The organism is Luteimonas kalidii, assembly GCF_029887935.1.
GTDB classification, from domain to species: domain Bacteria; phylum Pseudomonadota; class Gammaproteobacteria; order Xanthomonadales; family Xanthomonadaceae; genus Luteimonas; species Luteimonas kalidii.
The window spans coordinates 433,876-490,984 of the sequence record NZ_JARXRO010000020.1 but is presented as its reverse complement, the minus strand read 5'-3'; the positions used below and the strand labels follow the sequence as shown (position 1 = coordinate 490,984).

Annotated in this window: 59 protein-coding genes (1 of these 59 cut by a window edge); 13 read left to right on the top strand and 46 right to left on the bottom strand. The window is 65.3% G+C overall.

What is annotated here, in order from left to right:
- From QFW81_RS15740 to QFW81_RS15715, 6 genes are all read left to right on the top strand, one after another.
- Positions 1-63: the final stretch of a site-specific integrase gene (locus tag QFW81_RS15740; protein WP_280580113.1), read on the top strand. 1,224 nt of this gene lie to the left of the window's left edge; 63 of the gene's 1,287 nt are visible here — the last part of the coding sequence; its start codon lies beyond the left edge, outside the window; its stop codon occupies positions 61-63.
- A 34-nt stretch (positions 64-97) separates the two neighbouring features.
- Positions 98-427 carry a type II toxin-antitoxin system RelE/ParE family toxin gene (locus QFW81_RS15735; RefSeq protein WP_280580112.1) on the top strand — a complete coding sequence of 110 codons (330 nt, stop codon included), beginning with the start codon at positions 98-100 and terminating at the stop codon, positions 425-427.
- Positions 390-743: an addiction module antidote protein gene (locus tag QFW81_RS15730; RefSeq protein WP_280580111.1), complete on the top strand. Its 354-nt coding sequence runs from the start codon at positions 390-392 to the stop codon at positions 741-743. The genes QFW81_RS15735 and QFW81_RS15730 overlap by 38 nt, the downstream gene beginning before the upstream one ends.
- A 28-nt stretch (positions 744-771) precedes the next feature.
- Entirely contained in the window at positions 772-981 is a 210-nt protein-coding gene (locus QFW81_RS15725) for a hypothetical protein (RefSeq protein WP_280580110.1), read from the top strand.
- Positions 982-986: 5 nt separating this feature from the next.
- Entirely contained in the window at positions 987-1,160 is a 174-nt protein-coding gene (locus tag QFW81_RS15720) for an XRE family transcriptional regulator (RefSeq protein ID WP_280580108.1), read from the top strand.
- Between the two features lie 202 nt (positions 1,161-1,362).
- Positions 1,363-2,070: a hypothetical protein gene (locus QFW81_RS15715; protein ID WP_280580106.1), complete on the top strand. Its 708-nt coding sequence runs from the start codon at positions 1,363-1,365 to the stop codon at positions 2,068-2,070.
- On the opposite strand, the gene QFW81_RS15710 is transcribed toward QFW81_RS15715, so the two are convergent.
- The 28 genes from QFW81_RS15710 to QFW81_RS15575 form a co-directional block, all read right to left on the bottom strand.
- The gene (locus tag QFW81_RS15710; protein ID WP_280580104.1) at positions 2,052-3,275 is read right to left on the bottom strand and encodes a hypothetical protein; all 1,224 of its coding nucleotides are present in this window, start codon (positions 3,273-3,275) and stop codon (positions 2,052-2,054) included. The genes QFW81_RS15715 and QFW81_RS15710 overlap by 19 nt on opposite strands.
- 155 nt (positions 3,276-3,430) lie before the next feature.
- Positions 3,431-4,606 (bottom strand): TraB/TrbI/VirB10 family type IV secretion system protein, encoded by a 1,176-nt coding sequence (locus QFW81_RS15705; protein ID WP_280580103.1) that lies wholly within the window; start codon positions 4,604-4,606, stop codon positions 3,431-3,433.
- Positions 4,603-5,589: a P-type conjugative transfer protein TrbG gene (gene trbG / locus QFW81_RS15700; protein WP_280580101.1), complete on the bottom strand. Its 987-nt coding sequence runs from the start codon at positions 5,587-5,589 to the stop codon at positions 4,603-4,605. Before trbG ends, QFW81_RS15705 begins: the two co-directional genes overlap by 4 nt.
- A complete protein-coding gene (trbF, locus tag QFW81_RS15695; RefSeq protein WP_280580099.1) occupies positions 5,586-6,293 on the bottom strand; it encodes a conjugal transfer protein TrbF in 708 nt (235 codons plus the stop codon). The genes trbG and trbF overlap by 4 nt, the downstream gene beginning before the upstream one ends.
- A complete protein-coding gene (gene trbL, locus QFW81_RS15690) occupies positions 6,293-7,432 on the bottom strand; it encodes a P-type conjugative transfer protein TrbL (RefSeq protein WP_280580097.1) in 1,140 nt (379 codons plus the stop codon). The genes trbF and trbL overlap by 1 nt, the downstream gene beginning before the upstream one ends.
- A 6-nt stretch (positions 7,433-7,438) precedes the next feature.
- Positions 7,439-7,747, bottom strand: coding sequence for an EexN family lipoprotein (locus QFW81_RS15685; protein ID WP_280580096.1), 309 nt, complete (start codon positions 7,745-7,747; stop codon positions 7,439-7,441).
- Complete coding sequence (gene trbJ, locus QFW81_RS15680) at positions 7,744-8,475, bottom strand: P-type conjugative transfer protein TrbJ (protein WP_280580095.1); 732 nt, start codon at positions 8,473-8,475, stop codon at positions 7,744-7,746. Before trbJ ends, QFW81_RS15685 begins: the two co-directional genes overlap by 4 nt.
- Positions 8,472-10,922 (bottom strand): conjugal transfer protein TrbE, encoded by a 2,451-nt coding sequence (gene trbE, locus QFW81_RS15675; RefSeq protein WP_280580094.1) that lies wholly within the window; start codon positions 10,920-10,922, stop codon positions 8,472-8,474. The genes trbJ and trbE overlap by 4 nt, the downstream gene beginning before the upstream one ends.
- Positions 10,919-11,185: a VirB3 family type IV secretion system protein gene (locus QFW81_RS15670; protein ID WP_280580092.1), complete on the bottom strand. Its 267-nt coding sequence runs from the start codon at positions 11,183-11,185 to the stop codon at positions 10,919-10,921. Before QFW81_RS15670 ends, trbE begins: the two co-directional genes overlap by 4 nt.
- Positions 11,182-11,490: a TrbC/VirB2 family type IV secretion system protein gene (locus QFW81_RS15665; protein WP_280580542.1), complete on the bottom strand. Its 309-nt coding sequence runs from the start codon at positions 11,488-11,490 to the stop codon at positions 11,182-11,184. Before QFW81_RS15665 ends, QFW81_RS15670 begins: the two co-directional genes overlap by 4 nt.
- Positions 11,491-12,004: 514 nt before the next feature.
- The gene (locus tag QFW81_RS15660; protein WP_280580091.1) at positions 12,005-14,059 is read right to left on the bottom strand and encodes an Atxe2 family lasso peptide isopeptidase; all 2,055 of its coding nucleotides are present in this window, start codon (positions 14,057-14,059) and stop codon (positions 12,005-12,007) included.
- A gap of 95 nt (positions 14,060-14,154) precedes the next feature.
- Entirely contained in the window at positions 14,155-16,857 is a 2,703-nt protein-coding gene (locus tag QFW81_RS15655) for a TonB-dependent receptor domain-containing protein (protein WP_280580090.1), read from the bottom strand.
- Positions 16,858-16,915: 58 nt separating this feature from the next.
- Positions 16,916-17,908 (bottom strand): FecR family protein, encoded by a 993-nt coding sequence (locus QFW81_RS15650; RefSeq protein ID WP_280580088.1) that lies wholly within the window; start codon positions 17,906-17,908, stop codon positions 16,916-16,918.
- A 10-nt stretch (positions 17,909-17,918) separates the two neighbouring features.
- Entirely contained in the window at positions 17,919-18,497 is a 579-nt protein-coding gene (locus QFW81_RS15645; RefSeq protein WP_280580086.1) for an RNA polymerase sigma factor, read from the bottom strand.
- A gap of 209 nt (positions 18,498-18,706) precedes the next feature.
- On the bottom strand, positions 18,707-19,612 hold the full coding sequence (gene trbB / locus QFW81_RS15640; RefSeq protein WP_280580541.1) for a P-type conjugative transfer ATPase TrbB: 906 nt from the start codon (positions 19,610-19,612) through the stop codon (positions 18,707-18,709).
- Positions 19,613-19,656: 44 nt separating this feature from the next.
- Complete coding sequence (locus tag QFW81_RS15635) at positions 19,657-20,118, bottom strand: ribbon-helix-helix protein, CopG family (RefSeq protein WP_280580085.1); 462 nt, start codon at positions 20,116-20,118, stop codon at positions 19,657-19,659.
- Positions 20,115-21,986 (bottom strand): IncP-type conjugal transfer protein TraG, encoded by a 1,872-nt coding sequence (traG, locus tag QFW81_RS15630; protein WP_425604058.1) that lies wholly within the window; start codon positions 21,984-21,986, stop codon positions 20,115-20,117. Before traG ends, QFW81_RS15635 begins: the two co-directional genes overlap by 4 nt.
- A gap of 138 nt (positions 21,987-22,124) precedes the next feature.
- On the bottom strand, positions 22,125-23,573 hold the full coding sequence (locus tag QFW81_RS15625; RefSeq protein WP_280580084.1) for a DUF3363 domain-containing protein: 1,449 nt from the start codon (positions 23,571-23,573) through the stop codon (positions 22,125-22,127).
- Positions 23,574-23,611: 38 nt separating this feature from the next.
- Positions 23,612-24,253 (bottom strand): lytic transglycosylase domain-containing protein, encoded by a 642-nt coding sequence (locus QFW81_RS15620; RefSeq protein ID WP_280580083.1) that lies wholly within the window; start codon positions 24,251-24,253, stop codon positions 23,612-23,614.
- Positions 24,250-24,759 (bottom strand): S26 family signal peptidase, encoded by a 510-nt coding sequence (locus tag QFW81_RS15615; protein WP_280580082.1) that lies wholly within the window; start codon positions 24,757-24,759, stop codon positions 24,250-24,252. Before QFW81_RS15615 ends, QFW81_RS15620 begins: the two co-directional genes overlap by 4 nt.
- Positions 24,756-25,208 carry a DUF2840 domain-containing protein gene (locus QFW81_RS15610; RefSeq protein ID WP_280580081.1) on the bottom strand — a complete coding sequence of 151 codons (453 nt, stop codon included), beginning with the start codon at positions 25,206-25,208 and terminating at the stop codon, positions 24,756-24,758. The genes QFW81_RS15615 and QFW81_RS15610 overlap by 4 nt, the downstream gene beginning before the upstream one ends.
- The gene (locus QFW81_RS15605) at positions 25,205-25,438 is read right to left on the bottom strand and encodes a chromosome partitioning protein ParB (RefSeq protein ID WP_280580080.1); all 234 of its coding nucleotides are present in this window, start codon (positions 25,436-25,438) and stop codon (positions 25,205-25,207) included. Before QFW81_RS15605 ends, QFW81_RS15610 begins: the two co-directional genes overlap by 4 nt.
- On the bottom strand, positions 25,435-26,085 hold the full coding sequence (parA, locus tag QFW81_RS15600) for a ParA family partition ATPase (protein WP_280580078.1): 651 nt from the start codon (positions 26,083-26,085) through the stop codon (positions 25,435-25,437). Before parA ends, QFW81_RS15605 begins: the two co-directional genes overlap by 4 nt.
- A gap of 241 nt (positions 26,086-26,326) precedes the next feature.
- Positions 26,327-27,190: a replication initiator protein A gene (locus QFW81_RS15595; RefSeq protein ID WP_280580077.1), complete on the bottom strand. Its 864-nt coding sequence runs from the start codon at positions 27,188-27,190 to the stop codon at positions 26,327-26,329.
- 9 nt (positions 27,191-27,199) lie between these two features.
- The gene (locus QFW81_RS15590; protein WP_280580075.1) at positions 27,200-27,427 is read right to left on the bottom strand and encodes a helix-turn-helix transcriptional regulator; all 228 of its coding nucleotides are present in this window, start codon (positions 27,425-27,427) and stop codon (positions 27,200-27,202) included.
- A gap of 112 nt (positions 27,428-27,539) precedes the next feature.
- On the bottom strand, positions 27,540-28,028 hold the full coding sequence (locus QFW81_RS15585; RefSeq protein WP_280580073.1) for a DUF2285 domain-containing protein: 489 nt from the start codon (positions 28,026-28,028) through the stop codon (positions 27,540-27,542).
- 55 nt (positions 28,029-28,083) lie between these two features.
- The gene (locus tag QFW81_RS15580) at positions 28,084-28,272 is read right to left on the bottom strand and encodes a transcriptional regulator domain-containing protein (RefSeq protein WP_280580071.1); all 189 of its coding nucleotides are present in this window, start codon (positions 28,270-28,272) and stop codon (positions 28,084-28,086) included.
- A gap of 179 nt (positions 28,273-28,451) precedes the next feature.
- Positions 28,452-28,829, bottom strand: a complete 378-nt coding sequence (locus tag QFW81_RS15575; RefSeq protein WP_425604057.1) for a DUF2958 domain-containing protein — start codon at positions 28,827-28,829, stop codon at positions 28,452-28,454.
- 295 nt (positions 28,830-29,124) lie between these two features.
- On the opposite strand from QFW81_RS15575, the gene QFW81_RS15570 reads away from it, so the two are divergent.
- Entirely contained in the window at positions 29,125-29,424 is a 300-nt protein-coding gene (locus QFW81_RS15570) for a helix-turn-helix domain-containing protein (RefSeq protein ID WP_280580069.1), read from the top strand.
- Positions 29,425-29,510: 86 nt separating this feature from the next.
- Here QFW81_RS15570 and QFW81_RS17750 read toward each other — a convergent pair whose 3' ends face one another.
- The 7 genes from QFW81_RS17750 to QFW81_RS15535 form a co-directional block, all read right to left on the bottom strand.
- Positions 29,511-29,804: a DUF2958 domain-containing protein gene (locus QFW81_RS17750; protein WP_425604056.1), complete on the bottom strand. Its 294-nt coding sequence runs from the start codon at positions 29,802-29,804 to the stop codon at positions 29,511-29,513.
- Positions 29,805-30,238: 434 nt separating this feature from the next.
- Positions 30,239-30,544, bottom strand: a complete 306-nt coding sequence (locus QFW81_RS15560) for a DUF736 domain-containing protein (protein ID WP_280580068.1) — start codon at positions 30,542-30,544, stop codon at positions 30,239-30,241.
- Between the two features lie 596 nt (positions 30,545-31,140).
- The gene (radC, locus tag QFW81_RS15555) at positions 31,141-31,641 is read right to left on the bottom strand and encodes a RadC family protein (protein ID WP_280580066.1); all 501 of its coding nucleotides are present in this window, start codon (positions 31,639-31,641) and stop codon (positions 31,141-31,143) included.
- 705 nt (positions 31,642-32,346) lie between these two features.
- Positions 32,347-34,773, bottom strand: a complete 2,427-nt coding sequence (locus QFW81_RS15550) for an AAA family ATPase (RefSeq protein WP_280580065.1) — start codon at positions 34,771-34,773, stop codon at positions 32,347-32,349.
- Positions 34,770-35,342 carry a hypothetical protein gene (locus QFW81_RS15545; protein WP_280580064.1) on the bottom strand — a complete coding sequence of 191 codons (573 nt, stop codon included), beginning with the start codon at positions 35,340-35,342 and terminating at the stop codon, positions 34,770-34,772. The genes QFW81_RS15550 and QFW81_RS15545 overlap by 4 nt, the downstream gene beginning before the upstream one ends.
- Complete coding sequence (locus QFW81_RS15540; RefSeq protein WP_280580063.1) at positions 35,339-36,817, bottom strand: SIR2 family protein; 1,479 nt, start codon at positions 36,815-36,817, stop codon at positions 35,339-35,341. The genes QFW81_RS15545 and QFW81_RS15540 overlap by 4 nt, the downstream gene beginning before the upstream one ends.
- 285 nt (positions 36,818-37,102) lie before the next feature.
- On the bottom strand, positions 37,103-37,711 hold the full coding sequence (locus tag QFW81_RS15535) for a GIY-YIG nuclease family protein (protein ID WP_280580062.1): 609 nt from the start codon (positions 37,709-37,711) through the stop codon (positions 37,103-37,105).
- Positions 37,712-37,860: 149 nt separating this feature from the next.
- Between QFW81_RS15535 and lexA the strand changes: the two genes are divergently transcribed.
- The 4 genes from lexA (at position 37,861) to QFW81_RS15515 (ending at position 42,019) form a co-directional block, all read left to right on the top strand.
- The gene (gene lexA, locus QFW81_RS15530) at positions 37,861-38,466 is read left to right on the top strand and encodes a transcriptional repressor LexA (RefSeq protein WP_280580061.1); all 606 of its coding nucleotides are present in this window, start codon (positions 37,861-37,863) and stop codon (positions 38,464-38,466) included.
- A 208-nt stretch (positions 38,467-38,674) separates the two neighbouring features.
- Complete coding sequence (locus tag QFW81_RS15525; protein WP_280580059.1) at positions 38,675-38,983, top strand: helix-turn-helix domain-containing protein; 309 nt, start codon at positions 38,675-38,677, stop codon at positions 38,981-38,983.
- 89 nt (positions 38,984-39,072) lie between these two features.
- Positions 39,073-41,451, top strand: a complete 2,379-nt coding sequence (locus QFW81_RS15520) for a DNA cytosine methyltransferase (protein ID WP_280580058.1) — start codon at positions 39,073-39,075, stop codon at positions 41,449-41,451.
- Between the two features lie 10 nt (positions 41,452-41,461).
- Positions 41,462-42,019 carry a very short patch repair endonuclease gene (locus QFW81_RS15515; protein WP_280580056.1) on the top strand — a complete coding sequence of 186 codons (558 nt, stop codon included), beginning with the start codon at positions 41,462-41,464 and terminating at the stop codon, positions 42,017-42,019.
- Here QFW81_RS15515 and QFW81_RS15510 read toward each other — a convergent pair.
- The 4 genes from QFW81_RS15510 to QFW81_RS15495 form a co-directional block, all read right to left on the bottom strand.
- A complete protein-coding gene (locus tag QFW81_RS15510) occupies positions 42,016-43,284 on the bottom strand; it encodes an McrC family protein (protein ID WP_280580055.1) in 1,269 nt (422 codons plus the stop codon). The two genes, QFW81_RS15515 and QFW81_RS15510, sit on opposite strands and share 4 nt — an antisense overlap.
- 15 nt (positions 43,285-43,299) lie before the next feature.
- Positions 43,300-44,808, bottom strand: coding sequence for an McrB family protein (locus QFW81_RS15505; protein ID WP_280580053.1), 1,509 nt, complete (start codon positions 44,806-44,808; stop codon positions 43,300-43,302).
- An 81-nt stretch (positions 44,809-44,889) separates the two neighbouring features.
- On the bottom strand, positions 44,890-46,863 hold the full coding sequence (locus tag QFW81_RS15500) for an ATP-binding protein (RefSeq protein ID WP_280580051.1): 1,974 nt from the start codon (positions 46,861-46,863) through the stop codon (positions 44,890-44,892).
- A 205-nt stretch (positions 46,864-47,068) separates the two neighbouring features.
- A complete protein-coding gene (locus QFW81_RS15495; protein ID WP_280580049.1) occupies positions 47,069-47,872 on the bottom strand; it encodes a hypothetical protein in 804 nt (267 codons plus the stop codon).
- Between the two features lie 342 nt (positions 47,873-48,214).
- On the opposite strand from QFW81_RS15495, the gene QFW81_RS15490 reads away from it, so the two are divergent.
- Positions 48,215-48,724 carry a hypothetical protein gene (locus QFW81_RS15490; protein ID WP_280580048.1) on the top strand — a complete coding sequence of 170 codons (510 nt, stop codon included), beginning with the start codon at positions 48,215-48,217 and terminating at the stop codon, positions 48,722-48,724.
- A 100-nt stretch (positions 48,725-48,824) separates the two neighbouring features.
- A complete protein-coding gene (locus tag QFW81_RS15485) occupies positions 48,825-49,652 on the top strand; it encodes a DUF6602 domain-containing protein (protein ID WP_280580047.1) in 828 nt (275 codons plus the stop codon).
- Positions 49,653-49,734: 82 nt separating this feature from the next.
- Here the strand turns inward: QFW81_RS15485 and QFW81_RS15480 are convergent, their stop codons facing one another.
- The 7 genes from QFW81_RS15480 to QFW81_RS15450 all read right to left on the bottom strand — a co-directional run.
- Positions 49,735-51,210, bottom strand: coding sequence for a S1 family peptidase (locus tag QFW81_RS15480; protein ID WP_280580044.1), 1,476 nt, complete (start codon positions 51,208-51,210; stop codon positions 49,735-49,737).
- Between the two features lie 6 nt (positions 51,211-51,216).
- Positions 51,217-52,155 (bottom strand): DUF5677 domain-containing protein, encoded by a 939-nt coding sequence (locus QFW81_RS15475; RefSeq protein WP_280580043.1) that lies wholly within the window; start codon positions 52,153-52,155, stop codon positions 51,217-51,219.
- Positions 52,156-52,534: 379 nt separating this feature from the next.
- On the bottom strand, positions 52,535-52,735 hold the full coding sequence (locus QFW81_RS15470; protein ID WP_280580041.1) for a hypothetical protein: 201 nt from the start codon (positions 52,733-52,735) through the stop codon (positions 52,535-52,537).
- Between the two features lie 40 nt (positions 52,736-52,775).
- Positions 52,776-55,445 carry a putative bifunctional diguanylate cyclase/phosphodiesterase gene (locus QFW81_RS15465; RefSeq protein WP_280580039.1) on the bottom strand — a complete coding sequence of 890 codons (2,670 nt, stop codon included), beginning with the start codon at positions 55,443-55,445 and terminating at the stop codon, positions 52,776-52,778.
- 8 nt (positions 55,446-55,453) lie between these two features.
- Positions 55,454-55,990: a prepilin-type N-terminal cleavage/methylation domain-containing protein gene (locus QFW81_RS15460; RefSeq protein ID WP_280580037.1), complete on the bottom strand. Its 537-nt coding sequence runs from the start codon at positions 55,988-55,990 to the stop codon at positions 55,454-55,456.
- Between the two features lie 135 nt (positions 55,991-56,125).
- On the bottom strand, positions 56,126-56,404 hold the full coding sequence (locus tag QFW81_RS15455; RefSeq protein WP_280580035.1) for a hypothetical protein: 279 nt from the start codon (positions 56,402-56,404) through the stop codon (positions 56,126-56,128).
- Positions 56,401-57,109: NAD(P)/FAD-dependent oxidoreductase (locus tag QFW81_RS15450; protein WP_280580034.1), on the bottom strand; the 709-nt coding region annotated here is incomplete at its 5' end. The genes QFW81_RS15450 and QFW81_RS15455, both read right to left, overlap by 4 nt.

Here is a 57,109-nt window from a genome sequence, read left to right as displayed (position 1 = left end):
CCGCCACCCGCACCTCCGCCGCCGGCCAAGTCTCGCGCCAAGCTCACCGTGGTGCCGACATGAGTCGGCCTTGCCCGACTGTAGCCTTTAAGCTACAATGACCTATATCGAAGTCCGCGAATACCAGACCTCGGACGGGCGCTGCCCGTTCGGTGCATGGCTCGCCGGCCTGCGGGACCGCCAGGCCCGGATCCGGATACTGGGGCGGCTCGACCGGATGCGCGCAGGACTGCGCGGCGACTGGAAAGCCGTCGGCAAGGGCGTCTTCGAGCTGCGCGTCGACCACGGACCCGGCTATCGCGTGTATTGCGGTCAGGACGGGGACACGCTGGTGTTGCTGCTCTGCGGCGGCGACAAGCGAACCCAGTCACGAGACATCGAGGTTGCTCATGACTACTGGCAAGACTACAAAGCCCGCAGCGGCTAGCCGACCTTTCAGCGCAGGCGCCTACCTGCGCGACGAGGCGGATGTGGCCGCCTATCTCGAATCCGTGCTCGAAGACGGCGATGCACGCGTCGTGCCCGTTGCCCTGCGCACCGTCGCCGAGGCGATGGGCGGCATGTCCGCATTGGCGGTGCGCACCGGCCTGAGCCGGGAAACCCTGTATCGCACGTTGTCCGAGAAGGGCAATCCGCGCCTCGACACGCTGGCGGCGATTCTGGCCGCGTTCGGACTCCGGATGGCGGTGGCACCCGTGCCTTCCCGCCGGCGCCAGCGGTCACGATCGATCGCACCGGCGTAACAAGGCCCCGGCCCCACTGGAGACTTCGATGACCAAGAACTTTTCCCTACTGGAAACACGAATGTCGCCCGAGGCACGTGCTCGCTCCGACGAACTTCACCGCGAGCACGTGGCTGAAATGCCGTCGAAGGGCTCGCGACCGTCCAAGGCATATGCCAGCGTTTGGGATGCGGTGTCCGATACATCTGCAGAAGCCGCCAACCTCAGGGTGAGGTCGGAATTGATGCAACAACACTAGCAGCCATGATCCAAGGCCACGGCTGGACGCCGGCCGAAACCGCGCACTACTCCAGCATCGACCCGTACCGTGTCGAGAACCTACTGCGCGGCAGCATCTCTCGCTTCTCGCTTGATGCGCTGGTCGACATTGCAGCGAAACTCGGCCAACAAGTTCGCATCCGACTGGAACCCCGTTAGCCGCCGGTCAGCAGTGTGGAGCAAATGGATGGCATCGTCCGTGGCCACAATTCTCCCTCGCTCGCATTCGATCTCGAACTGCCGGGCCAGGAGCCGGCAGAAGACATCCTTCACGACCAGGATCGGCCCAGGCTGGAGCTTGTGAACCCGGAAACGTCGCCATTCCCATCCCTACGGTTCCTGCACGCAAAGGAACGCCCAGGTGACTGAAGATCCAGCAGCAACGGCAGATCAACGGCCTGCACCTCCCGTCACCGCAGACATGATCCGGCGGATCCTCCTCGGCATGGAGGACGCCGAGATTCGCTATCGCTTCCTTCTGGACTACAACGACCAACTGGAGAACTTTGTTGGCCACATGGTGAACGCATTCCTGGCATGGGAACGCCTCGATGCGCGGATCACAAAGGACGAACCGAGTGCACACCTCACCGCGCTCGTTTACGGTGCTCTGCATACGCACCTCGTGGCGATGAAACTCTTGCTGGAGGGCTTGCTAGTTCCTTCCGGCAACTCGCAGCGTTACGTCCTGGAAAGCATCGCCACGGCCCTGCTGCTGTCCAGACCATCACTCGGATATCTGGATCGCTACGTCAAGAACACCTATTCCACGACCAAGGCAATCCGGGACGTCACAAAGCACGCGAAGACGCTGGGACTTGAGAAGAGTGCGCTCGCGACACTCAGCCAGCGCAGCAAGCTCTACGACCTCTGCAGCCATCCCACGCAGTTTGCGTCCGCCTCACTGTTGACGCTGCAGGCAGAGAATCCACAAACTGTCCTGGGCGGGCACTTCGACGAAGGAAAGGCGCTGGCCTACGACAACGAGATCTCCTCGCGTACCAGCCTAGCCGGCCTTTTTCCCAACATCATCTACGCGGTGGGACGCAATTATCTGGATCCGGCCTGACACGTCTCGCCTTCCGAATCCCGCCCCTCGTCCGTGATGCCACGAAGATAGGCGCCCGAGAGTACCGGGTCGATCCGTGCCGCTTGGGCCAGCGCCCATGCCGACCACGCCTCGAGTTCCGCGGGAACCCTGCTTCCGGAGTTGATGCTGATCGCACGCACTTCCTCCACATAGGCACGGATGTCGCGCGCCTGCCGTAGCGCCAGCGCCTCCCCGAGCAACCGATCGACCCGGGCCTTTTCTGCTCGGATACGTCTCTCCCGAGCCTGTCTGGCTTCCTCCTCCCGCTGACGTCGCGCCTGCTCGATGAGATCGGCTTTTCGATTGGTCAACCACTCGAAGCGATGTCGCTCTCCAAATCGGTAACGCATCTCGCCCAGTACGATCAGGCTGACGACGATCTGCTGCAGGTGCGATTCGACCCGGTCGCCAGGCTGATCCAGCCACTCGCTGCGAATTCCTTGCAGTCCTTCGTACGAGGCCGCGATCCGGAGCACCAACTTCTCCGTCGCTGGACGCACCAGTTCCTCCGAGGTGCGATATCCCGATCGCCCTCGTTGATGGGGATGGTCCAGATGGAATCCCACGTACTGTTCGCCAATATGGGCGCCGAAGTCGCTCGGATCGTTGCCCGACAGGGCGCCTTTCATTCCGCAACGCCCCAGGGCGGCGAAGATGCTGCTCAGTATGCGCAGCCTGCGTTGCTCGAACGGCGACGCGAACAGGGGCCGATCGGATCGATAGCTGTAACGCTTGCGGGCATCCTCCTCCCGTCGCAGCAACCCCGCGACCAACCCATGCGGTGCGCGCAGATCGCGCACCATCGTCACCTTTCCCACCAGCCGCGAGACTCTGGCCACGAGTTCTTCGACCGGCTCCGAAAACTCCGGCGGTGGCGGGATCTCTGCGTCGATGAGTTCCGCGTCAGGAATGCTCTGGCGCCAGTACCTGCCGCGCCCCGGACACACCAGGTCCGGCATGCCCAGGCCGCGCGCAGGAAGCGCGGGCCGGAACACGCGCTTGCCCGACTGCACTTTCGCCCAATGCCCACGCGGCGGGATCGGGACCAGGTGCTTGCGGCAAGTCTTGGCCAAGGCCACGTCCGATATGTCGAGACGGGTCGCGACGGTCTTGATGGGCTCCGACCAGACGGCGCGATAAAGGGCTTCGCGCGAGATCCGCTGCGCACTTCCATTCGCGGCCAAGTCCGGTCTCCCCTATGAAGTCGTGTCATTGCGGCATGCCTTCCACAGGGCGGGCTGGCAGGGAGGGCACGGGCCACATTCAATTCAACGACGCTCCAAGCAACGGGAAACCCTACCCGCAAATGCTCTGCGTTTACGTCCTTGTTGCAGCTCGGCTACTGCAACACCAGATCGCGGTTCACCACCACACGCACCGGGAATCCCACCCGAACCGTCAGCGCCGGCTGCAGGTCGAGATTGCGCCGCGTTATCTGCTGACCGACCTGGTTGACGGTGTCCTGCACGCTTTCGCGCGTGGCGATGACGATGCGGCCGTCGGCGCCCACGCGGTCGGGCGCGGCCAGTTCGGCGCCGACGCCGATCAGGGTCGAGAGTGCGGCACCGGCAAAGATGCGGCGCCAGTGCCAGTCCACGCGGTCCTCCAGCCCTGACTGGCCGGCCGCGTCGGTCGCGGGCAGGCGGTCAAGCACCAATGAGGTGCCGTCCGGGCGGATCAGGCGCGTCCACACCAGCAGCACGCGGCGCTGGCCGTAGGCGACTTGGCTGTCGTATTGGCCGATCAGCCTTGAGCCCTGCGGCACCAGCAGGTGCTGGCCGGTCAGGGTGTCGTAGACGTGCTCCGTGACGGTGGCGATGACCTGGCCCGGCAGGTCGGAGTTCACTGCGGTCAGCAGCGCGGCCGGGATCACGGTGCCGGCCATCAACTGGTACGGCGAGCTCGGCGTCTGCAGTTCCGCAGTTCCGTAAATCCGGCTGTCCGGCTCGGCGTCGACGAACGCCTGCTTGTCGGCCTGCCGGTTCTGCATGGCGTACTCGTCGGCGTCCTGGCCGGGCGCGGCCGGCATGAGCGGGATGCCCGGCGCGGCGGTGTCGCCTGCCACCGGCATCGTCGCCGCCGACGCCGCGGAGGACGATGCCGCCCGGACAGCCTGGAAGAACACCGGCGCTTTCGCGGCAGCAGCGGCCTCCTCCTGAAGCCGCTGCTGCTCGGCGCGGGCCGCCTCGTCTTCCGCCAGCGCGCCGTCGACCCCCTCACCGGGAGCGGGCGCCTCGTCCTCGGTGCGAGGCAGCGCGGGCATCGGCATCTGCCGATAGTCGCTCGGCAGCGCCTGCAATCCTTCCGCCGGCGTCACCCGCTCGACGTTATGAGTGTCCCGCGTCGGTGCGTCGCGCCTCTCCGGCGTGCGGAACGCCCAAAGCGTCACCAGCAGTACGCCCGCCGCCAGCCCCCCGACCAGCACCATCAACGTGCGGCGGTTGAGGCGCGTCACCGGCGCCGGCCGCGCACGCAGTTCCAGCTTCGCCGCGTCCTCCTTCGGCGGGACGCTCACCGTCGCCCTGCCCTCGCCGCCCGGCGCTGGCCGTCGTCGCGTTCGATGCGCACCACCTGCTGCCGCTCGCTGCCCAGACGCAGTTCGGCCGCGCCGAACAGGCGGTCGACGACCAGGTACGGCAGTCGCACCCGGTAGTTCACCAGCTGCGTGTCGCCCTCCGCGCCGATCACGAACAGCGGCGGCAGTTCACCCTGACCGATGCCCTGCGGGAACTGGATGTAGACCTTGCGGCCGTCGTCGAAGGCGCGCAGCGGGCGCCACGACGGCGCGTCGCCGCTGATCGTGTAGCGGAACCGCAGCTGCTCCAGCGCGATGCCTTCGGCTTCCGGCACCATCGTCTCCGCGGAACGGTCCCGCGCATGCAGCGCGCGCACCAGGTCGCCCGGATAGGTCCACTCCACCGAGGCCATCCACGTGCCCGACGTCGCCGTCAGCTCCAAGTGGTAGGTGCGCCGATCGGTGCTGATGAAGAAGTTGGTCTTCAGGCCCGCACGATGCGGCCGGACGATGAGGTGCACGCGTTCGTCCTCTCCGCTGCCGCTGACGGTGTCGCCGATGATCCAGCGCGCCGGGTCGCCGGCCACCGAGATCAGCTTCTCGCCCGGCTGCAGCGCGATGTCGGTGACGTGTTCGGGACTCGTGTAAACCTGGTACAGCGCGCCGGCGCTGTAGGGCCAGACCTGCATCGCGTTGACGAAGCCGTCCTTCACCGGCTCGATGCGCGCCATCCGGTTGGCCGAGGCGATGTCGCGGGCGGGATCCACGGCCGCCGGCCTGGCAGCGCCCGGTGCCGGCTTGAGCTGTCCGGGCAGCGGCAGCGGCGTCGGTACTTCGACCACGGTCACCGGCGCCGGCGGCTCGGGCGCGGGCAGCGCCTCGATCTCCAGCGGCTCATCCAGCGCGATCTCCGGCGCCGGTCGCGTCGTCGCGCACGCGGCCAGGGCGGCACACAGCGCCGCGAGCATCAGCATTCGGTTCATGGCGTTTCTCCAGCGCCGGCGGCGCCGAGTTCGCGGCTCCAGTCCAGCCCGTTGACGTAGATCCCCAGCGGGTTCTTGCGCAGCCGCACCGCGTCGCGCGGCGGCTGCAGGACGACGGTGACGATCGCGGTCCAGCGCTCGACGTCGCCGGGCGAACCGCTGACCGTGCTGCGCTCGATCCAGCGCAGCTGGAACGAGGATTCCGAGGCGCGCACCACGCTGGTCACTTCCACCGTCACCGTGACCCGGCCGACCCGCGCAAACGGATCGCGCTCGCGCGCGTAAGCGTTCAGCGCGGCCGCGCCACGATCGGTGGCGTAGTCGTAGGCCTCCAGCCAGTTGCTCCGCAGCACCACCGGGTCGAGCGGCAGCGAACGCACGTTGCGGATGAAGCGCTCCAGCTCGCGCGCGATCTGCGCGTCCGTCGGTCGATAGGCTTCCAGTGCCGGCCCAACGGCGCGCACTTGGCCGTGGGTATCAACCTCGACCACGTAGGGCGTCACTGTCGAACGGCCGAGCTGCCACAGCAACCCGCCGACGATCAGCAGCGACAGCGTTAGGCAACCGAACGCCATCAGCCGCCAGTTACGCGCCTGCACCCGCGCCGTCCCGATGCGCTCATCCCAGACCTGCGCCGCCTTCTGGTACGGCGTGACCGGTTGCGGCGTTTCGGAGTAGCGCAGGTCCGCGCGGCGAAAGCGCATCATTCATCTCCCAACTTCGGTCCGGCGCCACCGCCGCCGCGATCGGACGACCGCACCACCATCGCCGCGGTCGCCAGCCCACGCGTCGTGCGCTGGCCGCTCTCCTTCATCCGTTGCGCCCATCGCGGTGCAGCGCCCGATCCTCCCCCCGGCGAGCCAGCCGGCTTGCCGCCAGCCATTGCTGACGCTGGCGCCGGCGAGGCCTGCGGCGCCCGCCCGCGCGTGCCCGCACCGAGCGCGCCCCCGGCGATACGTGCGGCGCCTGCCGCCGCTCCGCCGGTCGCAGTGGTGACACCCGCCGCGGCCAACGCCACGCCCGCGGCGGCGCCGGCGCCCAACTGTGGTCCGCCCGACACCAAGCCGGTGGCGATCCCAGGCCCGAACAGGCCCAGGCCGAACAACGTCAACGACCCGAGCATGATCGCCAGCGCATGGTCGATCGACGGCTCGGTGCCGGGCGGTAGGGTGAACTCATCGAACAGGCCCGCGCCGATGCCGACGATCACCGCCAGCACCAGCACCTTCACGCCAGACGACATCACATTGCCGAGCACCTTCTCGGCGAGGAACGCGGTCTTGTTCCACAGCGCGAACGGCACCAGCACGAATCCGGCCAACGTCGTCAGCTTGAACTCGATCAGGGTCACGAACAGCTGCACCGCGAGCACGAAGAAACTCAACACCACGACGATCCATGCCAGGAACAACACGGTGATCGAGTCGATGTTCATGAACACCTGCGGGAACCCGGACATCTCCTGGATCTGGTCCAGCATCGGCCGCCCGGCGTCGATGCCGACCTCGGCCAGACGTCCCGGTCGCAGCAGTTCGGCCTCGCTCACGGTCGAGCCTGATGCCATCAGCCCCAGCCCGGCGAAGGAACGAAACACTACGCCCGCCAGCATGTTGAAGTTTCCGATGATGAAGGCGAAGGCGCCGACGTAGAGGATCTTCTTGATCAGTTTGGCGATGACGTCGTCGTTGCCGCCCATCGCCCAGAACAAGCCGGCCAGCGTCACGTCGATCACAATCAGCACCGATGCCAGGAACGCCACCTCGCCACCCAGCAGTCCGAAGCCGCTGTCGATGTACTGCGCATAGACGTTGAGGAATCGGTCGATGACGCCGATGTCGTCCACCCAAGGTCACTCCTTCAACGTCGGCCGGCCTGGCTCGGACAGTTCGATCGGTCCTGACGTGTAGCGGGCACCGCCATCCCCCATGAAGCGGCGTCGGGTCGCCTGCACCGAGGCGATGCACAGCTCCTCGCTGATCGCCTGCCAGTCTTCGCGACATAGCCGCCGCACCTCCTTCAGCCGCTCCGGATCGCGCACCAGTTCTTCCACGAGTTCCGCCGACAGCGAAGGCGTCTGTTCCGGCATCGGCTGCGGCGGTGCACCGCTGCCGCAGCCGCCCAGCAGTGCCAGGATCACCCACAATGAGCTCGTCCTCATCGGTCTCCTCCAAACAGGCGCACGGGCTCGCCGGTGTACGGCGTCTGCTCGGTCATGAAGCGTCGGCGCAGCTCACGCGCGCGCTCCTCGGCGGCCACGGCACGCGCCTGTTCCAGTGCCGTGGCCCGACCTTGCGCCGCCTGCAGTTGCTGCGACTGGATCAGCTGCCGCGACTGCAGTGCCAGCAACTGGTTTGTGGCCTGCGCCGCCTGCAGCGTACCGGCGGCCGACTGGCTCCGGCCCACAAGATCGGACAGCACCGTCTCATCGTCCGCGACGCTCTCCACCACCCACGCCTGCAGTTCGATCGCCGTACGCAACGCTTCCAGCGATCCCTCCCAGCGTTCCAGCGCATCCGCACCCAGTGCGTCACGCGACATCGTCGCGTCGTAGCGCTCCGGGTACAGTCGCGCGAACTCCCGCTGCGCCCGATCGACGTCGAAGGCGATCCCGCGTGCCTCGTCCAGCAGCTGCTGCGTCTGCGCCAGCGTCTTCCGCAACTGCCCCAGCACACTGAAATCCAGCCCGGCGAGGTTGCGCGCATCGTTGGCCAGCATCTGCGCCTCGTTCTGCAACTGACGTACCTGGTTGTTGATCTGCTCCAGCGTCCGCGCCGCGGTGAGCATGTTCTGCGCCAGGTTGCTCGGGTCGACCACCACCCATTGCGCCTGCGCGGGCGCAACGGCAAGCCAGCCGGCAATGCACAGCGACAGCACGATCTTCTTCATGACACGGTCTCCAGCAGCGATGACGAAGCGGTGGCATCGGCGCCCGGGAGCTCACCGAGCAGGTCCGCCGCCCAGTCGAGCCGGCAATGGCGCAGCCAGGCGCCGGCAAAACCGGGCGGGCCGCCGTCGGCCAGCACGCGATCGATGTCGCGCTGGTGCTCGGGCGTCGATGCGCCGGCAAAGGCAAGTGCCACTGGGCCGAGGTCGAGGTCGAACAGCCGGTTGCCCAGCCGCGACTGGTAGTAGTACTCGCGCTTGGGCTGTGCCCGTGCAACCAGCTCGATCTGCCGCGCGTTGAGCCCGAAACCCTCGTACACCCCGCGTAGCTGCGGCTCGCCGGCCTGCGGGTTCGGTAGGAAGATCCGGCTGGGGCAGCTCTCCACCAGCGCGGGCGCGATCGCCGAGCGCTGGATGTCGGCCAGCGACTGGGTGGCGAACACCACCGACACGTTTTTCTTGCGCAGGGTCTTGAGCCACTCGCGGATGCGGCCGGCGAACGCCGGATCGTCGAGGAAGATCCAGGCCTCGTCGAGGATCAGCAGGGTCGGCGCGCCATCGAAACGTCGTTCCAGCCGGTGAAACAGGTACGTGAGCACCGGAAGCACCGCGCTGCGCGCGTGCATCAGCTGTTCCATCTCGAACGCCTGCACGTCGGCCGTGCCCAGGCGTTCGCCCTCGGCATCCAGCAACCGGCCGTGCGGCCCGCCCAGCACGTACGGCGCCAGCGCCTGCCGCAGCCGGTTCTCCTGAAGCAGTGCGCACAGTCCGGTCAGCGTGCGCTCCTCCACCGGCGCCGTGGCCAGGCTGCCGAGCGCCGACCACACCGCGTCCTTTACCCCGGGATCAGTGTCGATGCCCTCGTGCGTCAGCAGGCCGGCCAGCCACTCGGCCGCCCAGCTGCGCGTGGAAGGATCGTCGATGCGCGCCAGCGGCTGGAACGCCACGCCACCGTCGCCGCCGAGATCGAAGTGCTCGCCTCCCAGGCCCAGCACCGCCGCCCGGATCGAGCGCCCGGTGTCGAACGCGAACACGCGCGCGCCGGGATAACGCCGGAATTGCAGCGCCATCATCGCCAGCAGCACCGATTTTCCGGCACCGGTCGGCCCGACCACCGCGGTATGGCCGACATCGCCGACATGGGTCACCAGCCGAAACGGCGTAGTGCCGTCGGTGCGGGTCACGATCAGCGGCGGCCCGTCGAGGTGCGCGTTGCGCGCCTGCCCGGCCCACACTGCCGATACCGGCACCAAGTGCGCGAGGTTGAGCGTCGATACCAGCCCCTGGCGCACATTGGCGTAGCAGTGCCCCGGCACCGACGACAGCCACGCCTCTACCGCGTTGAGCGTCTCCGACACCGCCACGAAGCCGCGACCCTGTACCACCCGCTCCACCGCCTTGCGCTGTGCTTCCACTGCCACCGCGTCGGCGTCACGCACCACCACGGTCATGGTGACGTAGCCGTAGGCCAATTCGTCGCTGCCCAGTTCCTGCAGCGCAACGTCGGCATCGGCCGCCTGGTTCGCCGCATCCGAGTCCACCAGCGGGCTCTCCTGCTGGAAGATCGTCTCGCGCAGCAGCGTCACCACGCCCTTGCGCTTGGCGAACCACTGCCGACGCAGCCGCGTCAGCTCGCGCTCTGCCTCGGCCTTGTCCAGGCACAGGAAGCGCGTCACCCAGCGATAGCCGAAGCCCAGCCGGTTCAGCTCGTCCAGCATCCCCGGCCAGGTGGAGCCCGGGAAGCCACGCACCGTCACCGCGCGCACGTGCGACTCGCCCAGCCGTGGTGCAATCCCGCCCGCCAGCGGCGTGTCCGCCAGCCAGGTATCCAGGTGCATCGGCACCGCGGGCACCGCGACCGGGTGCCGCACGTTCGACACGGTCGCGTGCAAGTAAGTCAGCGTCGCCGCGTCGTCCAGCCACGCCACTTCCGGCAGCGCGCCTTCCAGCAACGCCAGGAAGCGGTCGGTCTCGGTCACGAACTGGTCGCGCTGCTGGCACCAATCCACACCGCGCGGGTCGGTCGCCTCATAGAGCAGACGACCCGCCCGCGCCCGCGACTCGGGCGGCGGCAACCACGACAGCGTCAGGAAGTAGTCGCTCTCGAAATGCGAACCGACCTCCTCGAACGCACCGCGCCGCTCGGCGTCCACCAACCATGACAGCGGCTCCGGAAACGCGGATGCCGGATAGTCGCCCGCTGGCCGGCGATCGGCCTCGACGAACAACGCCCAACCGCTTCCGAGCCGGCGCAGCGCGTTGTTCACCCGCGCCGCGGCGGCCACCAGTTCGCTTTCGGTCGCACTGTCCAGATCCGGACCGCGGAAGCGTGCCGTACGCTGGAACGCGCCGTCCTTGTTCAGCACCACGCCCGGCGCGGCCAGCGCCGCCCACGGCAGGTAGTCGGCCAGCTTCGCGTTGCCGCGGCGGTACTCGGCCAGCGACATCACGACGCCGCGTCCAGGAACGGCCGGTGCTTCACATGCCGCGCGAACACCTCCACGAACTGCGGATCGGCCCTGGTGCCCCAGACCGACAGCGCATGGCCCGCAAGCCACAGTACCAGCCCAGGGACCCATTGCTGCAACCCGACGCCCACCGCCGCCGCCAGCGTGCCATTGGCGATCGCCAGCGCACGCGGCACCCCGCCGAGCAGGATTGGCGTGGTGAGCGAGCGGTGTAAAGGCACCTCGAATCCTTGCGCGGCACTCATGCCACCACCGCGCCGCCAGCGAACGAGAAGAACGACAGGAAGAAGCTCGACGCCGCGAACGCGATCGACAATCCGAACACGATCTGGATCAGCCGTCGAAACCCGCCCGAGGTATCGCCGAAGGCCAGCGTCAGCCCGGTGACAATGATGATGATCACCGCCACGATCCGCGCCACCGGCCCCTCGATCGACTCCAGCACCGACTGCAGTGGCCCTTCCCAGGGCATGTCGGACCCGGCCGCCTGCACCGACCCAGCAAGCAGCACGAGCAGCAAAATGACACCGGCATCGATCCGCTCGACCAGCCGGCCACGGGCAACACGGCGTCGATCTATCACGGCGCACCTCCGCAAGAGGAAAGTCACCGCCCCAGCCGCGAGCCGACTGGTTGGTCAGGGGAAGGCAGGTCCCGCGGGCCGGGGCGGTGGAGCCGCATCATTGGGCAGGCAGGCGCCGGCGAGCAGGGAGAATCGACACGCCCCGGCGCACTCTCCCTGACACTAGCCGCGCATGGCTAGATGGTCTCTGTCACGGTGACGCCACTAGCCCTCAGCACGCGCCCAGAAGCACGATCCTCGACCAGAAGCAAAAAAAGGGCCGTCATGAATCCGGAGCGGAGCTTCCGGTTCACGGCACAGAGATCTAGCGTGACTTGGCACAGCCAAGTCAACGAATGACGCCGCCGAACTGATCCGCGTCAAGCCTATTCATAGAGAACGCAGACCTCTCGCCTGCGCGGCCGCCTGTTCTTGGAAGTACTGGATCCATGTATGGTGAGAACTGGGTTCGCTATCAATCCTAATCTCCTACAGATGGCGTTCATGGCTTCTTCGCCACGGTTCCAGCCTTCATCACTCGCCACCGCATGTACTGCTCCCGCCTGGACCTGTCCGGATCTTCCTGGTCCAGCAACCAGAACCTGAACCAGTCCAGGTTCCGCTGATAGACGGCCAACCTGTGCTTCGGCATGAACTTGAAGTGGGCCTCGTCGGGAAACACGTAGAGTTCGGAGCGTCCGGCCTTGATCAATGGAACCGTGTAGTCCAGCGCCTGCAGGTACTCCTGCTCCGGTAGCTGCATGAGGATCGGTGCCTGCACCTTGTCCAGGTTGAACACCGGCGACAGTATTCGCCAGCGCTCCGGCGTGGCATCGGGCGCCTGCAGTTGCCAGTACGTCTGCAAGGCGGGAAGGAAGGTGTCGTCGTAGAGGTTGCGCAACTCGTAGGTGAGCGGCGTGTGGGCCGGGGAGCTCACCGAAGCCGCCGCCAGCAGGTCGGAGTTGACGAGGGTCCACAGCGTGACTTCCGCTCCCAGGCTGAGGCCGCCCATTCCCACCCGAGAGCGATCGATCTCCCCGGTTGATGCCAGCAGGTCGATCGCGCTCCTGACCGCCGACATCCCCTGGTTGTATCGGTCCACTGCGTCGAGCGGCAGAGGGGCGTAGTTGATGCAGAGCGCCGCGACGCCCTGCGCGGCCAGCGAAACCAGCGGCCACTCGTCGCCTGTGCCGCCGCGCACGAAGCCCGAGCATTGGTAGTAGTTCACGAACAGCGGAGGAGCGGCACGGCTTCCACTGCGCGCCGGAAAGAAGTAGCCGCTGAATGCCTGGCCGCTCGCATCGGTCCAGCGAAGGCGTCGTGCGGGCGTCGTTGCCGCGATATCAATGGCCAACGCGGCATTCGGCTCGAACAGGGCCCGCCGCTCGCCGGTGTCCAGGTCGATGCGCTCCAGATACGGTGGCCGGTCGGCCTCCGCAGCCACGCAGACCATCACGCGCACCGAAACACCACAGGCGCTCAGGGGATCGCGGCCGCCGTTGACGAGGCCGTTCGCCTGCACGACCGGAACCACCGTGCCTGTCTCGACGTTCCATCGGAAGATCGACTGGCTCGAGCCCGCATCGCGGTCTGTCACGGTGAACAGCAGCTCGTCGCCGCCGGGCCGCCACCGGATGTCGGTGATCGGCTTGTGGCGGCATTCCCCGGCCCGGCACGTGATCGATCGCCGCCCTGCCGGGTCCAGCAGGACCGTCAGCTCGGAGTACGGCTGCACGTACAGGCCCTGGCCACTGCCGCTGCGGACCAGCGTCGCAGTCCGGCCGCGCTGGCGGTCGATGGCCCGCTTCCACGCCCCACCTTCCTTCCCGGGCATGGACTCCGCTGCGACCGCCTGGCGGGCGGCAGGCGAGAGCTCGCGCTGCTGTCCGGTCACCATGTCGAGTGCGAGCCACCGGTCTTCGACGTCGGCCAGCAGGCCTGCCCTTTCGAGTTCCCTGCCCCCGCGGTAGCGCTGCGTCGCCGGACGCCCTTCGATGAACCCCGAACGGAACAGCGGCTGTCCGATCGGGACGGACTTGTCGAGGAGAACGCCTTGATCGTACTGGGCGCGCTCCGCGGCGGCGACCTGCTCGCGCGTGGCTCCCACGCTGTAGATCAGCGTGCGGCCATCCGCGTCCAGAGAGAAATCCCGCACGTCCGCGGAACTCCCCGTTACCGCTTCGGCGGCCGAGCCGTCCGCCGCGGCACCCCAGACATCGATCCTGCCATCGACCATGGCCCGGTAGTAGATCCAGCGCCCGTCCGATGACCAGACCGGTGCTTCGGGAGCCGAGAGCCCGTGGAAGGCATGCATTGCGAAGCCCCCATCGGAGACTCGCAACGGAGGTGCTGCACCGTCCACGTCCTGGACATACCAGGTCGTGACGATCGTGTCGCGCTCGATGTTGGCCTGCTCGAGGCGGAAGGCAACGTGTCGGCCGTCCGGCGAGATGACCGGACGACTGAGGTCAGCAACCTCAACGAGCCGACGGGGCGGGATGGCCCCAGCGTCGCGTGTACCTGCTACCGCGACCACCGCCAGGACCAGGGCAAGCAAGTGCCCCCGCTTCATTCCCGTCGACACAGGTGCTGCATGGACTCGCACGGATGCCCGCTCCCGCGCCCCCCGCGGCAGTATTGCACCCTCCACGCTCACCACCTCAGGGAGGCCGACAGTGCCAGGAACCGGCCGACTGCCGAGTAGTTGGTCGGGTCGTACGGCAGGGCGTAGACCTGCGGCGCCGGCGTGTGCAGCGGCGGGCTTCGGTTGAACAGGTTCTGTGCGGAGAGTGCGAGCTCGAGTCCGGGCCATCGGCTGTGGTCCCGATCGATGGCATAGCGCAGCGTCGCGTCGAACGTACTGAACGACGCACCCTCCTCGGCGTTCACCGTGTCATCGACGCCGCTCGTGTAGTTGGCAAAGGTCGAGGCGGTGAGGTTGCCGCGGTTCCAGACCACGCCGAGCCGGCCATTGAGCTTCGCCGGGTTGTACAGGGTGCCGGCGAGTCGGGTGTCGGCCTGGCCTGGGGCGAGCTGCTGACTGCTGTCCAGCCAGGTCGCCGACCCGCGCAGCGTCAGGCGGCCCGCGCCCGCGTCGATCCGGTACGAGGCCGACAGATCCAGGCCTTCGACACGCTGGCGGCTCACGTTGACGAAGCGGCCGCGCAGTATCGCCACCACGTTGCTTGGGTCGTACGTCGCGCCCGAGTAGTTGAGGAACGAGCCCGCACTCTCGATGACTCCGGACTGCTCGCCGGCGGACGGCGCGTAGTCGACGAACGGTGCATACACCGGATTGCTGAGCCCTTGTGCCGCGTTCGCGAAAGGCTGCACCACGCGATCCTCGTAGTCGATGTCGAACCAGGTCAGCTCCGCCTCGAGGTCGGGCAGCGCCTCGGGATGGAAAGCGAGGGACGCCGTCCATGTCCGGGCCCGTTCCGGGCTCAGGTTCCGGTCACCGCCGACGAGGTAGATGGCCGTCGCATCGGGGGGATAGCCGGCACCGCCGAGTGCCGCCGCGGGATAGAGCAGCGCCGTCACGTAGTAGTAGCCCTGGTAGAGCGTGGGCGCCTTGAACGACCTGCCCCAGCTCCCTTTCAGAGTGACGTCCGGACTCGGACCGTAGATCACGCCGACCTGCGGAGTCGTGACCCGGCCGAAGCTGTCGTAGTCCTCGCTGCGGGCCGCGAGTGTCGTCACGAGGCGCCGCGGGCCTCCGGAGCCGGCCGCAGTCTCCATCCATGGCAGCTGCATCTCGGCATAGGCGAAACGGCTGGACTCGGCGCCCTGGTAGCTCGGCAGCCCGTTGACGTCCGCAAGGTAGTTGTCCACGTGCAACCGGTTGGTCCGGCGACCGAGGCCGGCCGCCAGCCGCGCCTCGCCACCCGGCAGACGGAACAGGGGGCCTTCCACACCCAGTTCGTACGACCGGCCCTCGTTGCAATAGCACTCGCTGTACAGACGCGTGGACGCACCGGAGGAAGGGTTGATCAAGGACTGAGACGAGACGCTTTCATTCCTGCCCCATGCCCCGCCCAGGGTCAGCGTCCAGTCGCGCGGCAGGAAGAGATCGATGCCTGGCGAGACCCAGTCGACCGTGGTCTCCGGCGCAAGACGGTAGTACGGGGTGGCCGCGGCGAGGACGAACTCGTTTTGCTGCCCCCGGGTCGACCGGAACGCATCGAGACGGAGCTCGGCAACCTCGCCGGCCTGCTGGTGCGCGCTGACGAGGCCGCTGCGCAGATCGCTGGCCGGGTAGATGGTCCGGGGCCCGGCAAGCGATGCGGTGTAGCTGCGCTCATCGGCATAGATCGGGTCGACAGACTCGTTCTTGTAGGTGGCGAGCAACCCGCCCGTCCCCCACGAGGTGCCGGCAGTGGCGGTATGGCTCCGCGTCGTCAAGCCGCCGCGGGTGGCGGTGCCGTATCGGGTGCCCACCGCCACCCCGTCGAACCCACGATTCAGGATGACGTTGGCCACCCCGCCCACCGCATCGGAGCCGTAGATCGCTGACGCACCATCGGCCACGATCTCTATCCGGTCCACCGCTTCGACCGGGATCGCGCCGATGTCGATGGCCTGGGAGAACCCGTCGTAGGGAAGGCGACGCCCGTTGAGCAGCGTCAGCGACGCGTCCGGCCCAAGGCCCCGCAAGTTCAAGCCGGAGCCTCCGGTCAAGTTCTGGTTGGCAAGCCCTGCACCGAGCAGGTTCGCGCTGGGGACTTCCGGGTTCTGTCCACCGGAGAAGTTCTGCGACACGCTGCGGATCACCCCACCCAGGTCGGTGAAACCTTCCTCGCGGATGCGCTCTGCACCGATGGTAATCACCGGCGAGGGCGAGGTGCCGCCACGAATACGTGTGCCGGTCACGGTAATGTTGCCTAGATCCTGCACCTCCGGTTCTCTTGACTGTGTGGTTGACGGAGGATTACGTGTCTCTGCTTGCGGCTTCACCGCAGGCACAGCCCTCTTGATCACCACCGTCCGCGCGTTAACGCGTTCTGCTTCCAGTCCGCTGTCCTGCAACAATTGTCGTAGTGCATCCATCGGCGGATGGTTGCCGGTCAGCCCGCCGCTGCGCTTGCCCTTCAGCAGTTCCGGTGGGTAGATCAGCTGGATGCGGCTCTGGGTACCAAAGCTGGAGAGTGCACTCTCCAGATCCCCCGCATCGATGCGATAGGCCAGCGCCTGGTCCTGCGCGTAGGCAATGGCTGGGTACGCCAGTGCGCCGCCCATCAACAGGATCGCGTTGAGAATGGCGACCCGCAGCTTATTCTTCCCCATGCCGTTTCCCCGGTAGTGCCAGTGGAACGACGCCTCGACCGCACGCGTGGGCGCGGCAGCATCGATGCCCATAAGACGGAACCCCGGAAACCTTTCCCTACCTCACCGCTGAGGACCGGGACAAAGTGCCTTAATCGCGACGGTAGAGGACGACCTCGTCGGTGGAGGAACGCTCGGCCCGCAGCGACCAGCCCAGTTCCAGTGCCTGGATCAGCGAGGCCGGGTCGTTGCTATAAAACTGGCCGCTGATCTTCAGCTCGTCCAAGGCCGGCTGGCCCAGCCGGATCTTGACGGTGTTATAGCGGTTCATCTCCGCGGCTACCTCCGCCAGCGGGCGGCTGCGGAATACGAGTTGTCCCTCGGTCCAACTCTTGGCGCTCTCCGGGTCGAAGCTGCGCTTGTCCCAGCGGCCGGCGGCGTCGAAGTCGAGTTGTTCGCCCGGGGCGAGCGTGGCCACGCGCGGCGCGTCGTCGCCAGTTGCGGCACTAATTTCTACCACGCCCTTGATCAGCATGACCTCGACGCCGCTGCTGCGCCTGCGCACCTGGAACTCGGTGCCGACGGCACGGACGGTGCCGAGGCCGGTGTGCACGAGGAACGGGCGCTTGGGCTGCGACGCCACGGTGAACTGCGCCTGCCCACGTTCCAGCACCACTTCGCGGCGCAGGCGGCTGTAGCGCACGGCCAGCGACGAGTCTGTATCCAGCAGGGCGACGGAGCCGTCGTCGAGGGTCAGGGTGCGGCGCTCGCCGACCGCGGTGGCGTAGTGCTCCTCGGGCTGCGGCGGGTTCCAAGAGCGCCAGCCAATGCCAAGCGCCAACACCAGTACGGCGGCACTGGCCAGCGACAGCGTCCAGCGCAGCACGCCGCCCCGGCGACGCTTGCGTTGCAGCCGTTCGCGCGCAAGCCGGGCGGCGGCACGCAGGCGCGGATCTTCCCCAGCGCGCTTGGCCAGCTGGAACACGCGCTCCACCTCCGCATAGGCGGCGGCGTGCGCCGGATCCTCGAGGCGCCAGCGGGCGCAGGCGGCGCGGTCGGCGCTGGTGCAGTTGCCCATCTGCATGCGCATGAACCAGCGCTCGGCCTGGTTGCGTTCGGTCTGCGGCGGTGGAATCTGGCTCATGCCCGTATCCTTATGACGCAGACGGGCCGCGTTTACCCAACTGCGCTCGCAGCGCAGTCAAGGCCCGGGTCATGTGCTTCTCCACGGCCTTGAGCGATATGCCGCAGGTTTCGGCCACCTGCACGTACGTCATCCCCTCGACCCGGTTGAGCAGGAAGATCTCCTGGCAGCGCGGCGGCAGCGTGAGGATGATCTCGATCGCGGCGGCCAGTTCCTCCTGCTGCGCAAGGTGCTCATCATGGGTGGGTTCATCGGTGGATGTGGCGCCCAGCGCGTCGTCGACGGTTACGTGAGCGGCGGCATGGTGGCTGCGCGCGTAGCGGTGCTGGTCGTTGGCGACGTTGACACCGATGCGGTACAGCAGCCGCTTCCACGCTTCCGGCGGCTCGCTGTCGCGGTAGCGGATCATCCGGATCAGGCTTTCCTGCACCGCGTCCTGCGCGTCCTCCTCGGTGGGCAGGCGGGTGCGCAGGAACTTCAGCAGCGCCTCGCGCTCGTCGCGCAGGAAGCCCTCGAACCGTTCGTCCAGCGGCGACTCGGCAGCCTGCGCCACCGCGATGATCCAGGCTGGCTGGAAGCCGTTGCTCATCCGTCCCGATCCACCACGCCCCACCGCGCGCCACAGGCAACTGTTGCGCAGGAAGCCTCGGGGCCATGGCCCGATCATCGAGCGCGGGGCGTTGCAGATCAAGCAATTGCCGTGAGTTTTACGAATTTTCCGCGGCGTGGGCCGGAGAGGTAGGGAGAACGTGGTCGTGCTGCGTCTTATAGCCTCGGAAAGCGAAAAAAGCCCCTCTGCTACGCGGATTCCACACGATAGTCCTGCCCATCCAACCCGCTGACCCGTGCGATCTCGCGCACGCGCCGTTCGCTGCCGCGGCCTTCGAGGTGCACGACGAGGTCGATCGCTTCCGCGATCAGCGGCCGCGGCACGGTAACGACGGCTTCCTGGATCAGCTGCTCGAAGCGGAACAGGCCGCCGCGCACCGAGTCGCCGTGGATCGAGGCGATGCCGCCTGGATGCCCGGTGCCCCAGGCCTTGAGCAGGTCCAGCGCCTCGGCGCCGCGCACCTCGCCGACGATGATGCGGTCCGGCCGCAGCCGCAGCACAGAACGCACCAGCCGCGCCATCGTCGCCACACCGGGCCTGGTGCGCAGCGCCACGTGGTCGTCGGACAGGCACTGCAGCTCGACGGTGTCCTCCAGCACGATCACGCGGTCGCGGGTTTGCGCGATCACCTCCAGTAGGGCGTTGATCAGGGTGGTCTTGCCGCTGGAGGTGCCGCCGACGATGACGATGTTGCGGCGTTCGCGCACCGCGGCACGCAGGGTGTCGGCCTGTGCCCGCGTCATCACACCATCGGCCACGTACTGCTGCAGCGGGATGACGCTGCTGGCGTGCTTGCGGATGGCGAAGGTGGGCGCGCGCGCCACTGGTGGTAGCAGGCCCTCGAAGCGTTCGCCGGTTTCCGGCAGTTCCGCCGAGAGCACCGGGTCGCCTGCGTGGATCTCCACACGCACATGCGCAGCCACCAGGCGAATGATGCGTTCGGCATCCTGCGGCAGCACGGTGATCCCGGCCGGCTCGCGACCACTGCGCTGCTTGTCCAGCCACAACGTGCCGTCGGGATTGACCATGACCTCGACCACCTGCGGATCCTCCAGCGCGGCGGCGATCACCGGCCCCATCGCCGTACGCAACATGCGGATGCGGCGCTCGACGGCAAGGGCGCCCTCGGCCGGGCCGCTCAAGGCGGGTCCGCACACGGCGCGTCCTCCGGTTCGCCCTCAGCGAATGCCGAGACCTCCGGGACCCGCTCTTCGATCGCGTGACGAATTCGCGTTCCGTTCTGCAGGTGCACCACCAGTTGCTCGACAAACTGTTCAAAGCGCGCCCGGCCCTGTGCCCGGGCGGCATCGACGTGGGCTTCTGGCAAGGGCGGCGTCACCGACAGGAAGTGGCGGATGTGCAGCGCCACGGTCTCGGTAAGGATGGTCTGGTCGCGCTCCAGTCGCTCGAACTGGCGGGTGAGGCGATCGAGACGGCGGGAGATGGCCGCCTCACGCCGGCCGGCGCCGTCCGGCGACAGGAACGAGGCCAGGGCCGCGGCAACGATGCTGGACTTCGACACGCCACGAGTGGCAGCCAGTTCGTCGAGGCGCCGCGCGTGCTCGCGCTCCAGGAAGATATTGAGGCGGCTGCGGCTCATAGCGGCAACCGCTCGTAGGTGGCTTCGTCGCCATGGTCGTCGACGAGCTCCGCGGCCTCGGGCTCGTCGTCCGGTACGGCCGAACGTTCGATGATGCAGCCGTCCCAGTCGTGCGCGCGGGGCGCAGGCGCGTCGGCGTAGTTGCCGTTCGCGAGCGCTGCAGGCGGCAGCACGCGGTCGAGCAGGTTGCGATCGACGAAGTAGCGCAGCTTCTGCGCACGCAGCGGCGGGTGTCCGGCGACCAGCACCAGTTCCTCGTCCGGTGGCAGTTGCATCACTTCGCCTGCCGTCAGCAGCGGACGGGGCGATGCCTGTCGCGACACGTTCACGTGGCCGAGCCAGAGCGACATGCGGTCGCCACCGTAGCTGCGGCTGGTGCGGACCTCGGTCGCCACGCCCAACGATTCGGAGAGGCGCCTCGCGGTGCGCTCGTCGTTTGGCGCGAAGGCAACGCGGACGTGACAGTTGTCGAGGATCGCGTTGCTGGCGCCGTAGGCCTGTTCGATCTGGTTGAGCGACTGCGCGATCAGCAGCGCACGCATCCTGTAGCCGGCCATAAACGCCAGGGCCTCTTCGAAGAAGTCCAGCCGGCCGAGCGCGGGGAACTCGTCCAGCACCCACAGCAGGCGGTGGTGCGCGTCGCCGCCATCCGCCTGCGCACGCCACGGCCACCGGCGTCGCGCTGCCTCCGCCGGTGGCAATGCCTCGGTCAGGCGCCGGCCGATCTGGTTGAGCAGCAGCCGGACCAGCGGCCGCGTGCGCGAGATGTCCGAGGGCGGCACCACCAGGTACAGAGATACTGGAACAGGTCCGGACACCAGGTCGTCGATGCACCAGTCGCAGCGCGAGGTGACGGTGGCAACGGTAGGGTCGTGGTACAGGCCGAGGAAGCTTATCGCGGTGGACAACACGCCGGAGCGTTCGTTCGGGCTGCGGTTGAGCATCTCGCGCGCGGCCGAGGCGACCACCGGGTGCGGCCGATCGCCCAGGTGCGGGCTGCGCAGCATCGCGGCGAAGGTGCGCTCGATCGGACGCGCGGGATCGGACAGGAAGTCGGCGACGCCGCGCAGGGTCTTGTCCGGCTCGGAGTACAGCACGTGCAGGATGGCGCCGACCAGAAGCGCGTGCGAGGTCTTCTCCCAGTGGTTACGGCGCTCGAGCGCGCCTTCCGGATCCACCAGCAGGTCGGCGATGTTCTGGACATCGCGCACCTCCCGCGTGCCTCGGCGAACTTCCAGCAGCGGGTTGTAGGCGGCCGAACGCGGATCGGTGGGATTGAAGTACAAGCAGTGGGAAAAGCGCGCACGCCAGCCGGAGGTGAGCTGCCAGTGCTCGCCCTTGATGTCGTGGATTACCGTCGAGCGCGGCCAGGTCAGCAGCGTCGGCACCACCAGCCCGGCGCCCTTGCCTGAACGCGTGGGCGCGATGGCCGCGACGTGCTCCGGGCCGTCGTGTCGCAGGTACGCACTGCCGAGCCTGCCGAGGAAGATGCCCGAGCGCGCGAGCAGGCCGGCGGTGCGGACGTCGGCCTCGTTCGCCCAACGCGCGGTACCGTAGGTGGTCGGCGGCGACTGCCGACCACTCCATGCACGCCCACCCAGCGCCGCCGCAGTAGCGAGCAGGCCACCACCGGCCGCGATCAGGCCACCCAGATTGAAGGTGCGCGGTGCCCACGCATCGAACGCGATCCACCACGGGAACAGCTGCCACGGCCGATAGACCGGTATGTCCTGCAGGACGAACCACGGCGGACCGAGGCGCGGATCGTGGCGCAGCGTGGCGGCCACCCATTGCGTCGCCGTCCACGTGCCCACGAGCGCGATCGCGGCGACCAGCGCCGCGGGAATCCATCGCTTGCTGTCCGACATTGCGGTCCACGGCTCCCGACGCCCGAGCCTTGGCATCCTTCCCGACCGCGCCACTCCTGTGGATGGAGAAACCGACACCTGCCCCGTCTCCTCCGGGCTTTTCCATAAGACGGCAGGCACCGGGAAATTCCCCACGCGTCAGCGCGAGCGGCCGATCAGAGGTGTGCGCTGGATCACGACCATCGCGCGATCCGGTGCGCGCGGTGCCGGACGGACGAAAACCTGCGCGCCATCGGGATAGCGCGACAGGTCCGCGCGATTGCCAAGATCGACGTAGTGCGCGCGGCCGTCCCTGCCGGCGACGACGAGGTAGCCGCGCTCGTGGAGTTCGTCGCTCAGGCCGCTGGCGAGGATCCTGCCACTCAGCGGCTTGCCCTTCGCCGGATCCCAGATGGTGTGCTCGTGCGCGTGCTTGCCGAGCCTGCGCTGCATCGTGCGGATGATGTCCCCGCGCTCGCCCAAGCTGCGCAAGACGCGCTCGGCCTCCGGATGCAGCGACCATTGCGCGCCGCGTTGCCGCTCGGCGAGGCCGAGCTTCGCCAAGTGCTGGAGACGGCCGATCAGCTGCGCGCGATGGCGGCGCCTACCGAGATCGCCGGGCACGTCGCGCAGGCTCACCATGCCGTCCCGCGTGCTACGCGTCAACGCCTGGTCCAGCGTCGTCCACCGGTCCTGCTGCGCCTCACGCACGAATTGGCGTTCGATCTCGTGGCGGGAACGCGGGCCCAGCCAGTCGGTGGCCAGCTCCGCGGCGCGCTGGCGCATGCCATGGCCGATGTAGTCGCGGGCGATAACCAGGTCGGCGCCGAGGTCGTCCTTACCGCGCAGGACGATGTGCGTGTGCGGATCGTCGGTGTCCCAGTGGTCCACGGCCACCCAATCGAGCCGGGTGCCGAGGTCGCGCTGCACCTGGGCCATGTGCGTGCGGGTGAAGGCGCGCAGATCACCGATCTCGTTGCCGTCCTCCGGCGCGAGGATGAAGCGGAACTCATGGCGATCCTCGCGGCAGCGCCGCTCGAAGGCGTCGCCGTCGGCGTAATCGGTGTCTGGGCCGTACAACCGCCCGCGTCCGCCCTCGCGGGTGACGCCGTCGCGCTCGATGTAGCGCAGGTGCTTCTGCGTCGATCGCTCACCGGCGCGCTTTAGCACCACCAGCCGCGCCTTGACGATGGCGCGACGCGAACGCGGCCCAAGCGACTGCCCCGCCAGGCGCGCGGCGACGTGGCCGCGACCCAGCCCCGCGCCCGGCCGCGCGGTGGCGTTCGCCAGCAGTCGCTGCGGCGAACGTCCGGCCTTCGACGTGGCCTTGAGCACCTGGCTGATGAAGCGCGGCGTGCGCCGCGCACCACGATCGCGCGGCGGGGTCGGGCGCGGGCGGAAGTCGTCGTCGCGGTCAGCCATGGCGCGGCTCCCACGTGCCGCAGCGCAGGCTGTCGCAGACGGCACGCACGAATCCCAATGCGATGAACGACTTGCACACGGCGACGGCACGCGCTGCCACTGTCGCGTGCCGTGGCCAATCCAATCCGGACAAGCACTTGTCCGCGCGGCCGTGCCGCCCCCTTCTATCTTGCCCGCCAGCCCCAAAGCACCGGTTCTTCAAAGCCCCCGCAACTGCAACGCACTCACGGCTGCACATGAGCAGTCTCCGCGGGTGGTTGGGCATGCCGGAGCGGCATGAACAGGCGGCCGGTCGACGCGGGCATGCCTGCCGACGCGGCGGCGTTCGCCCTGCGGATCGCGAACAGCGGATCGATCGGCGCATCGGCGGTGCCGGCGACCTGCGGCGCTCCGTCGATCCCGGCCGCCGCGGAGACCTGCGCGAGATAACGCCGCGTCTCCGCCGGCAGCGACGCCCCACGCTGCAGGTGCGCGGCGTAGCGGCCGGGGCCGGCGTGGTAGGCGGCGAACGCACCCGGCACGCCGAAGCGGTCGGCCAGTTCGCGCAGGTAGGCGGTGCCGGCGAGGATGTTCTCGCGCGGATCGTGCGGATCGTCTCCGAGGCCGTGCCGCCGGCGTAGGTCCGCCCACGTCGCCGGCATGATCTGCATCAGCCCCATCGCACCGGCATGCGAAGTGATGGGCCGGCCGTCGAGCTGCGTGCACCCGGCGCTCTCGGCGCGCATGACCGCGCGGATCCACGCTTCCGGCACGGCGTAGCGCCGCGATGCCTCGGCGATGTGCGGCTGCCATTGCGCGAGGCCGCAGCCGTGCGCGGGCGCGGCGACAGCCGCCGCCAGCAGCACGGCGCAGGCGAGGCGCTTCACCAGGTCCACAGCGGGACCGCACGGCCGAGGATCGCGTCGCGCCGGTCCGGCCCGAAGTAACGGCTGTCGAACGAGGCCGGATGCCGGGCCGCAAACAGGAACACCTCGTCCGGGGCCAGCGTGCGGCAGCCGGGCCAGGCCGCGAGCGGCCGGCCGTGGCCGTCGCGTTCGAGCACCCGCGCGACCTCGCGGCCGTCGATTCGGACCACGCCGTTGCGCACGCATACGTGCTGCCCGCCGACCGCGCCGATCCGTTTCAGGACCGGCAGGTGCTGCGGCAGGTAGCCGCGCCGGTGCGCCAGCTGTGCGGCGGACGCCGACAGCCGGGCGAAGACCGGCGTGCCCGGCCGCCACGCCTGCATTGGCCGCAGGAGGTACCAGCCGCGCGGCGCGCTGTCGCTGGGGTTGTAGAACAGCGGCGCCGGCCACGGTGCAAAGGTGGCCAGAGCGATGAGCAGCACCGTAACCGCGGCCGTGCCCAGCAGCCGGCGTTGTTGCCGGGTCACGACAGCAGGTTCCGGCGCCGCACCGCCGCGGTGTGTTCTGCGGCGGTGTAGACCGGCGGCGCGATGCCCGCGAGCAGGCGCTGGTGGAGCACGCACCAGTAGTCCTCGCTCACGTCCTCCGGCGCGATGTGCTGCGCCTCGATCGTGGCGATCGCGTTCAGCACCTGCGCGGTCCTGGCCGGCGTCGTCGCATGCAGCAGCAGCTGCGCGCCCGGGGCGATCCCATCCAGGCACGCCACGCGTTCGCCGGGGCCGGCGGCGCGCAGCACTGCCAGCTGCTGCCGCCCATCGGCGCGGCCTTCGACGCGGGCGAAGATCGCACCGGGCGGAAAGTAGACGCTGCGGGTCCGGTGCTCGGGCGCGTCTTCCCACAACGGCCGCCCGAAGCGCAGCCAGATCGACAAGCGACCCGGCAGGCACACCAGCGCGACGCGGGTCAGGGGAGTCATGGCGCCTCCCTCCCCTCGCCGTATTCGCGCTCGAGCAGGGCGCGCAGCATCACGGCGACGGTGACGCCGCGCTGGAAGGCAATGACCTTGATCCGGCTGCGCAGGTCGGGGGTGACATCGACGGTCAGCCGTGCGGTGAAGCCGTCGGTCCGGCCGTTGCCGCGCACCCAGGCCTCGGCGCCGGCATCGCGGGTCGGCCGCGGTCCGAGCCCGATGCGGCGCGTGCTCATCGCATCCACCCGCGGACTTCATCGCCCAGGCGCGCAATCTCCTGCGCGGCCGGGCAGGCGGCATCGATCTCGTCGACGAGTTGCCCGAGCGCAGCGGCCTCGGCGAACACCACGCGCTGGCTGACGGTCGAGGCCAGCACCGGCATGGCCTGCGGCGTGGTGTCCTGTTCGAGCGCCTGACGCACCTCGCGCCCGATCAGCGTGCGCACGACGCAGCGGTTGACGATGAAGGCCGCCTTCAGCCGCGGCTTGAACAGCCGCGCCTCGTTGACCAGGGCGACGATCTCGCTGGACGCCCACACGTCGTAGGGCGAAGGCTGAACTGGAACGAGCACGAGATCGGCAGCGAGGATCGCCGAGCGCGCCAGTGCGGTGACGCGCGGCGGCCCGTCGATGACGACGTGGTCGGCGCGACGTGCGAGCTCCGGCACTTCCTCGTGCAGCGTCTCGCGTGCGAGGCCGACGACGCCAAAGCGCCGGCGCCGGCCACCGTGGCTGCGCTTTTGCGCCCAGTCCAGCGCGGAGCCCTGCGGATCGGCGTCGATGACGACGACCTGCTTGCCGCCCGTGCTGAGTTCACCGGCGAGGTGGGTGGCGAGCGTGGTTTTGCCCACCCCGCCCTTCTGGTTGAGCAGCGCGACGATCATCCGCTTGCGCCTCCATCGTCGTGGTGGAAGCGGCGTGGATGTGCGGTCGGTGTATGGCGTGGGAGCAGTTGTCCACCGGAGCGGCGGATGCCTACCACCGTTATGCCTTTAAGCGTTAGAGCGTTACGGCGCGTGCAAGTACGCGTGCGTGTTGACGTTTTCTGGGGTTGGCACGTGTGATAGCACGAGGATTCCACGTGTGATGGCACGACAGTCGGCACTTGTGATGGCACGACGCTGTTCACAAGCTTTCCCGCCGTTGTCCACAGTGCCGCGACGGCACGCGTGCTGCGAACGGCACGCGACGGAACAGGAGCGTTTCGTTCGCCATGCGATCGCGCTCCACGTGGAGCATGTAACCGGGAAGCGGTTGTCGCTTCGCGATCCGCCGCAACCAGAGCGCAAAGTCGGCGCAGCTCATCTGGCTGCCGGATTTGGCGTGCAGGTGACGGAAGCCGAAGCGCCAGCCGGCGCGCTGGGAGCCGCCGTGCTTGCGCACCAGCCGGTACAGCCAGCGCTCGATGCCGCCTGAAAGCCGGAAGTACGCCGGGTCGATGGTCAGCACCAGTGAATGCTCGACGATGCCGGCGTAGAACCAGTCCGGCAGGATCAGCTCGACGCCGAGCGGCCGACCGCTGCGGTCGGCGCGCTCCTTCCACTCGTTGAGCCAGGAGAAGCGGTGCAAGCGCCGGCCAGTCGTTTCCCGGATCGAGGTGGCGACGCTGGTGGACTGCAGGCGGTCGAAAGCGGCGCGCAGCCGCTGGTAGTCGCGCAGCGAGGTGCCGCGGCCGATAAAGCGCAGGATCTCGTAGGGCGTGGTGACGATCCGGCGCGAGGTGGGCAGCCCGGCATCGTGCGCCTGCATCCACTGCGAGGCCGCCCAGATCAGCACGTCGGCATCCCAGATCGTGGCGATGCCGTGCTCGGCCGTGCCTTCCACCCGCACCGTCACGCCGCCGCTGCGAAAGTCGATTGGCCGGGTGCGCCGGGATTTGGCCAGCGAGAAGAACGGCCAGGCCATCAGGTCCTGCGCGTCGCGCGGCGCGAAGTCGCCGGGCAAAGCGCGGAACCGCGCCAGCGGCGTGCGGTCGCGTTCGGCGGACACCGTGCACGCTCAGCGCACCGGGTAGTTGGGGTCAGACGTCGATTCGCAGGTGCGCGCAGCCGACCAGTCCTCCAGATCGGCTACGGCGTAGAGCACGCGGCGACCGAACTTGCGGAACGGCGGCCCGCCGCCGATCACGCGCTGCTTCTCCAGCGTACGCGGCGAAAGCTTCAGCCAGGCGGCCGCTTCGGCGTTGGTCAGATAGCGCGGTGCGTTTTCGGGTGCAGTCGAAGCCATCGCAGCGTGCTCCGTCGGCGGCAGGCGCAGGGCTGCCGGTCCGGAACACGTTGGTCGAGTGCAACAGCGCAGCGAAGGGAGAATCGGCGCGTCAGCGCGGCTCTCCGCGTAGTCAGTCCAACAAGGTGCGGTACTGCCCTTCCATCAGCGCGCGACCGCGCTGGATCAGATAGCGCACCTGCGCGCGCAGTTCGCTGTCGGCCGACCAGTCCACGGCGACGCGCGCCTCGCCGAACGCGGCGATGGCGATCTCACGCTGCGAGGCACCGGCGAGGGCGCCATCCAGCGCCTGCAATGCGCGAGCATGGACAACCGCGCTGCGCGAGGGACGCGATACCGACGTGCGCGTGCCGACACGCGGCCTGCGCAGCAGGCCGAACGCGAGGTCGAGCAGTTGACGCGCTCGCTGGATCGTGGCACCGACCGGTACCACGCAGGCGAAGTGGTCGCCATCGTGCAGCCTCTCGGACAGCACCAAGCCGATCAACTCGCTGCCGGCGCGGACGTGCAGGTGCAAATCGGCGCCATCAACCGTCAGCGACTTGGCGCCGGGGATGGCCCAGAGGTCGAACCGCGCAGCGGCCGGATCGTCGTCAGGCACCAGCCGCGTCCATCGTCCGTGTCGGCGATGCCAGACCGGCTGCGCGTCGCGCGCATCAAGGTTCGGGTCTTCCGGGAAAGGACAACCCCCAGTGCGCGACGTCGCCCGTGCCGTGTACGGCACGCGACCAGTCGGCGCGGTAGTGGGGATTGCGGCGCAGGAACTCCCACGCCAGGTTCGGTCCCTTCAGGTGCAGCACGTACAGGTAGGCAGCCGAGGGCTGCCAGGCGGCGTCATCCGTCATGGCCTTATTCCTGCGGTCAAACTCGGCAAGTGTCGCGGCACGCGCGGCGTGCAGGGTGCATCGAACGCGATTCGCGCGCAAAGTTCAAGTCATTGTCGCACCGCCGTCGGCGTGTTTGCGACAGGGGTCGCTTGCTGAGAAGCGTAGTGACGTAACGACGACAATACGTCGTGCCGTGACTACGGTCGGATCGCGCCGGCCTCGCGCGCCTCGCTCAGATAGGCGCTGAGCGGCTGGTGCGCCGCGAAGTCGATGTCGCAGCGGATTTGATCGCCGGCGACGGTGGCGAGGTCCGACAGGCGCACGTAATCCAATGCCGGGGCGCCCAGGCCGAGGTCGCACAGGCCATAGGCGAGATCCGGATCGTCGGGATCGAGTTCGGTCAGCAGCCACGACGCTGGTCCGTCGGCGACGAACAGCCGCACCACCGGATACGGGTCATGGTCTTCGCCATTGGCTGTGCGCGCACCGTTGGCGAGCAAACGGATGCGCAACTGGCTGGGTATCAGATTCACGTCGTCGTTCGCGGGTTCACCCGCCCCCAACAGCTCACGCAAAGCCGGCGATCCGGCTTTGCGGTTCTACGGCATTCCACCATTCCGTCATGACGCCTTTACGGCAAGATCCCCGTGCGCCGGCCTCCGGCCGCGCGCAGGCATCTTCCGGCAATTTCCTCAGCGTGGAAAGCAGCGGCTCTCCGGACGGCCCGAGCCGCGTTGCCACCGTGCGCTACAGCCGGATGACCCCCGGCTGCGAAGAGCTACCGCACTGGTGAGTCAATGACGAACACTATAGATTGTAGCCCTAAAGGACGCAAACGGTTGAGATTCTGGGATTTGGCGGACTCCCAGAATGAAGGCCAAGTCATACCTGCCCGCGGCGCTCAAGACCATCCGCAAGGCCCGCGGCTTGAGCCAGGAAGCGTTCTCCGACATCTCCAGTCGCACCTACATGAGTTCGCTGGAGCGGGGGCTGAAAAGCCCGACGTTGAACAAGCTTGAAGAACTTTGCGAGGTGATGGGGGTGCATCCGTTGACGCTGTTGACGCTGGCCTACGCAGGGCATGATGAAGGCAAGGCCGAAGTGCTGCTTACGCAGACGGTGCGGGAACTCAGGATAGTCAACGCGAAAGACACTAGTTCGGCGGGATGAAGCGCACCGAACCTTCCCAGGCTTCTTGCTCACACGGGCAAGTCTCCTGCGTGAACCTATACGGCTGAAACTTCCCTCTCGGCTGATCAAGCTGCATCGAGAAGCCGGCTGAAACGACACGGCCTACGCGCCTTACGAAACTGACCACGACGCCATGCACGGAAAGGTCCGCCAACCGGCGGGGCCTTGAGCGCCCAGGCCCCGATGACACCGTCCAGCCTCGTATTACGCGCATAGACGCTCAGCGGATACTTCGCTGCGAAGCCCAGATCACGTTCGACCGGCAGGCCCAGCAGCCCCTGCACTTGCCGAAGCTCGGCCCAGGCTGACGTAGCCCAGTTCCGGGAACCCGAGGCCGATATCGCAGAGTCCGAAGGCAATATCGGGATCGCCCCCGGACAGCTCTGTCAGCAGCCAGGTCGCGGCGCCGTCCGTCGTGAACAGCGTTACACCGGTGGCGGGTCGATGGTTTCGCCGGCGGCTGTGCGTAGACCGTTAGCGAGCAGGCGCTCACGTTGTTCGTCGGTCAGGAGGTGCATGGTCGTCTTACCCTTCGTCATTGGTGCGTTGCGTGGCCCCGGCTCCGCAGGAGCAGGGGTTCGCAACAAGCCGATGGAGACCGCGGGCCACGCAGCCCGGCGCAGTCAAGGGAGCGGCGCAGCCGCAGCGCAGCGGGTGGCGCGGCCCGCAGCCGCAGGCGAGGACACGGGCCGCTGCGCGGGCCCTTGACTGGGGAAGCCGGGCGGAGTGGCAGTCGACACAAACGACAAAAGAAAAGCCCCGCTGCAATGCAGCGGGGCTTTCGCCGCAACGGTCAATCGTTGCTCGGTCGCGACCAGATCAGGCTGTAGCTGCCGTCGTCGCTCTCGACCAGGCGGGCGTAGATCGCCGCCGGGAACGAGGGATCATCCATTGAGACCGACAGGTATGCACGGTCAGCCTGGCTGGTCTTCTGCCATGCCGCGCCCAACTCGTAGTTGCCGGCCAGCACCCGGAAATCGGGGCTCTTGTCGCTGGCCTTGTCGTTCGGGACGAACTTGACCTTGACGTTGACGTTGAGGGTGCGGACGGTGCCCGCGTAGCCGTTCTCGGACTTGGTGAAGGTGCCGATGGTGCTCATGGTGTTGTCTCCTTTCGGTGGTGTCAGGTCGCGCCCATCGCGGCCTTGACGGCGATCCGACAGGCGACGGTCGGGCGCCCGCACCGCGTGCGGCCGCAACGCAGTGGAGGACCGGGAAGCGCAAAGAATTTGTGGGCGAGGAGGCGGCACGCCGGGGACATTGTTTGCGCGTCCGGTTGCGGGAACGAGCCCGAGGCGCAGCCGCACCGTCGACCACGATTCGCCGACAAGTGAAGGCCGCATGGGTCGAACGGGCCGAAAGAAACGCCAGTCCACCTGGCACGCCGCCGACGCGGGCGCCGTCTGCTCAATGGCAATGTACGCATGCGCCCGAATGACGAAGCCCGACAGCTCCGTCGCCCCGGCAGCTCGCTGCGAGTTGGGCGCGGGACGCGCAGGCCGCGCGTCCCGCCATCGGCATCGTTCCGACCAGCAACGCGACAACGCCCTGTCGCATGTCGACCACAAAGGCCGCGCATCCGGTCGTGCTCCCTCCGGCACGGCCCGTGCGACGCCACGTCCGGCAAGGCGCGGCGTACATTGCCGACGCACAAGAAAACGGGAGGGCTCGCGCCCTCCCGTCGTGACCACGTGGCTCAAACCCAGCCACGTTCGGCCAAAGAGACCGTGGTGTGCCCACCGACGACGATGTGGTCGAGCAACCGCACGTCCACCAGTGCCAGCGCCTGCTTCAACTGCAACGTGACCGCTCGATCGGCCGCGCTGGGCTCGGGGTTGCCGCTGGGATGATTGTGGCCCACAAGAATCGCGGCCGAGTTGCAGGCCAGCGCCCGTCGCACCACCTCGCGCGGATGCACCTCAGAACCGTCGATGGTGCCGAAGAACAATTCGGCGTAGTCGATCAGACGGTGCCTGGTGTCGAGGAACGCCGCGACGAACACCTCGCGCTCCAGGCCCGCGAGCTTGTCGCGGAAGAAGCCCCGTGCAGTCGACGGGTCCAGAAACGACGTCCCCCGCTGCATGCGCTGGTCGACCACCTGCCGCGCCGCCTCGAGGATCTGGTCCGCGCTCGCCGGACGATAGCGTCGACGCTTGTCGCGGATGAACAGTGGGGAATCGAAGGAAGAAAACGACATGAGCCTGCTCCGGTACCGGGCGGGATTGCCCGGCGCCGGCCCGCATGCCGCAGCGCAGCGGTCAAGGGTCGCAGACGGCCGCAGGCCGCAAGCGTGCACGGCACGCGCCACCCTTGAGGGCGAGAACGGCATGACATCCTGGCCGGACCGCAAGACCGCCCTCCTCCACGAACCGACCCGCAAGCGGAGCGCGCAGGTCCGCCAGGACCAAAGGCGTCAGGGATCAAAGCCGAATGGCCGCGACTCCAAGAGGCGCGGGGCGCAGCCCGCGAGCCCGACGGCGACACGCCAGGACGCATCGGGAAGTTCCTACACGCTGCCGCGATTCGAGCCGACTGTTTTCTTCCTTGCTCCGCGGCAAGCTGTCCCCGCCCCGGCAGCCCGACCGTTGCGCCAGACATGGTCGCCGGTCAGCAACGTATACGAGTCGCGACCTTGAGTAAGTCGTGAAGCTGGGCCGGGCGCCATTAGCAGCCGGAGCACCGCAATGCAGCGCAAACTGATCGAGATCGAAGCCGCCAGCGACGGCTGGATCTCAAGAACCTTGCCGGCGTCCTCACCTGCAGGACCAAGACCACAGCCATCCTCGAGGGCCGGCGGCGGGCGCGGCAGCGTTACGAGCAAACCGGCCAGCCGACCGCGCTGAAGGTACCCGTCGGCTGGGGCGAGACTGCCATGGTCGGCGCCTGCGGTTGATCCCCCGGCTTACGCCGCGATCGCAGTATCAGGGTGCCACACGATCGGGTTATAGCTCATCAAAGTGGCGCCGTCTGCTCCACGGCTCAACTCAATCGTGATCAGGCGGTCATCCTGGAAGGCAGGGGCAAGCTCAAGCGCCAGGTAATCAAAGAGCTGCTTCTCGTGGACCGCGATGATGATCTGCCTGTTGTGCCCTTTAGACAGGGTTCGCAACAACGCTGCAAACTGCGCGATATGAACTTCATCCATGCTCTGAACAGGATCGTCAATCACCAGCCAAGGAAGAACTGGTGCGACGGATAGATGCAGCGAGAGAAACAGGGTAAGGGCCGCGGTGTTCAGATTGCCTGCACTGAGCATTGCGCGAGGGTTGCCACCCCGTCCGCCTGATCGATAGTGGGTTTCGAGAACCGCCTCTACCGCACCGGATGCATTCTCGGGCAATGCGAACGCCGGCACGAACGGCTCCTCGGGTGCGAGGCGAACGAAGAGATCTCGCCAGATCGCGTTCAAGGAATCATTGAAGACCCGACGAACGATGTCCGTGCGCGTATCCCGGGCTCGTTTCGCCAGCTCCCTGGCATCGAGAATGATCTTCTCTGCAGCCTCCTTATTCTCTGTCAATGCAGAGATACGACTCTCGATGCTCTTGGTCTCCTGCTTCAAAGCAGCACGGCGCGCGCGAACGTTCTCGAGCTCGCGCAGCTGGGATACGGCGAGCCGCCGCGCCGATAGGCGCTTCTCAAGCTCCGTGGTCTTCGCCGATATGCTTTCGTTGAAGCGATCGACGATATCTGCAACACCCACATTGTCTGCCGGAACATTCACCCCCAGCGTTTCGGCCAAGCCGGCCAGGGTTTCGCGTATCGATTCGCCTTGCAAATCACGTGATTGGAAAGCGACCAGGTTCTTGCTCGCGACGACGGCATCCTCGGTCAACTTCTGGCCACTCTCAGCAACCGGGTTCAAGTCAGCAAGAGAGCGTGACAGTTCTGCCAACTGCGCTTCGCGGGTCTTTGCTTCATCTCGAAGCTTGGGATCCAGCCGCTGGCTGGCCAGCGTATCGCGTTGCCTTACAGCATCCGTCAAGGCGGACACGGTCTGCACGCGTTCCCGTGAAAGCGCTTGCAAGCTGCTGGCGCGTTCGGTGAGGTCGCCAATGCGCGCCGCCACATGGGCTCGCAGATCAACACCCGATACCTCACTGAAATCCCTCCCGCACACGGGACAATCATCTGAGTGCACGTGCGGGAGGACCTCGCTCAGGGTCTTCGCGAGTTGGCCTGCGTTCTCGGTGTGCTCCGCAATCTGTTTTTCCAATATGTTCACGCGCGCCTGGGCTCGCTCGATATCCTGGTTGAAGGCGGCCAGCTTCGTGTCATCTCCGGCGGATTCTTCCAGCAGCTTCCTAAGTCGATCGAGTTCGGCCCCAACGCTTCGGATCAGAACCTGGTGTTGCGAGACAGGCCCGCCATCCGAGGCGATCTGTTGGCTGGGAAACAATGCGGTTCCTCTCGCGACAGTTTGCTCCAAGACAGCACCGGGACCGGCTCTCCAAGCCTCAAGGGCTGCGGCGGACTCTGATGCCCGGGTTTCGGCCTGGCTGCGTACTTCCCCCGACCCTCCGGCGATGGATTTCCATTGCTGCTCGACCGCTCCCACGTTCCGACGCAATCCGGCCAAACGCTGCAGCTCGGGTTCTTCCGAGGTCCGACCCAAACGGTCGCGAAGCACTTCGATCTCAAGCAGCATTCCCGGTTCGATCGACAGAGTGGCTAGCGCTTCGCCGATTGTGCTGGACGTTGCAGTCTCAGCTTCGTCCAAGGAAACAAGTTCCGGTCGAACGCGTTCGAGCTCCTTGGAGAGCGCCGGAATATTCTCTCTGGCCTCCCAATAGGCAGGCACAGTAGAGCGAAAGCGCCGCACGTCGCCCGCGTCATGCAGGCCATCTATCAACGCATCCAGATGATCCAACCCGAGCAGATCCTTAACGAACCTGGTCAGGGTCGAGTCGGATTTTCGCGTGTCCTTGTCTTCATAGATTTCCAGCAGCCGCCCCAATGTGGCTTGGGCCAGGAAACATCTTTCGCTGTAAAAGCGCGCGGACACCTCGTCGATGAGAGGTGCTCCCGTAATCTGGGTACGCGAGACACGCAGCTCTGTGTCCGACCTGGGTTGTGCCAAGCCGCTTCCGCTGATCTGGATTCTGCTTGTTTCGGCCTCCTTGTGAACCAGATGCCCGATGTAGTCAGGGTCTACTCGCGCGAGGGACGGCACCTGCCCGGTCAACCCCAACTCTATCGCGGAAAGCAGACTCGTTTTTCCGGCGCCGTTCTGCCCGTGTATCAATACGACAGGCGCATCGAGCGGCACAACGATCGAGCCGCGAATACTGCGGAAGTCGGTAACACTGATCGATGTGAGTCGAGTCATGGCGCTTCTTCGCTCTCGTCCAGCACATCCGTTAGGAGGTCGTGCAACCCCGTTTGCACCGCGTCAGCACCCTGCTGCGCGACGTCGATGAGCCCGCGAACCTGGGAGTCAATATCGCTCGTAGCCGCCCTTATGGATGCGATCGGATCGGCGACGCCTTGGCTCGGCTGTGGAAGTGCGAGCGGCAATAAGACGGCAAGCCAGTTGGTCAATCCCACTGAGGGATCATCGTCAACCTGGGTTCCGACCGGCAACACGCGGCCGATTTTCGCCATCGCCTCGATCACCTCGGATTCGGGTCGCGGACCAGCGAGGACGATCGTGATAGGTCGTTTGGACTGCAAAACGTCCAACGCCCTGCCTAGGCTCTCCACTTTACGCAGGATGCGCGTTGCCGTTTCAAACGCGGTATCCGCGACAAGCACCAAATCTGACGATCGGTCGGGCCCGATAAACGCCGCAGGGAACTCGAACGCGAGCCCAGCGATCAACAGAGGACTCGGCAGACGGCGATAATCGGCCGTTTCGAGGACTTCGCCTATCCGCTCGACGGGTGTACTTGCGGTCATATCGCAACAGCCTCCCGAAATCGCTGTACGAGATCATTTGTATTGGCGGCGTCAGATAGCAACTCGGTGACGCTGACTTGGCGCAGTCCGACCCTGCCTGTGCGACCCGGCGCTATACGTGGCGAGCGAGCCATCGTCGGTACGATCTGATCGCTGTGCACGAGGATCGCTTCGGCAGCCACATGCCCGTTGTGCTGTAGGCGAAGGGCTGCGTTGCTGTTGGCAGCGAACAAAACGCTCGTTGATCCTAGCGTCGAAGTCATGCGGATCACGCCGGACTGAGGATCGGCTAAGTTGGGGGCAGCGAGGGTCCAATGATCGCCGCGAGCACCCAGGCCGAGAATTCCCATTGCGACAGCGAGCTCGCGAAGACCAGAAGCCGGAATAGCGGCATTGGTCTCGATTCGGTGCAAGGGAACGTCCGTTAGCGGGTGATAAGGCCGTGGCGCTGCGCCCGCGTGCCCATCGCGATAAAGACTGATGAATCGGCTCGACTGATCGACAAGCGCCCGGATGAATACTAACCTGTCATCTTCCGCACCCGCAGCAACATGGTCGCGCAATGCATTGATTCCCGCTTGCAACTCCGCGCGGTCGACATCATTCAATTCCGACGGCGCGATCTCGACGAGCTTGTGCAGTTTCGCGCATAGCACGTGCAAGGTAAGTGCGATCAGTAGCGGTTTGGCATAAGCGCGTACTAGCGAGCCATCCATAACCTGCTGTCTGTTGCCAGGATTCATGGTTGCTCGATAGACGTTTTGGAGCATACCTTGCTGATCTGCGCCTACTCGGTCTCCAGAAAATACGACACTTGGACGATCGCCCGGCCACGCCCAAGGGGATTGATTTTCTGCTCTTGCGAACAATGCTTGAATATTCGCATCCTGCGCAGACAACCCCATCATCAGGGTCGGCTTGCTGATGATGATCCCGACAATCTTGCTTACGAGCGCATGATGCTCTGCATGGTCGACCCATCCGTTGATCTGAGAAGCGCGGCCAATCAGAAATCTCCTGTACCCGTCCTCATCTCCCACTGCGCGAACAGCACAACCATGAAACTTGTAGAGCCATGCTTGCTGCGCAGGCTCTTGCAGATCCTCGCGACGAACACAGACAACAAGACAGGGAAGACTTCCCGTCAACTCATCGACGGCCCTCTCGATGAGTCCGTCCCAATTGGCCGTCGCAAGATCCGTTGCCACGCCTTCCAATACCAGCATGCCCAAGCATAGATGCTCGACGTCTGGTTCTATTGTCGAAGCAGCATACGTCGCCGCTATATCTATACCATTCCACAGCAGGTAGTCTTCGACTTCGCCAGCCACCTGTATGTTCAAAAGCCGCGCGTAGTTATTGATCAACACCTTTGTGATTGCTTCAGCGTTCGGCCAATCCGCGAATGGAACGGCATAGTCGACGCGAGCCAAGTCTTCGGCTGTCAACGCGGCCAGATCGAGCGCTTCTGCCATTGCAGTCTTGAAGCGGCATCCGTCGTCTGTGGAGTCGATTCGCCCACGCAGGAATTCGAGAACGCGAGGAACGACTTTCCCCAGCCCGTCCACACGGTCGAACGATATTCCAGATCCGAGCCAGAAAGCATACCGGCCTTCGGCAACGCCCGCCGCTACGCTTAGAAACGGCCCATCCAACAGCGTGAGTGTCTCAGCAACCGAAATCGTACCCGCGGTGGAAATAGCAGACATAAGCGAAATGGTGCTCGCATTAGGTATTTGTTGATCCCATCACGATACAAATTAATCGCCTGCATTCCGCGATAATTGCACGTGCCCCGCAGCATCGCTATTCACCAGCGCAGTCAACCAACGCTCTGGCTCCGACTGATTATTGCCCCTGGCTATCGACGGTAGCACATCGGGTAGTGACACGCCTAAAGCGGCATAGGCATCGAGGACATCAGCCAATAACGTCCATTCGAATAACGTCTCGCGCTCGTCCTCCAGCCGGGCTTTCCACCACGCTGTAGCCGGCGTGTGCGCGATGTGCCCACCCGCGAGTTCATCGCCGGTGGCAGTCTCCAGAATGTCGTAAGCCCCGCGATACCATTCGGTCTTCCCGGCCGCGACGCCGGGCACCGTAATCGGCTGCACCGCGTTCCAGTCGCGCAGCTGCCGGTGCAGTTCCGTTTCGCGGGCCTGCGCTTCCCGCCGCGAGTCGAACTCGACCAGCAGGCTGCGCGAGAGATCGAAGAACTCGTAGTAGCGCCGCGAGAACGCCTGCGCCCGCGCCAGCGGATCGTGCGAGATCCCGAGTTTGAGCTGATCCTCGTAGGCCAGCGGAAGCACATAGAGATAGCAGGTCCGGGACCTCATCTTCGTTTTCCTGAACAGCGGCGCCTCGCGCATCGGCGGCTCCGTGACGGCTGAACCGACTTGCGCCGGGGTCGATTGTTCCGATGCAACCAGTTGATTACACAACTGTCTCCGCAGGTGAGACCGCGGCCGGATTCGCTGTTGTTGGCGATCCTGCCCGTAAGGTGTAAAGATTTTCACCCATGAGCCTCACCCCACGCCAGCAGCAGGTCCTGAACCACCTGCGCCAGCAGATCGACGCCACCGGCCTGCCCCCGACCATCCACGAGCTGATGGAGGCCTTCGGCTGGGCCAGCCCCAACGCTGCGGCCAAGCACCTTGACGCCTTGATCGGCGCCGGCGCCATCGAGATGGCGGCGAACAAGGCGCGCACCATCCAGCTCGTCGGCACCCGCAAACGTCCCGACACCCTGGAACTGCCGCTGGTCGGCCGGGTCGCTGCCGGGGAGCCGATCCTGTCCGAGGGGCTGGTCGAACGCATCGTTGCGGTCGACCGCTGGATGTTCCGCCCCAAGCCGGATTTCCTGTTGCGGGTCGAGGGCGACTCGATGATCGACGACGGCGTCCTCGACGGCGACCTCGTCGCCGGCAAGGCCACGCCCGATGCCGAGCATGGCCAGACCGTGATCGCACGCGTCGGCGAAGGCATAACCATCAAGCGCCTGTACCGGCGCGGCCGCGTGCTGCGCCTTCTTCCCCGCAATCCTGCGCACGTTCCGATCGACCCCGATCCCACCGAGGATTTCGCGATCGAAGGGGTCTACTGCGGGCTGCTGAGGCGACCCTGATGGGGCAGGACTGCTCATGCATGCTATACGCAGATAACGTACACTTTGGACGCCGGTTCGCCTGGCAGACATTAAGGACCAAGAGGTCGATTCCTGGTCCTGCGGCAGCCAAATGACCGAGTGCACTGCACCTGGGTGCTGAGTGAAGGTGCGTGGGCCAGTCGATGAAAGATGGACAACATGACGAGTCAGACAGGGAGCGATCGGAATGACCAGTCGAAACAGTCTCCGCAAGCCGCCGGATGTGCGCGGACCAAAGCATCAGGACAAGGTCACGTGGCGTTCGCACAAGGTGTATTTGGCGAAGTTGCCGGAGCTCAGTGCCGATGAACTCATTCAGATTCGGGAGAGTCTGAAGATGTCGCGCCACGTGTTCGCGAACTATCTGCGAACCAATATCAGAACCCTGGAGAACTGGGAGCAGGGGCGGGCCAGGCCTAACGCGCAGGCCACGGCGTTGATCCATCTGGTGCGCAAACACCCTGAGACAGTGAAGCACCTGGCTGCGCTCACCTAAGAGCGCAACTGGAATTGGTACTGGCAGTGCATTGCGGCTCCGTCTCTGAATCTACTGCCCATATCTTCACCAAACAAAGTAAGAGTTAGATGAAAAACGACGTTCTGACACAAGTGCAGCATCGCATTCAATCGGAGAGCATCAGCCTTCAGGAGGCTGCGGCAGCGATTGGAATTGGCACATCCGCGCTCATGCGCCATCTGGCTGGGGAATATGTGCGTAGTGATTCGCTGGCAAAATACCGCTTGTGGCTTAGTGGTGCTGGCCGGCAAAGCCGCCCGATCCAACTGGTCAGGACCTTCCCGAATGCTGAGTCGTCGCACAGCTCTAGACTGCCGAGGAGCTTGACCCAGTCCGGGCACACACTGCCGCGTCCACGTTATGTCGTGGACCTGTTCTGCGGTTGTGGAGGTATGTCATTGGGGTTCGAACGTTCCGATGCTGGCCAGGTCTACCGCATTGCGATGGCATTGGATATCGAGGATGCCATGGTGCGGGTATTCAACGACAACCACCCTTCCCCGTCCGGTGTTCTGCCGATAGCAAGGCATGAAGACATCACCGACTTCATGAACGAGGCCGAGATACAGGCCTACTACCTGGATCATATTGCACGGTCGTCCGGCGACGAGGATCTGATTGCGCAATTGCAGAAGGTCGGGATTCCCGGTTTGAGGAAACGCCTGCACGACCTGGATAGCGCGTTTCTCACTAGCTTGGCCTCATACAGGAGCCAGCCGGAGTATCTGGAAGAAACCAGAGCCATGGGGTCTGCTGTTCTGGGACAAACATCAGTTGCCGGCTTCCACAGCGCCACAAAACTGCCCACCACAGGAAGTGCTTATCCGAGGGTGGGACCTCTCATCTGGCATCATGATGGCGATGATTCAGACGCGCGCGATGCTCCATCCGGGCAAGTGGACAACGGTGCGCTTCGCGCTTGCCGAACCCGGGCACGCAAACTCTGGGATGCGGAAGTCAGCAAGCTGACTGCCAGGGCGGACGGGGCGGGTCGGGGCCAATTGGCATCTGCGGCAGAGCGGATCAGGAAATTCCAGCAGTTTCTTGATACAGGTCCGATGCAGCGGATAAAGCGTCTGTGGCTAGACTGGCGCGCATCACGGGAAGAAGCGCGTATGACCTTCTTCGGCGATGCCGAGGTGCAATCCGAGCTGAGATCGATCTATGAGAACGGACATCAGGTCTCAGTACTCCTAGGAGGCCCGCCCTGCCAAGGCTTCAGCCGTATCGGTCGCGGCAAGATCCGCAGCCTGCGTGAGCAGGGCGTACATGTTCATGAGGATGAGGATTCGGTAGACAGCCGGAACCAGCTCATGCATCAGTACGTGCTGTTTGTAGCGGCGCTGTCTCCGGAGGTGTTCCTGTTTGAGAACGTCAAACACTTCCAGGCCGTGGTGAAATCGGAAGGCATCGAATTCGATGCAGCCGACATCCTGGCGGAGGCGATCGAAGCGGTCTCAGCGCGCGGTCTCCACTACGATATCGCGCGACGCATTGTCGTTGCATCGGAACATGCGGTCCCACAGAACCGGGAGCGCTTTGTGATGGCTGGCATCCGGGGGGATGTCGCTGCTTCACTGTCCGACATCGATGCCGCATCCTGGGTGCTCTCCCTTGAAAAGCGCCTACCTGTTCCACTGTCGGTTGCGCTGGAGGGATTGCCTACCCCTGATTTCGAAAGCCAGGGATCGGGGATCCGTGTCCGGAGCGAAGATGATGGACAACCCGGAAACGGTCCGATCGAGTCGGCGGAGGCAGTCTTCAGAAACTGGACGTTCAGGGGCACTTCGGTTGATGCGCATATCGCCCGTCCACCGCGGCCTGATGACGAAGCATTCTTCGCCCTCATGGGTCCCGGAAAGCGGTGGATGGACTATCGCTGTGACGATGCGCCGACGCTGCAACGTATCAACGACGTTCTTGTGTCGCTGCGTAAGACATTGGCTTCCACTCCAGGACTCTCCAAGAAAATGGGAGTGTCATTGAGGGAGGTGAGCAGTCTTTCAATGATGACTGACGGCTCATTGAGTCTGCGGTTGCTGCTGGAGGGGATTGCGCCGCATCCCGGAGAACTCCAACATCATCTGTTGGCGGAAAACTACCTGAAGAAGCGCGGGGGAGCGCATGGAGACTGGCTTTCACGCATGGATCCCGCGCAGCCTTCCAAGACCATCGTCAGCCATATGGCCAAGGATACCTACGCCTATGTGCATCCGTTTCTGCCGCGTACGCTTTCTGTCCGTGAGGCAGCCCGTGTCCAATCCTTTCCGGACGACTACCGATTCGGAAGCGTAGGTCTGGTGGATGGATTCCGTGTGGTAGGCAATGCGGTTCCACCTCTCCTCAGTCAGCAGTTCGCCGAGCGGGTGACGTCAGTCCTGTCTCTCGTGGATGCCTCAAGGGAAGCCGCAACGGAAGATGGAGCCAGGAGAGTTGCTGTCTCCTGAGGGAAGCTCCATGCCGCGGCAACAGTCGCTTAGCCGTAGCGCCAACATGGCGCGCATCCGGGGCCGCGATACGGGCCCCGAGCTTCTGCTGCGCAAGGGGCTGTGGCATCGCGGGCTTCGATTCCGACTCAATCTGCGGGTGGAAGGGACAAGGCCGGATATCGTCTTTCTCTCGCGCAAGCTCGCGATCTTTCTGGATGGATGCTTCTGGCACGGATGCCCCGCGCACTATGTGAGGCCGAGATCAAGAACGGAGTTCTGGAATGAAAAGCTCAGGGCCAATACCGCACGTGATCGCATTCAGACCATGCAGCTACTTGAGAAGGGCTGGAGTGTCTTGCGGATATGGGAACATGACGTCAGCCATGGTCTTCCTGCGGTCGTTGAGGCTGTGATCCACGCCTATCACAATCCGCCGGTCTCATTTGGCTATCGGCACGTGGTGGTCAGGGTCGAGACTCAGGGCGAGGGCGATACGACCGAACGCTGGCACATCGAGGAGCTCATGAACCGAACCGACGGTCATTCCGAGCTCCGTACGCGCAGACCAAGACGACTGACGCCCTAGCTTTCCAAGATGCGCAAGACCGGATCGGAAAATACCGCAAATGCACTATCACGCACCTTACGGTCGCGGTTTATCAGACCTTCGATGTCCACACCCACCAGATGGATATGTCTTTCGGTTTCAGGAATCTGATAGGACTTAATCCAACCCGGCGTCATCCAGTTGGCTCGCGGTATGAAGACGAAGGCATTCCGGACGCCGTACCTCGCCAGGTATGCGTTCACTTGGTAGAGATCCTCGCGTTTGACCCCATGCGCCCGCCCCGATTCTGTGGCGCGTTTCCACTTCGCATCACCCACTGCAACAAGTCCGAATGCGCTGTCGAAGAGATAGTCGGGCTTCAGTCGCACAATGCCGCTCTTGTCCCGCGGATCCTCCAGAAGGAACAGAGGAGCGCTCCGATGGCTTGCGCGGATACCACTATGCTGAAATGCACCTCCCAGGATCTTGCGCATCATCCGTTCAAACAGATGCTGCAGTGGGAACAGCATCGAGAAGGCGTCACTGCCACCTGAAAACGTTGGGTCTGGAGATTGCCCGGCCAGAAGAAGACGTCCGACCGATATCGATTTCTCCCAGTGGGATTCGCGGCGCGCAAGCATCACCGAATCAAGCTGTTCATAGCTGGGCATCCTGTCCCCGATGCCGGAGAATTGCCCAAGAACGGTTGCCAGCGACTGTCTATTGGAGCTGCTTCGGGTCAGCCGGTAGAGGATCTGTGCGATTGCTTTTATGCACTGCGCCAGCTCGTTGTCGGTGATGAGTGGCGAATGACGCATCGGAAGACGCGCCCTTTCACTTGGCAGCCGGATCGACAGGCTTGAAAAATCGATCCGACCTCTGATGGTGGACAGATCCTCCTGCCTTCTCTCGTATCTTCTTGGCACACCCTCTCGCAGTGCGGACAGCATCTCCAAAGCAACCTCGGAGATCATGGCCTCCAATGGATCGGAGAAGGATGGTCGGACTTCTGCCGAGCCTGTGTGCGGTCGGCTCAGATACCCTGCTGCATGCAGCATGTTCAGCAGGAATTCCTTGTCCCGATCCGGCTCCGCTGTATCCAGCTTTGGCAGGACGTTGACTCTCAGCCGTCCGACTTGGACGCAGCCCACAACCTCAGCTGCATGGAGCCTACCCTTCTTCCAGCGGAAGGCCGGGAATGGTGCTTCTTCAGTGGCGCGTATCAGCCTGTGTCCCGCGGCATGCCTGTCCATCCCCTGCGGGATCGGAATCTCCATGCCTTCCCAGGTGGTCAATACAGGCACTGGCTGCTCCGAAGGCTAGTTTCCGGCAGCAAGCGCCGACGCGAATTCCCTGAATCGATCCGAATCCCAATCCGGGGAGGCAGGGTCCCACCATTGGGAGAACGTTCCTGATTTCAGTTCCGAGTACTCGTACTCGTCGGGCAGTCGCGCCAGGAACTGGGGATCGGAGGGAGGGCGGTCGAACAGGGAGATTATGCTCCCGCTCTCACTCCTCGCTTCTCCGGCTATCGCGCGGATCTTGCTCAGATCATCGTGAAAATACTCTGCCAGCGTAGGCATGATGCTCGAGCGCAGCACATGGGCGAGCGAGCGCAGCTTCCCGTCCGGTGCCGCTCCCCAGCCATGTGCCTCCTGCACAGCAGCCAAGGTACGTTCCATCAGGAAGGAATGTCCGAACTCGCGTCCGTTGCCGAGCAGCATGCTGACACGGGTGTTGATCCGGTCAAGCAGTGATCGGACGTCGACGCCATCATGATTGTCGGGCACAAGACCGGAGTCCGCGGTGACGAGCTCGAATTCGAAACGGCGCCTCATGGCAAAGTCGAGTGCAGTCAACGATCGGTCAACCGTATTCATAGTGCCGATGACGGAGACATTGGCAGGTACGGTGAACAGCGTCTTCGAGTAGGGCAGCAGGATCCTCTTCTCATCCGGCATTCCCTGACGCTTGTCGGCCTCCAGCAATGTCAGCAGTTCGCCGAAGACCCGGGAAGGCTCCGCCCGGTTGATCTCGTCGAGCACGATCACCACCGGACTTCCTGCAGCAGGACCCTTCTTCTTCAGCTCGGCCAGTCGTCTGACCACCGATCCTACATGGGACGAATTGCTGATATCCGACGAGGAGAACATGCCGGTGCGCGCGGCAATGATCTTCCTGATGACCGACCCCTGCCGCTTGGTAGCCGTTTCACTTCCCGTCGGCGGAGGCACATCGCTGTCTGTCGGGTCAATACCGTAGTCAGCAAGCTTCAGAATCGTCTTGCCGGGGATGGAGAAGATCTGGGCCGGGAATCCCTTCTCGAGAATCCGGTTGACGACATAGCGCGGAACGTACTTGTCTATCGAGGATGCCACTTCGTCGGCCCTGTTGGGCGTCACCCTGACAATCCACCCGCCGGCATCCTTGTCCACGACAACACCCGCAGGTCGCCCGGAAGCATCCTTGAGCTGCTCTCCGATCTGCAGGTCGGTCTCAAACCGGGCACGCAGACAGAGTGTCTTGAACGGCCCGTCGACGACGCGGTAGGCGAGCTGACCGCTGTCGTCAACGACAGGGCGGTAGCCCTCGACAAAATCCTCATAGGAGTAGCTGGGATGGAATGTGATCCACAGGATCCTGCCGTCCGCCACCAGGCTGGTGTGGAGCCTGCCGATCGCGGCATCCGGGTCGGCCTGCTTCAACGCCTTGGCGTAGCCCGACGGATCGACGGCCAGCACCGCTTCCCTGCTGGCTCGCCAGGTCTTGCCGGTGCCCGGCGGCCCGTACAGGATCTTCATCGTCGGGCCCGTGGTGTTTGTCTTCATGTCCTACAGCTCCTCAGCAACCAGCAGCGCTCCGATGGGTGCTGCAATCCATGGCATCCGGCACCAGCGCCATAAGGCGTCCTACTCATACTTCTGACGCTGCTTCTCCGCAGAGACGGATGGATCGTTCAGATGCTCTATGAGTTCGCTCAATATGATCAGGTCGCAGTGCTTGGCGCCGGTTTCGATGTCGTAGAGGACATGCGTGATGCCGTGGTATTGACGCTGGTCTGAGTTCTCGGGTATGAGCAGCGAGGTGATTCCGTATCGTTCGACGTAGAGATCCCCTGTTTCCCAGGCGATGCAGAGATCGATATCCTTGATGTTCTTGCTCTGGCTGTCGAAGTCCTCCACCAGGCCATCGAGGCTGAACTTGTATTCCAGCACGCGAGGAGGTGTGACCTTCCCCTGTAGCGCCGTCACCACTTCGCTGGACACCCCCAGAGGGTTCTCTTCCGGATCGTGGATAAAGAGCTCGGGATTCAGATCGAAGGAGATCCTGAACAGTCCGTCATAGATGAAACGCTCGTTCGTCGACATGACATTGAGGCCGCGTACAACGCCGCCGGCAACGAGTTGATGGAACAGGGCGATCACATCCTGCTCCCGTGTCGGAACAGACGTGATGGAAACCCGTTCGATCGGCAGGAAGAAGTGCTTGTTTGCAAGCTGCAGTGGCTGCTTGGCTTCATGATCAAGCATCTCGTTCTTCCAGTCGCTGATCGCAATCTCCCGGGCCAGATCCGGCGATGCGCCAGAGTTGGCTTTCATGGATCCATGGAACTTCGCGATCTGGGTTTCCAGCAGCTTCTGGGAGACACTCTTTGCGAAGTCGGAAAGCTCACGATGGAAGCCCTTCCTCCCCAGGTCGGGCGTGTAGTTGTCGAAATGGACGAGGAAATGGACCTGATTCTGACGTCCTGTGTATCGCTTGAGCGGGACGAGGATCGGTTCTCCCTGCGGCATGTTGTTTGCAGCAAGCTGGATCCCGGTATGCAGAACCCGGTATCCGCCGCCCCGTAGATGGAGTGAATCATTGAAGCTCTGCCAGAGTTTGGTCGTGTAGCCGTACTCGACACTTATTGTCGGAGTGTGCTTCGCAAGTACCTCGAGCTCCTCCTCATCGAGCTGGCTGCCCAGGAGATGGCCGATTTCCTCAGCTGTCCATGTCTCATGGATGAAGTCCAGATTCCTGTATCTGTCGGGCAACCTGCGACCCGTACCATACTTTTCGAACAGTGCCTTGGAAGCCGCGGCGAGTTCCTTGATGGACACGCTCTTCGTCGTAGATCCGTGCAGCCAGAGATAGGACGTGCCGACAGTCTCGGATCTGGTCTCCTCGCCTTTCGATATCACGACAATGCAGACGCTGATCGAGGTGTCTCGGGACACCGATCCGAGCCCGGTCTTGATCGAAAGGATCCTATGCCAACGCTCGGCGGTATTGGTCTTGATCCAATCGAGACGCTTGGGGTGGCTTGTCTCGTCGAAGCGGACGGTGACAGAGACCCCTCTGTCGTAGGCGTCAAACGCCTCATCCAGCTGTTTCGAGTCATCCGGTTCGACCTTCGGGTTTCCACCGGAGGCATTGCTTCTCAGCCAGTTCCTGGCGCCTATGATCCTTCCGGATGCCGCAAAGCCAGGGGTCTTCGTCGAAATGCGCATGTAGTTGAAGCCATACGCAACGTAGGTGGCACCGACGCCCTTGTGGCCACGGGTCTTGCCGGACTTGAATGAGAAGTTGGGGGCGAGGAACTGCTCGAACTTGTCCTTGTCCAGGCCGATCCCATTGTCGGTGACTGTCAGTGAATTGTGGTCAAGATCGATACGGATCCTGACGGCAGGCGTGTAGTTCGCCTCCGTTCCCGCAGCTGATTCGGCGATTACGCGCGCCTCGACTGCGTCTAACGCATTCTGGATCAGCTCGCAGAAGGGATCGTACCAGCCCACATACGAGCTCAGGATGTTATCTATCTCCCGCTTGAGTGCTCCCAACGCGGCGTCATTGACCTTGGTGTTCTTGAATTCCAAGGGATCGAAAGGTGTGAATGTCACGCGTTGTCTCCAGCCGATCGGCTTCAAGCGTTAAGGGCTTGCTTCCTCTGCCCCGACTCATCGGTGCCTGACTAGCTTAACCCCTGGGCCTGCCCGGAAGGAAAGCTGCCCCATGTGCTCCAGGGGCCTGAAACCGGGACGACGCTGCTTGCGGGACGGTGGCGGGGCCCGCCCCCAATTCCTCTCTGCTGCACGAACCGGCCGATCATTCGAAGATCGTGGCGGTGCATCGACGCTTGAAGAAGATCGCCCTCCCTTCGTGTCGGTATCCGACGAACACCTCGCCGGGACCGGCGTGATGAATCCGCTCCCCGAGCCGCTGCACGCACCCATCGTTGCTGTACATCTCGAATGTGTAGACAAACCAGCCGGCCACGGAATTCAGATGTGACTCGTAGGGTTCATGCTGTTTCTTCCATCCGGATATGATCAAGGAAAACAGAGTGATTGCAGCCAGCAGACGCGTCATCATCTGAATATATTCACGATCGACCTTACGGTCGGGCTGACGTAGCGCCTGCCATATCGACACTGTTCCGGAAGCCAGAATCAGCACGGAGGCAACGATGAACAGCAGCACCGTCAACAGCAGAATGACATGGCCTGCGGTCAGGGGAGCCAGAAAGGCGACGGTATAAGGAAACTCGCTGGGCGGGAATCCCGTCGCCTGGTTGATGATGACCGACGACATTCCCATCGACAATGCGCCGATCATCGTTGCCACCAGCGCGGCCAGGATCTTCCCTGGGCGCGTAGCCATCCCCTTGTTGGCCAGGTGATAGCCTTCCAACAGGATTCCTGAGGCCAGCAGAAGTGTGCCGATTATGAAGATCGTCAGATGCAGATCCCAGTAGGTCAGTCGGATCACTGTGCACGCGAGTGAAATGAGAATGACAATCCCGCCTCCGGAGTAGAGGCGCATTGGCCAGCGTTGGCTTTCCCACCATCCGGCCAGGTTCGACCAGCGACGTAGGCCCCAGGCGCTGATTCTTAGAAGGACGTTGATCATCGAGTTGGGTTGTTCTCTATCTGAGATGGAAGCGGGGTAAGGCGAAGACAGCCGCCCCCCCTCTATCCCGGTGGACACGCGCACCTATGCAGCGGGCGCGGAGAGTCGCGGGTTCACTGCCATAGCGGCACGGTTTTCCACCCCCCCCGCCGCAGCCCCGTTTGCGACCTATGCTGCCATTTCGACCGGCGTTGCACACAATAGTCGTCCAAGAGGTCACCGGAGGGATCCCGCGGCAAGAAAATGTCATCTAAGGCCGGCGCATCGCAAACTTCTGCACTTTAAGGCCGACCCTTTCCCCCGACCACGGCAGGTTTTGCGTCTGGACGAACGATTCTTTCCTTGCAGACAGGGACCCGGGACGGACAGGGAAGCCGGCCGGTACGCGACTCGCGGATCCACGAGTATCGCCAGCACGCATGGCGCGTCGAGCGCAGGAAAAAGCTGATCGAGGCCGAGGGGCAGGCCCGGCTCGAGGTGGAACGGGAGGAACGCGCGCGCCTGCACCGCCTGGAGAATTCGCGCATTGAGAAGCTGCTGCATGAATCCATGTCGCTGCGGCTCGCCGACGACATCCGCAGCTACGTCGAAGCCGTCAACACCCGCAACAGCACGGACACCGACCCTGTGCCGGAAGAGCAGATGGCCGAGTGGTCGCAGTGGGCGCGCGCGCAGGCCGATCGCATCGACCCGGTGCGCACGGGCGCATTCCTGCAGCCGCCCCCCGACCCGGAGAAAGAGGAAGAAGCCTCCGCGTGTTCCACGCGCGCGCCTCCGTCGCCGGCAAGCCCCGGCCCGTCTGCGCCACTTGCATGGCATCCCAATCGTTGGTACACGCGTCTGCATCGATGAGTCGCCTGCAAACTGCGCTTCTTCGCCATGGAGTATCGTGGATTGAGCTTACTGGATGGCTGTGATTCCCCGGCCATCGTGAAATCAGGACAAATACAGCATGGGTGAATTGGATCTTCCTGCGCAGTTCGGTCGAAAGGCGGACGATATGATTCTTTCTGTTGAAGAAGGACGGGCCGCGCACAAGGCAGGCAATATCAAGGCGAGCGGAGGTCCTCTCGAAACCCGGTTTCGTCAGCTTCTTGCAGAAAGCCTGCCATCCACCAACAAAGTTGCGAGCGGCTACTTCTATGGCGCGAACTCGCGCTGCAGCCCGGAGATCGACGTGCTCGTGTACGAAGACAAGGAGGCCTTCCGGCTGGACCCCGCGCCCCAGGATCAACACTACATTCCCCACACCAGCGTCTCGGTCATGGGGCAAGTCAAGAACTCCGCAGCTGATCTATCCGCAGGAATCGGACAGGTCCAGAAATCGCTGAAGTCATGGCATGAGATGCGAAACGAGATCGTAGTTTCGGGCGGCGCGCCAGGCACCCCCGTGCAAGAGGTGCCGCTGACCTTTGTGGTGTGCGGCGAATGCAAGGAGGCAGATTTGAAGAAGCTCGGGACGACCCTCAGAGATAAGGGTGGACCGTTCGTCGACTACATCCTACTGCTCGATCAAGGGGCAATCGTGGCGGGCAATCTTGATTTTCTTGTCAACGACGATCCGGTCGTCGGATTCCTTCAGTACCGAAACGTGAACTCGTGGCATCTCTGCAAGCCCGACGGCGACGGTGCCCATCCGTTGGGTACTGCTTTGCTGTGGTTCTACTTTGCACTGGTATCCAAGCTAAGCCTGGATCAGGGCAACAATCTGCGCTACCACGCGTTCTGCGAGCAGATCTCCCGGTTGTACCCCCTGCGCCCAATCCAGAAGTTGCTTTGATGCCAGGTGACGGGACGGTGCAGGGAGACGCGGTCCTGCTCATGCCGACCGTCTGTCGTCCGCTGTCGGACGAGGAAGAGGATCAGCTATGGCCGAGGGCCGGTGTGCCGCCCGCCTCCGGTGCTCGCAGCCTGGGGTGAAAAACCCCGGAGAACGTGATCGAGGACTGCGTGGACCACTCGCCCTCGGGGTCGAGCGTCAATGCCGCCTCGAAGTGGCAACGCTGAACCAGTTCCATGCTTGCCGTCGGACCATCGATCGCGATGTTGATGAAGTGGGCGTCGTAGTCGCCGGCCTTCGCGAGATAGTCCGCTTCGGGCACTTCCACCGTCCACACGACCGACAGCAGATCGAAGGCGCAGGACGCGGTGAGCGTACCGTCCTCATCCTCCCACACAGACAGGAGATCGAGATCCTCCAGCCCCTCGAAATCCTCGACCGAAAACGCTCGGATCGGTGCCAGGCACTCCGCGGGCACGCCGGACGCCGCCAGGAAGCCGCGCACCGACGCCAGCGCCAGTTCCTCCAGGTAGACCAGCGCGGCATCGGCCGCAGCCTTTTCCATTTCGGACAGCCAGCATTCCTGAAACTCCTCCAACTGCGCATCGTCAAGAAACCTGCCGCTAGGCCGCGACGACACCATGGAAGTGAGCTCGACCGAGACAGCCATCAGTTCGGCCTCGGCTTTGGACAGGGTGATCGTGGCGTCGCCGCGCCTGCTCCGCTTGATCTGCCCCTTGAGCTTCACCAGTCCGAGCTGCTGCGCCGCAAACAGGTCGATATCGCCCCGACCCGCGAGCAGGGGCAGCGTGCTGTGAACTTCCAGGCGAAGCAACTCCCAGATCAGGGTGACATAGGATGGCCCACCCTCGATCGAGGAGGACACAATGCCCACCAGGTCTCCGTCGGCATTCACTACCGGCCCACCGCTCATGCCTCCCTTTGTATCCATAGCGACCTCTATGCACGCGGACGGCATACGCTCGCCGCGGCCTTGGGGGAACACCGCCGTCACCAATCCGGAGGTCACCAGTGGGGAAATCAGCGCCACTGCGTCCTGCAGTGCACCGTGGCGGTAGCCGAATGCCCACAGACGCTCGCCGATCAGCGGTAGGCCGACTTGGAGCGGCGCCAGTGTCAGCGGATGATGCTCGTGCGCGTCAGAGTTCAGAGTGCAGCTCAACAGCGTGACGTCCGAGACGATCCGGCGGTCAGACCCGAAAGCGCTCGGCCCCGACGCTGTCGACCTGTCGCGCGGAAGCCAGGCTCGCGTCCCATCGGGCAAGAACGTCAGCAGCAGCGGGGGAGCGCTTCTCGCGGCGAACTCATCCAGCACATGGGTGGCCACTACTGCCAGCCCGGGACCGATCATGACTCCGCTGCCCAAGACTGTGGGCCCCTCTTCTTCCAGCAGGACGAGGGCGGCCAGCCCATCCCCCGCCTCGTGCATCGACCCCATGGCTCCGATCCCGTCCTGGTCGGAGTAGATGGCGGTGGCCCAGGACCGCCGCAGCGTCGTCAGTGCCAGATTATCTTCCGTGATGCGGACTGCAGGCATCGATGCTCATCGCTGAGAGGGCAAATCGGGAAACGCGGGGTGCCGACACATCGTCGATAGCGGCGCCCAGAGGTGGGCGCTGACGGCCGTAGGCAACCCGTTGGGCGTGGCACGGGCCGCTTCGTCCGCCCTTCGTTCGTAAAGAGCCTCGAAGTGCCGGTACAGCACGTCTATGTCGTCCGGAACCGTCACGGCCAAGATATTGGCCAAGGTCTGGATGCCCACGAACACGTATTTGCACGAGCTGAGGATCAGATGGTCGAGATCCTCGTCCTCCGGGCCGATGCGTACCGCTTCGAGCCGGTCGCCATCTGTGACCAGAAGGTGGTCGAGCGACTTCGGCGAGAAATGCAGCGCCTCGGAGGCAATGACGAAGCGGCCGAACAGCAGATGCGCCACCCCCCCGGTCTGTGCCCAGTCGAACGTCTTGATATCCCGTGCCCTGCGCCCATGCGTGTTCCGGAACCCTTCCAGCCAGACATGGCCTGCCGCAATCCGCTCTCGCAGCTCCTCGTCCGGAGGCTCCCGGGGAATGTCCGGCCCCCAATCGCTGCGGAAGCTCAGGATGTCCTCAAGCAGCTTATTTGTGTTCAGGACGTCCTGGGCGAGGTAGTCGTGGAGCAGATCCGGCTTCCCGGCGAGTGCCGTGATGCGCGCCAGCGCTTCCATCAGGGTTCTCTGGTGGCCTATCGCTTCGGTGTAGAAGCCGTTGACGGCGAGCAGACACAGCGACCGGAGCCCAGAAATCTGGCGGATGAGCAGGCAGGCGGGGATGAGCCGATTCGGATCGTTCTCGTGGATGTCCAAGCCGGCGATGAAACCTTCACCCATCGTAGCCAGCGTGCACGCGATATCGAGCGATTCCGTATGCCGCGCGAGCATCAGTTCGACGCAGCCACCGCGGCCATTGACCGGATCTGGATGAGGAACGGAAATACGCAGCATCTTTCCATACCGTGTCGGCGTTCCTCTGCATTGTTACAGCAATATGTTTCCGGATGCGCGGACAATCTTCGTGCGCGGCGCCTGGCTTCCATGTCGGCCAATCCGTCAGCCGAACAACCGACCCACCCGATCGGTTCCTTCGTTTCTGTCGGAGAACAGCAGGCGTCTTCCCGGAAGACCGCTTCTGGCCGGAGCATGTCAGGTCAGTCCGAGCGGACAGCTCATGGAGCCCGCAATCGCCTCCGATGCTGCTATGACCGACACGGCCATCCCAGATCCCAAAAACCACGCAGGCGGTGTGTCTCTGCCGTCCGGCAGGTCGTATCCATGTGACACAAATCGAGGCCGTCGGAGTGGATCTCGTGTGCAATGAGTGTGCTCAAATTGCACACGAGGCCTTGTAACTAACTGAAAGTAAATAACTTTCCGCCCGTTCCATCATCGGAGCGACGGAGAGGCGGATGGAAGCAGCATCGGGCGCAATGGCGACAGGCGGCCGTCCGTCCTGGGTGATGCTGGTGATGTCGTCGGCGGTGGTCACGGGTCCATTGTCGCGCGCGACCGCGATCGCGTCGAACACGCGCCCGCAACGCCTTCACCGCCGGGCTGAGCCCGGCGCGTCAGTCGTTGGACGTGCGCGCCTGCAGCAGGCCGGTCAGCGCGGCGGCGGACATCGGCCGGTGGTACACGTAGCCCTGGATGGTGACGCAGCCCCAGCGCGCCAGGTGCCGGACGTCGTCCATCGTCTCCACGCCCTCGGCGACCACGTGCTTGCCGAGTTCGCGCGCCAGGCCGATGGTCGCCCGCACGATCGCCGACATCGGCGTATGACCGTCGCCGATGCCGATCACGAACGAGCGGTCGATCTTCAGCGTGTCGAACGGCAGCGCCGCCAGGTAGGCGAGCGAGGAATAGCCGGTGCCGAAATCGTCGATCGCGACCGTGGTGCCGAGCGACCGCACACGGCCAAGCTGGTGCTCCGCGGCCTCGCGGTCCTGCACCAGCGCGGTTTCGGTGATCTCCAGCTCGAGCAGTGCAGGCGCGATGCCGGCCGCCTCGATCGCACGCCGTACGGTCTCGGCCAGCCGTCGCGAACGCAGCTGGTGGCCGGAGACGTTCACCGACACCTGGGGCAGACGCAGCCCCGCCGCGTTCCACTGCGCCAGCTGTGCGCACGCCTTGCGCAGCACGAGCGCGCCGAGGTCGTCGATCAGGCCGGTGTCCTCGGCCAGCGCGATGAAGGTCGACGGCGGGACCGGGCCTGATTGCGGGTGGGTCCAGCGCGCCAGCGCCTCCGCGCCCGCGATCGAGCCGTCGCGGCTGTCCACGCGTGGCTGGTAATGCACCTCGATCGCGCCCGCGGCGATCGCGTCGCGCAGGTCATTTTCCATCCTCAGCCTGGCGTGCGCGGCGGCATCCATGTCCGGCTCGAACACCCGCAGCCCGCGCCCACCCGCACGCTTGCCCTGGTACATCGCCAGGTCGGCGTTGCGGATCAGGGTGCTGGCGTCGCGACCGTGTGCGGGATACAGCGCGATGCCGGCACTGAAGGTCTGCAGGAATTCGCGGCCGCCGGCCTGGACCGGTCGCGACAGGCCGCCGGTGACGCGCTGCATCGCGTGCTCGGCCTCGCCGGCGCTGCCGGCGCCGAACAGGATCAGGCAGAACTCGTCGCCGCCGAAGCGGCCGACGAAGTCGCCTGCCGACAGGCTGTCGCGAATGCAGCGGCTGACGCCGACCAGCAGCTCGTCGCCCGAGCCGTGGCCCAGGCCGTCGTTGATCGACTTGAACCGGTCCAGGTCGAGGAAGGCCACCGCGAACCTGGCGCCGTCGCGCGCGGCGTCCTCGATCGCCGCGGCCACGGCTTCGAAGGTCGCCAGGCGGTTGGGCAACTGGGTGAGCGAGTCGTGCCGCGCCTGGTAGACCAGCTGGCGGCGGCGCTCCTCGAACGCCAGCGCCACCGGGATCGACTCGGCCAGCTTCGCCGCCTGCGCCAGCGGCTGCTCCATCGCCACCGGTCGCGCCGCGTAGCCCAGCAGCACCCGCACCGGCCGCGACACGCTGGCCGGCACCAGGACGAACAGATCGCACACGCCTTCGCTTTTACAGGCCTCGCGCACCACGCCGGGATCGAGCGAGGCTACCGGCAACCACCGTCCCTGCGGCGATCCATCGATGTTGCCGCCGTCCCCGCAGCGGAGCTGCTCCATCGCCTCGCCCTCGCGCCGCAGCAGGTAGAGGGTCGCCGCGCCGGTCTGCTCCAGCGGCGGTACGACGATACAGACCAGCACGGGGCCGGCGACGTGGCGCAGGCGCCGCGCCACCAGATCCAGCAACTGGTCCAGCGACGCGCCGCCGAGCAGCAGCCGGTCGATGTCGGACAGGATGCGCAGGGTGTCGATCTGCCGCCCGATCCGCTGCTGCATGGCATCGAAGGTGCGCGTCAGCAGGCCGAACTCGTCCTCGCCCGCCTGCCGGGACACGTGCCCATGGCCGCCTTCGACGCGCTGGATCCGGCGCAGCAGATCCGATAGCGGCACCAGCACGCGCCGGATCTGCAGCGAGCTGAGCAGCAGGGCGAGCAGCAGCACCGCGGCCGCGGCCGGAACCACCACGCCGCGGTAATGCCGCAGCCCATGGCCGGCGCCGGCGACCGACACCGCGGTCCAGGGCGCCGAATCGAAGCCGGCCTTCAGGAACAGGTCCCAGTGTTCCGCCACCAGCCGGTCGCCCGCCTCGGTGCCGGGATGGCCGCCGCAGAACAGGCGCTCGCGGCCGGCATACAGGCAGATCCGCATGTCCTGGCTCATCTCGCCGGACAGGCCCCACAGGAAATCCGGCGCCAGCGTGCCGACGAGCAGGCGGTCGCCATCCGCGCGCACCAGGATCGGCACCGTGCCCGACCCCCGACGCTCGAGTCGAAGGCGGGCGTCTCCTGCCCCGAGCGTGGCAGGGTGCGCGACGCTGGCGTCCAGCGGTCGCACCTGCATGTCGCTGAAGTACAGCGCCAGCAACGGGTCCCCGCGTGCCCGCCCGACCTCGTCCGCATCGACTGTCGCCAGCGCGCCGCCGGCCAGCTGCAGCCGCTCGAACACGCCCAGCGCGTAGTTCTTGGCGCCGGTGCGCAGCACCTGGCGCCGCGACGACTCGGCATCCGCGGTCGCGGTGCGGTAGGTCATCCAGAACACCACCGAGGCTGGCACCAGGGCCGCCAGGCAGAACAGCACGAACAGGCGGCGGCCGAAGCGGCTGCCGAGGATGGCCGTGGACAGGCGCGGACCGGCCCCCATTGCGGCGCTCAGAAGTCTTCGGCCAGGCCGATGTAGGCGCCGTCGCGTGCGCGGATGATGTCGTCGACGCTGTCCTTCTGGCTGACCTGGGGTTTGAACACGCCGTTCCTGCCGGCGCTGAACAGGTCGTAGTCGGAATTGATGGGGTTCAGGCGGCGGTCCTTGCGCGCCTTGCCCTTGTTGCTCGTGTCCAGATTGGTGTAGTGGTACGGCCGCTCCCAGGGATCGAGGAAGCCGGCGCGGCCGATGTCGGCCAGCGACGCCGGCAGTGGCCCGCCGGGAAGTTGGCGGAAGCGCTGGATCTCGAGTTCCATGGCCGCGATGTCCGCGACGGCGGTGGCCACCCGCGCGCGTTCGATGTAGCCGGCAAACTGCGATTGCGCGATCGCCGCCAGGATCGCGACCACGGCCGTGGCGAAGATCAGCTCGATCAGGGTGAACCCGTCACCGGTCCGGTGCCGGCGGCGGGCGCCGCTCGACACGCCATCGCGACGCGCGCGCAGTCCGCGACTGCGCGATCCGCGGATGTCCGCCGTGACCGTCATCGTGCATGCCGCCTGCGTGAGTTGGGATAGAGGCGGATCTTCATCGGAGGCAGATATCGGCCGATCCGGCCCGCAGTTGAGGCGTGGGTCGGAAGTATCCGCCCTCGCCCGCTTCATGTTGCTGAATGCGCCGGCTCAGCGCGCGTCGCCGGCTGCAGGCTGCTGCTCTGGCTTGGGCCGCATGCACTGCCCCACGATCGCAGTCATGAGGATGCAGCTGTTGGTGACGATGAACACCCAGTTGTCGAGCAGCACGCTGTAGACGATGAAGCCCAGCGAGGCCAGGCTCTGGCCGATGAACAGCCAGCGCGAGACCCCCGCTCCGCTGCCGTCGGCGACCTGCTTGCGGATCTGCCGCACCAGGGTGGCCAGCAGGATGGCCGAGGCGGCCCAGCCGATGAGGTCGGGATTCATCGGGCAGGCTCCTGCGCCTGCCGCAGCGTCTCCGGCAGCTGGCCGTGGACGTGGGTGGCGGCGATGGCGGCATGGCCGACCGCGACCGAGATCTGGTTGAGCCCGCCCACGAGGTCGCCGATCGCGTACAGGCCCGGCACGCAGGTCTGCTGGTGGCGGTCGACGACCACCTCGCCGCTGCGCGTGCGTTCGACCTCCAGCCCGTCGAGCGGCAGCGAGGCATCCGAACCCAGGTAGCAGTACACCGTGTCCAGCGGGACCGCGTCGCCGGCGCGGTGCCAGTGGCAGCGGCGGCCGTCGAACCGCAGTTCACCGGCGCCCAGCCACTCGACGCCCGCCGCGCGTGCCGCCTCGCCTTCCGCGCCGCCGTCGTCGCCATCGGAGGGGAGCGCGGACACGCGCGGGGAGAACGTGCGCAGGAAACGTGCGTGCGACCCGATGTCGCGGCCGGCACCGTAGACGCCGATGACCAGGTCGCTGGCCTCGAACGCATCGCAGATCGGGCACAGCCGCAGCGCGCCGCAGGCCAGCGCATCCTCCGCCCACGGACCGGGCAGGCGGTCGCGCAGGCCGGTCGCCAGCAGTACGGCGCGCGCGCGCCACTCGCGGCCGTTCCCGGCGATCACGAAGCCTTCGGCGTCGCGCGCGATCCGATCCACCCGCACCTGCTCCACCGGCACCGACACCGCCGCCGCCTGCGCGCGC

Bases quoted from the DNA above. Each gene is read 5' to 3' on its own strand.
- QFW81_RS15735 (WP_280580112.1), top strand. From the start codon at position 98: ATGACCTATATCGAAGTCCGCGAATACCAGACCTCGGACGGGCGCTGC.
- QFW81_RS15730 (WP_280580111.1), top strand. From the start codon at position 390: ATGACTACTGGCAAGACTACAAAGCCCGCAGCGGCTAGCCGACCTTTC.
- QFW81_RS15725 (WP_280580110.1), top strand. From the start codon at position 772: ATGACCAAGAACTTTTCCCTACTGGAAACACGAATGTCGCCCGAGGCA.
- QFW81_RS15720 (WP_280580108.1), top strand. From the start codon at position 987: ATGATCCAAGGCCACGGCTGGACGCCGGCCGAAACCGCGCACTACTCC.
- trbG (WP_280580101.1), bottom strand. From the start codon at position 5,589: ATGAACCGAATGCTGATGCTCGCGGCGCTGTGTGCCGCCCTGGCCGCG.
- trbF (WP_280580099.1), bottom strand. From the start codon at position 6,293: ATGCGCTTTCGCCGCGCGGACCTGCGCTACTCCGAAACGCCGCAACCG.
- QFW81_RS15685 (WP_280580096.1), bottom strand. From the start codon at position 7,747: ATGAGGACGAGCTCATTGTGGGTGATCCTGGCACTGCTGGGCGGCTGC.
- trbJ (WP_280580095.1), bottom strand. From the start codon at position 8,475: ATGAAGAAGATCGTGCTGTCGCTGTGCATTGCCGGCTGGCTTGCCGTT.
- QFW81_RS15670 (WP_280580092.1), bottom strand. From the start codon at position 11,185: ATGAGTGCCGCGCAAGGATTCGAGGTGCCTTTACACCGCTCGCTCACC.
- QFW81_RS15655 (WP_280580090.1), bottom strand. From the start codon at position 16,857: ATGGGCATCGATGCTGCCGCGCCCACGCGTGCGGTCGAGGCGTCGTTC.
- QFW81_RS15650 (WP_280580088.1), bottom strand. From the start codon at position 17,908: ATGAGCCAGATTCCACCGCCGCAGACCGAACGCAACCAGGCCGAGCGC.
- QFW81_RS15645 (WP_280580086.1), bottom strand. From the start codon at position 18,497: ATGAGCAACGGCTTCCAGCCAGCCTGGATCATCGCGGTGGCGCAGGCT.
- trbB (WP_280580541.1), bottom strand. From the start codon at position 19,612: ATGTTGCGTACGGCGATGGGGCCGGTGATCGCCGCCGCGCTGGAGGAT.
- QFW81_RS15635 (WP_280580085.1), bottom strand. From the start codon at position 20,118: ATGAGCCGCAGCCGCCTCAATATCTTCCTGGAGCGCGAGCACGCGCGG.
- traG (WP_425604058.1), bottom strand. From the start codon at position 21,986: ATGTCGGACAGCAAGCGATGGATTCCCGCGGCGCTGGTCGCCGCGATC.
- QFW81_RS15610 (WP_280580081.1), bottom strand. From the start codon at position 25,208: ATGACTCCCCTGACCCGCGTCGCGCTGGTGTGCCTGCCGGGTCGCTTG.
- QFW81_RS15605 (WP_280580080.1), bottom strand. From the start codon at position 25,438: ATGAGCACGCGCCGCATCGGGCTCGGACCGCGGCCGACCCGCGATGCC.
- parA (WP_280580078.1), bottom strand. From the start codon at position 26,085: ATGATCGTCGCGCTGCTCAACCAGAAGGGCGGGGTGGGCAAAACCACG.
- QFW81_RS15590 (WP_280580075.1), bottom strand. From the start codon at position 27,427: ATGGCTTCGACTGCACCCGAAAACGCACCGCGCTATCTGACCAACGCC.
- QFW81_RS15580 (WP_280580071.1), bottom strand. From the start codon at position 28,272: ATGACGGATGACGCCGCCTGGCAGCCCTCGGCTGCCTACCTGTACGTG.
- QFW81_RS15570 (WP_280580069.1), top strand. From the start codon at position 29,125: ATGAAGGCCAAGTCATACCTGCCCGCGGCGCTCAAGACCATCCGCAAG.
- QFW81_RS15560 (WP_280580068.1), bottom strand. From the start codon at position 30,544: ATGAGCACCATCGGCACCTTCACCAAGTCCGAGAACGGCTACGCGGGC.
- radC (WP_280580066.1), bottom strand. From the start codon at position 31,641: ATGTCGTTTTCTTCCTTCGATTCCCCACTGTTCATCCGCGACAAGCGT.
- QFW81_RS15550 (WP_280580065.1), bottom strand. From the start codon at position 34,773: ATGACTCGACTCACATCGATCAGTGTTACCGACTTCCGCAGTATTCGC.
- QFW81_RS15545 (WP_280580064.1), bottom strand. From the start codon at position 35,342: ATGACCGCAAGTACACCCGTCGAGCGGATAGGCGAAGTCCTCGAAACG.
- QFW81_RS15540 (WP_280580063.1), bottom strand. From the start codon at position 36,817: ATGGCAGAAGCGCTCGATCTGGCCGCGTTGACAGCCGAAGACTTGGCT.
- QFW81_RS15535 (WP_280580062.1), bottom strand. From the start codon at position 37,711: ATGCGCGAGGCGCCGCTGTTCAGGAAAACGAAGATGAGGTCCCGGACC.
- lexA (WP_280580061.1), top strand. From the start codon at position 37,861: ATGAGCCTCACCCCACGCCAGCAGCAGGTCCTGAACCACCTGCGCCAG.
- QFW81_RS15525 (WP_280580059.1), top strand. From the start codon at position 38,675: ATGACCAGTCGAAACAGTCTCCGCAAGCCGCCGGATGTGCGCGGACCA.
- QFW81_RS15520 (WP_280580058.1), top strand. From the start codon at position 39,073: ATGAAAAACGACGTTCTGACACAAGTGCAGCATCGCATTCAATCGGAG.
- QFW81_RS15515 (WP_280580056.1), top strand. From the start codon at position 41,462: ATGCCGCGGCAACAGTCGCTTAGCCGTAGCGCCAACATGGCGCGCATC.
- QFW81_RS15505 (WP_280580053.1), bottom strand. From the start codon at position 44,808: ATGAAGACAAACACCACGGGCCCGACGATGAAGATCCTGTACGGGCCG.
- QFW81_RS15495 (WP_280580049.1), bottom strand. From the start codon at position 47,872: ATGATCAACGTCCTTCTAAGAATCAGCGCCTGGGGCCTACGTCGCTGG.
- QFW81_RS15485 (WP_280580047.1), top strand. From the start codon at position 48,825: ATGGGTGAATTGGATCTTCCTGCGCAGTTCGGTCGAAAGGCGGACGAT.
- QFW81_RS15480 (WP_280580044.1), bottom strand. From the start codon at position 51,210: ATGCCTGCAGTCCGCATCACGGAAGATAATCTGGCACTGACGACGCTG.
- QFW81_RS15475 (WP_280580043.1), bottom strand. From the start codon at position 52,155: ATGCTGCGTATTTCCGTTCCTCATCCAGATCCGGTCAATGGCCGCGGT.
- QFW81_RS15465 (WP_280580039.1), bottom strand. From the start codon at position 55,445: ATGGGGGCCGGTCCGCGCCTGTCCACGGCCATCCTCGGCAGCCGCTTC.
- QFW81_RS15460 (WP_280580037.1), bottom strand. From the start codon at position 55,990: ATGACGGTCACGGCGGACATCCGCGGATCGCGCAGTCGCGGACTGCGC.
- QFW81_RS15455 (WP_280580035.1), bottom strand. From the start codon at position 56,404: ATGAATCCCGACCTCATCGGCTGGGCCGCCTCGGCCATCCTGCTGGCC.